General features: G+C 60.5%; 52 protein-coding genes and 2 pseudogenes (2 of these 54 cut by a window edge). 41 read left to right on the top strand and 13 right to left on the bottom strand.

The window, feature by feature from the left end; genetic code table 11:
• Together ACS5Q8_RS11255 and aqpZ are read left to right on the top strand one after the other, a co-directional pair.
• Positions 1-512, top strand: the final stretch of a protein-coding gene (locus ACS5Q8_RS11255) for a sugar transporter (protein ID WP_426102479.1). The gene continues 673 nt to the left of window position 1, outside the view; only the last 512 of its 1,185 coding nucleotides appear in the window; its start codon lies off the left edge, out of view; the stop codon is at positions 510-512.
• A 121-nt stretch (positions 513-633) separates the two neighbouring features.
• Positions 634-1,338, top strand: a complete 705-nt coding sequence (aqpZ, locus tag ACS5Q8_RS11260; RefSeq protein WP_276193534.1) for an aquaporin Z — start codon at positions 634-636, stop codon at positions 1,336-1,338.
• Positions 1,339-1,442: 104 nt separating this feature from the next.
• Here the strand turns inward: aqpZ and ACS5Q8_RS11265 are convergent, their stop codons facing one another.
• Positions 1,443-1,985, bottom strand: coding sequence for an acyl-CoA thioesterase (locus tag ACS5Q8_RS11265; protein ID WP_443694052.1), 543 nt, complete (start codon positions 1,983-1,985; stop codon positions 1,443-1,445).
• Positions 1,986-2,093: 108 nt separating this feature from the next.
• On the opposite strand from ACS5Q8_RS11265, the gene ACS5Q8_RS11270 reads away from it, so the two are divergent.
• Positions 2,094-3,053, top strand: coding sequence for a GlxA family transcriptional regulator (locus tag ACS5Q8_RS11270; protein WP_465160192.1), 960 nt, complete (start codon positions 2,094-2,096; stop codon positions 3,051-3,053).
• Positions 3,054-3,076: 23 nt separating this feature from the next.
• Here ACS5Q8_RS11270 and ACS5Q8_RS11275 read toward each other — a convergent pair whose 3' ends face one another.
• Positions 3,077-3,484, bottom strand: a complete 408-nt coding sequence (locus tag ACS5Q8_RS11275) for a hypothetical protein (protein ID WP_465160193.1) — start codon at positions 3,482-3,484, stop codon at positions 3,077-3,079.
• A 199-nt stretch (positions 3,485-3,683) separates the two neighbouring features.
• On the bottom strand, positions 3,684-4,406 hold the full coding sequence (locus tag ACS5Q8_RS11280; RefSeq protein WP_276193530.1) for a pirin family protein: 723 nt from the start codon (positions 4,404-4,406) through the stop codon (positions 3,684-3,686).
• Positions 4,407-4,586: 180 nt separating this feature from the next.
• On the opposite strand from ACS5Q8_RS11280, the gene ACS5Q8_RS11285 reads away from it, so the two are divergent.
• Complete coding sequence (locus ACS5Q8_RS11285; RefSeq protein ID WP_465160194.1) at positions 4,587-5,537, top strand: GlxA family transcriptional regulator; 951 nt, start codon at positions 4,587-4,589, stop codon at positions 5,535-5,537.
• 150 nt (positions 5,538-5,687) lie between these two features.
• Complete coding sequence (locus ACS5Q8_RS11290; RefSeq protein WP_465160195.1) at positions 5,688-7,139, top strand: ATP-binding protein; 1,452 nt, start codon at positions 5,688-5,690, stop codon at positions 7,137-7,139.
• Here ACS5Q8_RS11290 and ACS5Q8_RS11295 read toward each other — a convergent pair.
• Both ACS5Q8_RS11295 and ACS5Q8_RS11300 read right to left on the bottom strand, forming a co-directional pair.
• Complete coding sequence (locus ACS5Q8_RS11295; protein WP_465160196.1) at positions 7,086-9,848, bottom strand: ATP-binding protein; 2,763 nt, start codon at positions 9,846-9,848, stop codon at positions 7,086-7,088. The two genes, ACS5Q8_RS11290 and ACS5Q8_RS11295, sit on opposite strands and share 54 nt — an antisense overlap.
• A 58-nt stretch (positions 9,849-9,906) precedes the next feature.
• Positions 9,907-10,302: a helix-turn-helix domain-containing protein gene (locus tag ACS5Q8_RS11300; protein WP_247407911.1), complete on the bottom strand. Its 396-nt coding sequence runs from the start codon at positions 10,300-10,302 to the stop codon at positions 9,907-9,909.
• Positions 10,303-10,506: 204 nt separating this feature from the next.
• Between ACS5Q8_RS11300 and ACS5Q8_RS11305 the strand changes: the two genes are divergently transcribed.
• From ACS5Q8_RS11305 to ACS5Q8_RS11325, 5 genes and pseudogenes are all read left to right on the top strand, one after another.
• Entirely contained in the window at positions 10,507-11,418 is a 912-nt protein-coding gene (locus tag ACS5Q8_RS11305) for a LysR substrate-binding domain-containing protein (RefSeq protein WP_465160197.1), read from the top strand.
• A 106-nt stretch (positions 11,419-11,524) separates the two neighbouring features.
• A complete protein-coding gene (locus ACS5Q8_RS11310) occupies positions 11,525-12,115 on the top strand; it encodes an antibiotic biosynthesis monooxygenase (protein ID WP_465160198.1) in 591 nt (196 codons plus the stop codon).
• On the top strand, positions 12,112-13,950 hold the full coding sequence (locus ACS5Q8_RS11315) for an amidohydrolase (protein ID WP_465160199.1): 1,839 nt from the start codon (positions 12,112-12,114) through the stop codon (positions 13,948-13,950). Before ACS5Q8_RS11310 ends, ACS5Q8_RS11315 begins: the two co-directional genes overlap by 4 nt.
• Positions 13,951-13,986: 36 nt before the next feature.
• Positions 13,987-14,604, top strand: a complete 618-nt coding sequence (ycaC, locus tag ACS5Q8_RS11320; RefSeq protein ID WP_049712843.1) for an isochorismate family cysteine hydrolase YcaC — start codon at positions 13,987-13,989, stop codon at positions 14,602-14,604.
• Positions 14,605-14,992: 388 nt separating this feature from the next.
• Positions 14,993-15,103: pseudogene (locus ACS5Q8_RS11325) on the top strand (hydrolase); the annotation flags it as partial.
• A 103-nt stretch (positions 15,104-15,206) separates the two neighbouring features.
• Here the strand turns inward: ACS5Q8_RS11325 and ACS5Q8_RS11330 are convergent.
• Positions 15,207-16,582 (bottom strand): IS3 family transposase gene (locus ACS5Q8_RS11330; protein ID WP_465160200.1). Its coding sequence is split into 2 segments (ribosomal slippage): positions 15,207-16,079 and positions 16,082-16,582, totalling 1,374 coding nucleotides; the frame shifts between segments, so codons are not numbered across the junction.
• A gap of 918 nt (positions 16,583-17,500) precedes the next feature.
• Here ACS5Q8_RS11330 and ACS5Q8_RS11335 point away from each other — a divergent pair.
• Positions 17,501-18,388: a LysR family transcriptional regulator gene (locus ACS5Q8_RS11335; RefSeq protein ID WP_276193521.1), complete on the top strand. Its 888-nt coding sequence runs from the start codon at positions 17,501-17,503 to the stop codon at positions 18,386-18,388.
• Positions 18,387-18,536: pseudogene (locus ACS5Q8_RS11340) on the top strand (energy transducer TonB); the annotation flags it as partial. The gene ACS5Q8_RS11335 and the pseudogene ACS5Q8_RS11340, both read left to right, overlap by 2 nt.
• 184 nt (positions 18,537-18,720) lie before the next feature.
• Here the strand turns inward: ACS5Q8_RS11340 and ACS5Q8_RS11345 are convergent.
• Positions 18,721-20,346 (bottom strand): methyl-accepting chemotaxis protein, encoded by a 1,626-nt coding sequence (locus ACS5Q8_RS11345; protein ID WP_276193520.1) that lies wholly within the window; start codon positions 20,344-20,346, stop codon positions 18,721-18,723.
• Positions 20,347-20,696: 350 nt separating this feature from the next.
• On the opposite strand from ACS5Q8_RS11345, the gene ACS5Q8_RS11350 reads away from it, so the two are divergent.
• Positions 20,697-21,317: a hypothetical protein gene (locus tag ACS5Q8_RS11350; RefSeq protein ID WP_465160201.1), complete on the top strand. Its 621-nt coding sequence runs from the start codon at positions 20,697-20,699 to the stop codon at positions 21,315-21,317.
• 54 nt (positions 21,318-21,371) lie between these two features.
• Here ACS5Q8_RS11350 and ACS5Q8_RS11355 read toward each other — a convergent pair whose 3' ends face one another.
• On the bottom strand, positions 21,372-21,581 hold the full coding sequence (locus tag ACS5Q8_RS11355) for a phosphomannomutase (protein WP_276193518.1): 210 nt from the start codon (positions 21,579-21,581) through the stop codon (positions 21,372-21,374).
• Positions 21,582-21,923: 342 nt separating this feature from the next.
• Between ACS5Q8_RS11355 and ACS5Q8_RS11360 the strand changes: the two genes are divergently transcribed.
• The 20 genes from ACS5Q8_RS11360 (at position 21,924) to ACS5Q8_RS11455 (ending at position 43,857) form a co-directional block, all read left to right on the top strand.
• The gene (locus tag ACS5Q8_RS11360; protein WP_276197954.1) at positions 21,924-22,364 is read left to right on the top strand and encodes a low molecular weight protein-tyrosine-phosphatase; all 441 of its coding nucleotides are present in this window, start codon (positions 21,924-21,926) and stop codon (positions 22,362-22,364) included.
• 220 nt (positions 22,365-22,584) lie between these two features.
• Positions 22,585-24,807, top strand: a complete 2,223-nt coding sequence (locus ACS5Q8_RS11365) for a polysaccharide biosynthesis tyrosine autokinase (RefSeq protein WP_276193517.1) — start codon at positions 22,585-22,587, stop codon at positions 24,805-24,807.
• A 73-nt stretch (positions 24,808-24,880) separates the two neighbouring features.
• Complete coding sequence (locus ACS5Q8_RS11370) at positions 24,881-26,218, top strand: UDP-glucose dehydrogenase family protein (RefSeq protein ID WP_426102455.1); 1,338 nt, start codon at positions 24,881-24,883, stop codon at positions 26,216-26,218.
• 8 nt (positions 26,219-26,226) lie between these two features.
• Positions 26,227-27,528 carry a lipopolysaccharide biosynthesis protein gene (locus ACS5Q8_RS11375; RefSeq protein WP_276193515.1) on the top strand — a complete coding sequence of 434 codons (1,302 nt, stop codon included), beginning with the start codon at positions 26,227-26,229 and terminating at the stop codon, positions 27,526-27,528.
• The gene (locus ACS5Q8_RS11380) at positions 27,518-28,111 is read left to right on the top strand and encodes an acyltransferase (RefSeq protein WP_276193514.1); all 594 of its coding nucleotides are present in this window, start codon (positions 27,518-27,520) and stop codon (positions 28,109-28,111) included. The genes ACS5Q8_RS11375 and ACS5Q8_RS11380 overlap by 11 nt, the downstream gene beginning before the upstream one ends.
• A gap of 1 nt (position 28,112) precedes the next feature.
• On the top strand, positions 28,113-29,345 hold the full coding sequence (locus ACS5Q8_RS11385) for a glycosyltransferase family 4 protein (RefSeq protein ID WP_276193513.1): 1,233 nt from the start codon (positions 28,113-28,115) through the stop codon (positions 29,343-29,345).
• Entirely contained in the window at positions 29,323-30,645 is a 1,323-nt protein-coding gene (locus tag ACS5Q8_RS11390; protein ID WP_465160202.1) for an O-antigen ligase family protein, read from the top strand. Before ACS5Q8_RS11385 ends, ACS5Q8_RS11390 begins: the two co-directional genes overlap by 23 nt.
• Positions 30,646-30,673: 28 nt before the next feature.
• The gene (locus ACS5Q8_RS11395) at positions 30,674-31,819 is read left to right on the top strand and encodes a glycosyltransferase (RefSeq protein WP_276193511.1); all 1,146 of its coding nucleotides are present in this window, start codon (positions 30,674-30,676) and stop codon (positions 31,817-31,819) included.
• Positions 31,816-32,403 (top strand): LbetaH domain-containing protein, encoded by a 588-nt coding sequence (locus ACS5Q8_RS11400; protein WP_426102453.1) that lies wholly within the window; start codon positions 31,816-31,818, stop codon positions 32,401-32,403. Before ACS5Q8_RS11395 ends, ACS5Q8_RS11400 begins: the two co-directional genes overlap by 4 nt.
• 42 nt (positions 32,404-32,445) lie before the next feature.
• Positions 32,446-33,381: a glycosyltransferase family 2 protein gene (locus ACS5Q8_RS11405; RefSeq protein ID WP_276193508.1), complete on the top strand. Its 936-nt coding sequence runs from the start codon at positions 32,446-32,448 to the stop codon at positions 33,379-33,381.
• A 69-nt stretch (positions 33,382-33,450) separates the two neighbouring features.
• The gene (gmd, locus tag ACS5Q8_RS11410) at positions 33,451-34,572 is read left to right on the top strand and encodes a GDP-mannose 4,6-dehydratase (protein WP_276193506.1); all 1,122 of its coding nucleotides are present in this window, start codon (positions 33,451-33,453) and stop codon (positions 34,570-34,572) included.
• Between the two features lie 2 nt (positions 34,573-34,574).
• Positions 34,575-35,552, top strand: a complete 978-nt coding sequence (fcl, locus tag ACS5Q8_RS11415) for a GDP-L-fucose synthase (protein ID WP_443694058.1) — start codon at positions 34,575-34,577, stop codon at positions 35,550-35,552.
• Positions 35,552-36,760 carry a glycosyltransferase WbuB gene (locus tag ACS5Q8_RS11420; protein WP_276193502.1) on the top strand — a complete coding sequence of 403 codons (1,209 nt, stop codon included), beginning with the start codon at positions 35,552-35,554 and terminating at the stop codon, positions 36,758-36,760. Before fcl ends, ACS5Q8_RS11420 begins: the two co-directional genes overlap by 1 nt.
• A gap of 5 nt (positions 36,761-36,765) precedes the next feature.
• A complete protein-coding gene (locus ACS5Q8_RS11425) occupies positions 36,766-37,224 on the top strand; it encodes a GDP-mannose mannosyl hydrolase (protein WP_276193500.1) in 459 nt (152 codons plus the stop codon).
• A gap of 22 nt (positions 37,225-37,246) precedes the next feature.
• Entirely contained in the window at positions 37,247-38,656 is a 1,410-nt protein-coding gene (locus tag ACS5Q8_RS11430; protein ID WP_276193499.1) for a mannose-1-phosphate guanylyltransferase/mannose-6-phosphate isomerase, read from the top strand.
• A gap of 251 nt (positions 38,657-38,907) precedes the next feature.
• Positions 38,908-39,147, top strand: coding sequence for a hypothetical protein (locus tag ACS5Q8_RS11435; protein WP_276193498.1), 240 nt, complete (start codon positions 38,908-38,910; stop codon positions 39,145-39,147).
• Positions 39,148-39,235: 88 nt separating this feature from the next.
• Positions 39,236-40,348 carry a polysaccharide biosynthesis/export family protein gene (locus ACS5Q8_RS11440; RefSeq protein ID WP_276193496.1) on the top strand — a complete coding sequence of 371 codons (1,113 nt, stop codon included), beginning with the start codon at positions 39,236-39,238 and terminating at the stop codon, positions 40,346-40,348.
• A gap of 13 nt (positions 40,349-40,361) precedes the next feature.
• On the top strand, positions 40,362-41,021 hold the full coding sequence (locus ACS5Q8_RS11445; protein WP_276193494.1) for a YjbF family lipoprotein: 660 nt from the start codon (positions 40,362-40,364) through the stop codon (positions 41,019-41,021).
• Positions 41,018-41,785, top strand: coding sequence for a capsule biosynthesis GfcC family protein (locus tag ACS5Q8_RS11450; RefSeq protein ID WP_465160203.1), 768 nt, complete (start codon positions 41,018-41,020; stop codon positions 41,783-41,785). Before ACS5Q8_RS11445 ends, ACS5Q8_RS11450 begins: the two co-directional genes overlap by 4 nt.
• Positions 41,782-43,857 carry a YjbH domain-containing protein gene (locus tag ACS5Q8_RS11455; protein WP_465160204.1) on the top strand — a complete coding sequence of 692 codons (2,076 nt, stop codon included), beginning with the start codon at positions 41,782-41,784 and terminating at the stop codon, positions 43,855-43,857. The genes ACS5Q8_RS11450 and ACS5Q8_RS11455 overlap by 4 nt, the downstream gene beginning before the upstream one ends.
• A gap of 37 nt (positions 43,858-43,894) precedes the next feature.
• Here ACS5Q8_RS11455 and ACS5Q8_RS11460 read toward each other — a convergent pair whose 3' ends face one another.
• The 4 genes from ACS5Q8_RS11460 to ACS5Q8_RS11475 all read right to left on the bottom strand — a co-directional run bounded on the left by ACS5Q8_RS11460 (position 43,895) and on the right by ACS5Q8_RS11475 (position 47,732).
• A complete protein-coding gene (locus tag ACS5Q8_RS11460) occupies positions 43,895-45,286 on the bottom strand; it encodes an undecaprenyl-phosphate glucose phosphotransferase (protein ID WP_443694061.1) in 1,392 nt (463 codons plus the stop codon).
• Between the two features lie 255 nt (positions 45,287-45,541).
• Positions 45,542-46,225, bottom strand: coding sequence for a winged helix-turn-helix domain-containing protein (locus ACS5Q8_RS11465; protein WP_465160205.1), 684 nt, complete (start codon positions 46,223-46,225; stop codon positions 45,542-45,544).
• A 30-nt stretch (positions 46,226-46,255) separates the two neighbouring features.
• Positions 46,256-47,011, bottom strand: a complete 756-nt coding sequence (locus ACS5Q8_RS11470) for an EAL domain-containing protein (RefSeq protein ID WP_443694063.1) — start codon at positions 47,009-47,011, stop codon at positions 46,256-46,258.
• Positions 47,004-47,732 carry a winged helix-turn-helix domain-containing protein gene (locus ACS5Q8_RS11475; RefSeq protein WP_426102439.1) on the bottom strand — a complete coding sequence of 243 codons (729 nt, stop codon included), beginning with the start codon at positions 47,730-47,732 and terminating at the stop codon, positions 47,004-47,006. Before ACS5Q8_RS11475 ends, ACS5Q8_RS11470 begins: the two co-directional genes overlap by 8 nt.
• Before the next feature lie 248 nt (positions 47,733-47,980).
• Between ACS5Q8_RS11475 and ACS5Q8_RS11480 the strand changes: the two genes are divergently transcribed.
• The 5 genes from ACS5Q8_RS11480 (at position 47,981) to ACS5Q8_RS11500 (ending at position 52,718) form a co-directional block, all read left to right on the top strand.
• Positions 47,981-49,143 (top strand): IS3 family transposase gene (locus ACS5Q8_RS11480; RefSeq protein ID WP_095019831.1). Its coding sequence is split into 2 segments (ribosomal slippage): positions 47,981-48,236 and positions 48,236-49,143, totalling 1,164 coding nucleotides; the frame shifts between segments, so codons are not numbered across the junction.
• Positions 49,144-49,473: 330 nt separating this feature from the next.
• Positions 49,474-50,505 carry an isopenicillin N synthase family dioxygenase gene (locus tag ACS5Q8_RS11485; protein ID WP_465160206.1) on the top strand — a complete coding sequence of 344 codons (1,032 nt, stop codon included), beginning with the start codon at positions 49,474-49,476 and terminating at the stop codon, positions 50,503-50,505.
• 13 nt (positions 50,506-50,518) lie between these two features.
• Complete coding sequence (locus tag ACS5Q8_RS11490) at positions 50,519-51,313, top strand: MetQ/NlpA family ABC transporter substrate-binding protein (protein ID WP_276197953.1); 795 nt, start codon at positions 50,519-50,521, stop codon at positions 51,311-51,313.
• Positions 51,310-52,056, top strand: coding sequence for a methionine ABC transporter ATP-binding protein (locus ACS5Q8_RS11495; protein ID WP_443694066.1), 747 nt, complete (start codon positions 51,310-51,312; stop codon positions 52,054-52,056). The genes ACS5Q8_RS11490 and ACS5Q8_RS11495 overlap by 4 nt, the downstream gene beginning before the upstream one ends.
• The gene (locus ACS5Q8_RS11500) at positions 52,053-52,718 is read left to right on the top strand and encodes a methionine ABC transporter permease (RefSeq protein ID WP_443697732.1); all 666 of its coding nucleotides are present in this window, start codon (positions 52,053-52,055) and stop codon (positions 52,716-52,718) included. The genes ACS5Q8_RS11495 and ACS5Q8_RS11500 overlap by 4 nt, the downstream gene beginning before the upstream one ends.
• Positions 52,719-52,743: 25 nt before the next feature.
• On the opposite strand, the gene ACS5Q8_RS11505 is transcribed toward ACS5Q8_RS11500, so the two are convergent.
• A complete protein-coding gene (locus tag ACS5Q8_RS11505; protein WP_465160207.1) occupies positions 52,744-54,156 on the bottom strand; it encodes an aminotransferase-like domain-containing protein in 1,413 nt (470 codons plus the stop codon).
• Between the two features lie 142 nt (positions 54,157-54,298).
• On the opposite strand from ACS5Q8_RS11505, the gene ACS5Q8_RS11510 reads away from it, so the two are divergent.
• The 3 genes from ACS5Q8_RS11510 to ACS5Q8_RS11520 all read left to right on the top strand — a co-directional run.
• Positions 54,299-54,931: a LysE family translocator gene (locus ACS5Q8_RS11510; protein WP_426102431.1), complete on the top strand. Its 633-nt coding sequence runs from the start codon at positions 54,299-54,301 to the stop codon at positions 54,929-54,931.
• 82 nt (positions 54,932-55,013) lie between these two features.
• A complete protein-coding gene (locus ACS5Q8_RS11515; protein WP_443697731.1) occupies positions 55,014-56,072 on the top strand; it encodes a diguanylate cyclase in 1,059 nt (352 codons plus the stop codon).
• 47 nt (positions 56,073-56,119) lie between these two features.
• On the top strand, positions 56,120-56,633 hold the beginning of the coding sequence (locus tag ACS5Q8_RS11520; protein ID WP_276193478.1) for a M20/M25/M40 family metallo-hydrolase. The gene runs 716 nt beyond the window's last position; 514 of the gene's 1,230 nt are visible here — the first part of the coding sequence; it begins with the start codon at positions 56,120-56,122; the stop codon falls past the right edge of the window.

A 56,633-nucleotide genomic window follows, 5' to 3' on the forward strand; every position in this document is an offset into this window, starting at 1 on the left:
AATTCACCGCCTACAGCTACATCGAACCCTTTGTCGAACGTGTCGCCGGCCTGAGCGGTAATGTCGTGACCCTGTTCCTGCTGGTGTTCGGCGGTGCGGGCATCATCGGCTCGCTGTTGTTCAGCCTGGTACACCGGTTCAGCCCGCATCTGTTCGTGGTGGGCGCGGTGTTCCTGCTGGCCGCGTGCCTGGCACTGATGCTGCCGTTGAGCGGGGCCGAATCCTACCTCGTCGGCCTGAGCGTGTTTTGGGGCATGGCGATCATGGGCTTCGGCCTGGCCATGCAGTCCAAAGTCCTGGTGCTCGCGCCGGACGCCACCGACGTGGCCATGGCGATGTTCTCCGGTATCTACAACGTCGGTATCGGCGGCGGCGCGCTGATGGGCAGTTGGGTCGGCAGCCACTTCGGCTTCGCCTGGATCGGCGCGGCGGGCGGCGTGTTGGCGGCGCTGGCGTTGATCGGCTATTGCCTGGCGATCCGGCGGTTTGGGCAGGGTGTCGCGCGCGACTAAAACCAGACAAATCTTACAAGGCGCCTTGGCGCCTGTTGCTACCGTCACCCAGGACCTCCCACATCCTGTGGTGACGGCGATTGCCACGCCCTTCGAGCAGGGCCGTGGCGTTTGAAAAGCAATGGAGTTGATTGTGCAAAAGCGTTTGACCGCAGAGTTTGCAGGTACCTTCTGGTTGACGTTCGGCGGGTGTGGCAGTGCCATTCTGGCGGCGGCATTCCCGGAACTGGGGATCGGTTTTCTGGGGGTGTCCCTGGCGTTCGGGCTCACCGTACTGACCATGGCCTACGCGGTCGGCGGCGTCTCGGGCGGGCATTTCAACCCGGCGGTGACCATTGGCCTATGGGCCGGGCGCCGCATTCCCAGCGTCGATGTGCTGCCCTACATAGCCGCTCAGGTCGCGGGTGCGATTGTCGCCGCCGCCGCCCTGTTTGTGATTGCCAGCGGGCAGCCAGGCTTTGAAGTGGGTGGTTTTGCCGCCAACGGCTATGGCCCGCTGAGCCCCGGCCAGTTCGACATGAAGGCGGCGTTGCTGGCCGAACTGATCGCTACGTTCTTCTTTGTGCTGATCATCATGCGCGTGACTGCGCCGGGCGCGGTGGCTGGCTTTGCGCCCATCGCCATCGGCCTGGCGCTGACCTTGATTCACCTGATCCTGATCCCCGTCACCAACACTTCGGTCAACCCCGCGCGCAGCACCGGGCCGGCGTTGTTCGCTGGCGTCGAGTACCTGGCGCAACTCTGGGCGTTCTGGCTGGCGCCAATTGCCGGTGGGGTGTTGGGTGCGTTGGCGGCGCGTGGGTTGGAGGAGCGCAGCCCGGCTTGAATCGAGAAAGGGGGGGAATCAAGCGTATTCCCCCTGCTAACGGGGCCCGGCACGTAGCGAGAGACGACGCTGGCGCCCACTTGAAGACGCTGGCATCCGCCGGTTCACGCCTGTTCTTCGCCGCGCAACTGCACGCTCATCGCATCGCAACTCTGCGCCCAGTCGCTCAGCCACTGCGGCATGGGCGGCGAGGCTTCGTCCAACCCCAGCTCACGCACAAAATCCGCCGGGGGCAGGGTGCCCTTGGCTGAGCGGAACAGCCCGCGCATCACCACCACGCCGACCACCCGACCCTTGCTGACGAAACGGTGCTCCATCAGGCTCCACTTGTGGTCCCAGCCGAGCATGCGGGTGTGTACCTCGAACACCTCGAATAACTTGAGCTCGCGGCGAAACTTGCCCCAGGTATCGCCCACGATCGGCAGCGCCTTGTTGCGCAGAGCCACGCGAAACGCGCCGGTGCGCAAGACAAAATCCATCCGCGCAACGTCCGCCAGGGAAAAGTAGCGGCCATTGGTGACATGCCGGTTGATATCCAGGTCCAGCGGCCACACCCGCATGCGCACCACGGTGGTCGCCAGGCCATGGGCAGGTTTGCGCCAGGGGCGACGGCAGAGCATGTACAGCAATCGAAACCAGAGATTCATAGAGACGCCAAACAGTTAATCAGTGGCAGCACTGTAAGGGCGCCAAATCGGCTAAGGTAGGTGCGCAAATGACTTATTACATGCCAAAAGCGCAAAAAAGGTCCATGAATGCACATTACCTTGCTCCTGGCCGATCACTGTTCTACCGCCAGCGCCACCCTGGCCCTGGAAATGCTCAGCGCCGCCAACCTGTTTGCCGACAGCCCGCCCTTCGAGATCGTGGTCGCGTCCCTGGACGGCCAGGCCGTGAACGCCTGGGGCGGGCAGCGTCTGCAAGTGGACTGTTCGACTGCACAGATCGCGCAGACCGACCTGGTGTTGATCCCCGGCTTTCTCTTCACCTTAAAAGAGGCTTTGCCGACGTTTGCCGCCTTTGGCCCCTGGCTGCGCGAACAGCATGGGCGCGGCGCTGTGCTGGCTTCGATGTGTACTGCCGCCTTTGTGTTGGCTGAAGCCGGTGTACTGCAAGGTTTGCATGCCACCACTCACTGGGCCTTTGCCGAGCTTTTCCGGCGACGCTACGCGGACGTGATCCTCGATGACGCACAGATGCTCTGCGAAGAAAATCGCGTGATTACCGGTGGTGGTGCCAGTGCGGCGATGGACTTGATGCTCCACCTGATCCGCCGCTTCGGCTCGCCGGAACTGGCTCACACCTGTGGCAAATATCTACTGATCGACACGGTGCGCACGGTGCAGTCGGTGTACGCCATGTGGTCGTTGCCCAAGGGCCATGGCGACGCAGAGATACTGCGCGTGCAGCATTGGCTGGAGCAGCACTGCGCCCAGGCGCTGGTGATTGACGACGTGGCCCGGCGCTTTGGTTTTGGTGTGCGCAATTTCAAGCGGCGCTTCAAGGACGCCACCGGCTATACGCCGATCGCCTATGTGCAGACCCTGCGCCTGGAGCGCGCCAAGCAGATGCTGGAGTCGACGCGCATGACGCTCGAAAGCATCACCTACGCGGTGGGCTATGAAGACAGCAACTCGTTTCGGCGCCTGTTTCAGCAGCGGGTGGGGATGCTGCCGGCGGCGTATCGCAAGCGATTTCAAGTCAACAACCGATGAGCAGACGAAAAAAAACCGGCTGATCAGGCCGGTTTGGGGTGCTGCGCAAACAGCGCGGGGTCAGGCGTTGTTGCTGTGCAGGCGATCAGCGCCGCCTTCGGCCAGACCGCGTTCTTGCATGCGATCAGCACCGCCTTCGGCCAGACCGCGTTCTTGCAGGCGATCAGCACCGCCTTCGGCCAGACCGCGTTCTTGCAGGCGATCAGCACCGCCTTCGGCCAGACCGCGTTCTTGCAGGCGATCAGCACCGCCTTCGGCCAGACCGCGTTCTTGCAGGCGATCAGCACCGCCTTCGGCGACACGACGTTCCAACAGCCGTTCAGCACCACCTTCAGCGACACGGTTGCCTTGCAAGCGATCCGCACCGCCTTCGGCGACGCGATTTTCGTTGAGGCGATCAGCGCCCCCTTCAGCGACGACAGGGTGGGCAAAAGCGTTTGCTGCAAGTACCGAGAAAGCGAGGCTAAGCAAGAGTTGGCGTTTCATGAGAGTGTGCTCCGAGTGTTTGATTAGGGTGTTGCCTGGTATGGGTTTGATGTTACGCGTTGCCATTTTTAAGAGAACTTCATTGGGTTGATGGTGACTATCGATGCCAGCGATAGCCCGTGTGGGCGGGCTATCGCGCAGCGGTCACGGCATCTGCGGCAGTTCCAGGGGGCGCAGGTCAAACACCAGTACTTCGGCATCTTCACCGTGGCTCAGGTGGATCTGGCGCTCATCGCGCACGCGGGCACCGTCGCCTTCCTGCAGGCGCTGGCCGTTGATCTCGACGCTGCCACGGGCCACATGGATGTACGCGTGGCGGTCCGGCGCCACGTCCAGGCGTGCGCTTTCGTCGGCGTTGAACAGCCCGGCGTACACCCGTGCATCCTGACGCACGTGCAGGGAGCCGTCGGCGCCATCCGGCGCGATGATCAACTGCAAGCGGCCACGTTTCTGCGCTTCGCTGAAGTGCTCTTGCTGATAGCGCGGTTCTGCGCCGGCCACATTCGGCACGATCCAGATTTGCAGGAAGTGCACGCCACGGCTCTGGCTATGGTTGAACTCGCTGTGGGCTACGCCGCTGCCGGCGCTCATCAGTTGCACATCGCCGGGACGGATCACCGAACCGGTGCCCAGGGTGTCCTTGTGTTCCAGGGCACCTTCGAGCACATAGGAGAAAATCTCCATGTCGCGGTGCGGGTGCTGGCCGAAGCCACGGCCTGCCGCGACGCGGTCATCGTTGATCACCAGCAGGTCGGAAAAACCCTGTTCGGCGGGGTTCCAGTAGTTGGCGAATGAGAAGGTGTGGAACGACTTCAACCAACCGTGATTGGCGGCGCCGCGATCGGAGGCTTTGCGAAGGGTCAGCATGGTGGTGTCCTCAAGTCAGAGCGGGCTGCGAAATGCAGGGCGCTTGCGTTGAGAAGAAGGTTACTGGTTACTGAAATATTCATTAATAAGCTGATATCTGAATAACTGTCGCGCTGAAGTTGACAGTCTCAGGCGTGGCATAATGGCCGCTGCCTTCCTTCCTGATGGACGTCTCTCTCTATGAACACCGTGGCCATGGCGCTGTTTCCAGACTTTCTCCTGCTCGACATGGCCGGGCCGCTTGAAGTGTTTTCGATTGCCAACCGCTACCTGCCGGCGGCGCAGCACTATCAGATCCTGACCGTCGGCACCGAGCCCGGCCCGCTGCGTGCGTCCAATGGCGTGGTCGTCCAGCCCGACCTGCTGCTGGCCCAGGCGCACGAGGCCTATGACCTGCTGCTGGTGCCGGGTGGCCCCGGTGCCTATAACGAATGCCACCCCGACCTGTTGCCCTGGCTCAAGGCCGCCGCCCCGCGCGCGCGGCGCTTCGGCTCGATCTGCACCGGCGCCTTTGTGCTCGGGCATGCCGGGTTGCTCGACGGCCACCGCGTGACCACCCACTGGCATTACACCGAGCGGCTGATCAAGGCTTTCCCCCAGGCCATCGTCGAAACCGACCGCATCTACCTGCAGGACGGCCGCCTGATCACTTCGGGTGGGGTGACGGCGGGCATCGACCTGGCGCTGTCGGTCGTCGCCCAGGACCACGGCAAGCAGGTGGCGGTGGACGTGGCCAAAGTGCTGCTGGTGGTGATGAAACGCCAGGGCGGGCAGGCCCAGTTCAGCCCGATGACCGCCGCCGTGGCGCCCCAGGAAACCGCGATCACGCGGGTGCAGAACCAGGTGCTGGCGCATCTGGACCAGCCGTTCACCATCGAATCCATGGCGGCGCTGGCGGGCATGAGTGCGCGGCACTTTGCGCGGCTGTTCGCCAAAGAAGTGCAGATGACGCCCATGGCGTTCCTGCAGGGCGCGCGCATCGACCGCGCCCGGCACCTGCTGGAAACCACCGACCTGCCGCTCAAGACCGTGGCCTTTCACGCAGGCTTCGGCAGCGTGCGACATATGCGCTTTCTGTTCAGTGAAAAACTCGGCCTTAACCCCACCCAATACCGACAGCAGTTCAGTTAACGACAGGATGTCCGTCTCGCGCACCCGATTGTCCGTATCGCTCCCCGTGCCAGCATTGCCCTGTCACGGCGAGCTGGCAAGATAACGGCAGGCCCATGGAAGAAGGATGCGCAGGCGCCCAAGCTCGGGTGTTTCAGCGCTTTTACGCAGATGAACAACGACCATGCGATGCGCTTTGGCCCCTACACCTTTCACCGCCAGCAGCGCCTGGTCAGCAAGGCGGGTATGCCTGTGCCGTTGGGCGGGCGCGCGTTGGATATCCTGGCGGTGCTGCTCGAAGCGCCGGGGCAATTTGTCGGAAAAGACACCCTGATCGCCCGCGTCTGGCCGTGCAGCGTGGTGGAAGAGAACAACCTGCGGGTGCATATCGCCGCCCTGCGCCGTGCATTGGACGGCCGTCGCTACATTCTCAATGACCCCCAGCGCGGCTATTGCTGCGTCGCGCCGCTGCAGGATGCGGCCCGCCACGTGGCACTGCGGCACAACCTTGCGACCCGACTCAGCCCGTTGATCGGCCGCGACGAACTCTTGGGTGCGCTGGTCCGGCGCCTGTGCGGGCAACGCCTGATGACCTTGACCGGAGGCGCCGGTGTCGGCAAGAGCAGCCTGGCCCTGGCGTTGGCCGAGCGCGTGTTGCCGCGTTATCGCGACGGCGTGTGGTGGCTGGATCTGGCCAGCGTCGACGCGCCCACGGCAATCCTGCGCCACGTGGCCCAGACCCTTGGGCTCGAGGCGTGTGACAGTGCCTCGGCGTTATCCCGTCAATTGGCCTCGCGCCAGTTATTGCTGGTGCTCGATGGTGCCGACGTATTGCTCGGTGCCTGCCGTCATCTGGCGCGCGCGCTGCAGGCCAGCGCGCCCGGAGTGACGCTGTTGTTGAGCAGCCGCGAAGCCTTGCGGGTGCCCGGTGAATGGGTGCAGCGCGTGCCTCGACTGGCGCTGCCGATGCCGTCCGCCTGGGGCAGTGTCGAGCAGGCGATGGCCTACTCGGCGGTGCAGGTGTTCGTTGCGCGTGTACGCGCCAGTCAGCAAGGGTTTGCCCTGCGCTCCCAGGACTTGCCGGCGCTGCGCGATATCTGCCGCCGGCTCGACGGTATCCCTTTGGCCCTCGAACTGGCAGCAGCCCAAGTCGACGCCCTCGGCGTGCAGGGCTTGCAGGTGCAATTGCGCAGCAGCCTGCAGGTACTGGCGGGCGGTCGGCGCACGGCGGTGGAACGGCACCGATCCCTGGCGGCGGCCCTGGATTGGTCATACGAGCGCCTGAGCCTGCCGGAGCGCTGGCTGTTCCTGCAACTGGGGCTGTTCAAGATGGCGGTGAGCTTGCCCGCGCTGACTCAGTTGATCGCCGGCACCGAGTTGGCCCACGCCGATCTGGCTTACCTGCTGCGGCGACTGGTCGACACCTCGCTGCTGAGCGTGGAACCCGGTCTCGGTCCCGAGCGTTATCGCCTGCTCAACAGCGTGCGCAGCTACGCCCTGGCGCAACTGCGCGACCCGCTGCAGGTGGCGCGTTTGCAGCAAGGGTATGGGCATTATCTGGGCGCGTTTTCAGGCCGGCCGTTTGTCTTGCAACTCGTCGAGCAGGCGGCGCACGCCGATTAGGTCCTGGGTGGCGAACCCTTCGGTGAATCGCGCGTAGACCGCGTTCAGCAACTCGCGGGCCGCTTGCCGGCGGTCTTGGCGCTGCCACAGCCGCGCCAGTGCGGTCGCGCTGCGTAACTCCCAGGCCAGGGCACCTTGCTGGTGCGCCAGGCCCAACGCGTCGAGCAGCAGTGCTTCTGCCGCCTGGGGATCGTCGATGTGCTCGGCGCGCACCCGCAAAACTTCCGCAGTACACCAGCCGGCCGCGCCGTTTCTGGCGCGCTCGAACATCGCCGCGTCCACCGCGCGCGCGTTGAAGGTCACCAGGGTGTCTGCGACCAGGCCGAGCCCGTGCATGTCTTGCTCTGGCGCCGTGCCGGCGTAGTGTCGGGCCCAGGTGTGAAACAGCTGCACCGAGTGTTTTTGCGCTTGTTGCAACAACAGATCCAGCAGTGAATGCGCCGAGGTCGCGTCGCCGTTGTAGCGGGCAATGACCACCCCGGCCAGGGCCAGGGTGTAGCAGATCGAGGTGCCGTGGTTGATCTGCAGCGCCAGTTCCAGGGCCTGGTTCGCGGTGCGCCAGGCGCGCTCCGGGAAGCCCCGCAGCCACAGGATGCGGGCGAGGATCGTCAGTGAGGCCACGCTCTGGTCGTACTGCACGCCGAAGCCATGGGTGAACCGGTTCAGATGGCCGCTGTGGGCCATGCGCTGGATCACCTGTTCGCCATTGTGCTGGGCCATTGCCTGGTCACCTGCAAAGTGCTGGGCCAGTACCCGCAGGCGTTGGGCGCTGAGGTCGAGCAAGGGGGCGGCCTGGGGGCCGAGTTGATCGAAGTGCAGGCTTTGCGCAAGCGCCTGGCGATAGTTGCCGCAACACAGGTTGACCGCCATGTGGCCCGACACCGCACGCAACTGGCCGCTCAGGTCATTGTTCGCTTCGGCCAGGCGCCGCGCGCAGGCGAAGGCGTCAATGGTCTGCGGCGTACCGCCCTGGGTGTGATACGAAAAACTGCCCAGCGCCAGTTGCAACGCCATGTGCAAGTGCGGGTTAGGCGTCGGCGATTGCGCCAGCCGCGCGAGCGCCTTACCCACGTACAGCCCGTGCTCCCTCAACAGTGACAGCTCCTGCCACAACGGCATCGCGCTGACCGTCAGGCGAATCCCCAACAGGTGCGCACCCTGGTCGCCCAGGCCCCAATCCAGCGCGGTGCGGATGTCTTCGCGCAGGGGCGCATAGCGGTCGATCCAGGGCTGGGTCGCGGTCCGTTCCCAATCTTCCCGTGCCTGTTCCATCAAGGCCAGGCAGCGTGCGGCGTGGCGTTCGCGGGTGGTGTCGAGTTCAGCGGCCACGCTGAGCTTTTCCAGGGCGTAGGTGCGGGTGATGTCGAGCAGGCGGTAGACCATCTCTTCATCTCCGGGCTCGACATTGAGCAAGGACTTGGCCACCAGTTGGGTGATCGAACCCAGCACCTCGGCCGGTGCGATCTGCTCCCCGGCGATCACCGCCGCCGCGCTGGCCAGGCTGAAGCCGCCGCGAAACACCGCCAGGCGGCGCAGGCAGATCTGTTCGCAGGGCGAGAGCAGGTCGAAACTCCAGTCCAACGTGGCGCGCAAGGTCTGCTGGCGGGGCAGGGCGCTGCGGCGGCCACGGGTCAGCAGGCGAAAGTTGTCTTCCATCTGCACCAGCAGGCCTGGCAGGCCGAAGCGTTCGATCTGCGCCGCCACCAGCTCGATGGCCAGCGGGAGACCGTCGAGGCGCTGGCAGATATCAATCGCCAGCGGCAGTTCGGCTTCGCTGAGCGCGAAGCTGTCCTGATGGGACATGGCCCGTTCGATCAACAGTTGCAGGGCCGGATAGCCCAGGGCCTGGGCACGGTTGCCGGTGGCGGGCGGGCAGGCCAGCGGCTCCAGGCGCTGCACATATTCACCCTCGGCACGCAGTGCTTCACGGCTGGTGGTGAGGATGTGCAGGTCGGGCGCGTGGCGCAGCAGGGTTTCGCTGATCAGCGCGATGTCGTCGAGCAGGTGTTCGCAGTTGTCGATCACCAACAGCAACTGGCGCGCCTGCAGGCTGCGCGCCAGGGTGAGCAGCGGCGCGTGTTCGGCGGGTGTGAGGTCGAGCAGGGCGGCGAGGTTGGGCAGGATCATCGACGGCGTGCTGAGGGGCGCCAGGTCCAGCAGGCGAATACCGTCGCGGTAATGCCCGATCAACAATTCGGCGACGCGCAGCGCCACCGTGGTCTTGCCGATGCCCCCCGCGCCGGTCAGGGTGATAAAACGTTGTTGCGGCAATTGCTGCACCAGCGCATCGATCAGCGCCTGGCGGCCGATCATCCGCGTGCGGCGCAGCGGCAGGTTATGGGCCTGGCTTTGGGGAATGCCGTCGGCTGGAATCGTCATCGGTTCGATGCTCAGTGGCGCCACAAAACTGTAACCGCGCTGGGCCACGGTGACGATATAGCGCTGCCCGGCCTGGCCATCGCCGAGGGCCTTGCGCAACGCCGCCATATGCACCCGCAGGTTGCCGTCTTCGACCACGCTTGTGGGCCAGACCCGCGCGATCAGTTCCTGCTTGCTCACCACATTGCCGGCCTGTTCCAGCAGGATCAGCAGGATCTCCACCGCCCGCCGTCCCAGGCGCAGCGGCCGGCCCGCCTCCAGCACCAGGCGTTGACGCGGGTGGATCCGGTACGGGCCGAAGTGCACGGCCTGTTCGCTGAGGTCGCTCATGCCTGCGCATGCTCTGAGACAAGGGGCTGCCCAGCATATTCCACGCGTGCAGCGAGCACTAGGCCGCAATGACCTGCTTGTGGCGCAGTTGGTGATTGCGCCAGGTCATCGGGTTGACGCCTTCGCTGCGGGTGAACATATGGCAGAAGTGCGCCTGGTCGCAGAAGCCACATTCCAGGCTGATTTGCGTCAGGCTCAAAGAAGTACCGGTGATCAATTCCTTGGCGCGCTGGATGCGCTGTTGGCGAATCCATTCCTGTGGCGACAGCCCGGTGGTGCATTTGAAGGCGCGGGAAAAATGGCTGCGTGACAGTGCGCAGGCCTGGGCCAGGTCGGCAATCGCCAGGCTTTCGCCGAGGTTGGCGAGGATCAGTTGCTTGGCGATACGCTCGCGCCGGGGGCAGAGGCCGCCGGTCGCGCAGATGCTTGGAGCACGGTGCTCAAGTCGGGCCATGACGAATATCCGTGGTCGATGGGAGCGTTCCCGGTGAATGGATGCAGTGTAGACGGCCTCATTCTTGGTGCCGGACCGCCCGGCTGACGAGTTAATCGTTGTTAATTTCGCCAGGTGCGGGCGTAAAAAAGACAGCACAGGTGTGCAATCGCGCTCGCCTGCCGCGTGCTTAGCTAGTGCTCTGCTAACTGTTTGGATACCGCCATGAACCGCAACGACCTGCGCCGTGTCGACATGAACCTGCTGGTGATATTCGAAGCGCTGATGTTCGAGAAGAACCTGACCCGGGTCGCTGAAAAACTCTTCATAGGGCAACCGGCGGTGAGTGCGGCCCTGGGCCGTTTACGTGATTTGTTCGACGACCCGTTGCTGCTGCGCAACGGGCGCGGCATGGAGCCCACGCCACGCGCAATGGCGATACTCAAGGAGCTGCAACCGGCCATGGACACCATCTCAAGCGCCGTCAGCCGCGCCAAGGATTTCGACCCTTCCACCAGCTGCGCGGTGTTCCGCATCGGCCTGTCCGATGACGCCGAGTTCGGCCTGTTCCCGCCGTTGCTCAGCCAACTGCGTGACGAGGCACCGGGGATTATCCTGGTGGTGCGCCGCGCCAATTACTTGTTGATGTCGTCGCTGTTGGCCAGTGGCGAGATCACGGTTGGCGTCAGCTACACCACGGATCTGCCGGCCAATGCCAAGCGCAAGAAACTGCGCGACATACCGTGCAAGGTACTGCGCGGCGATGGCGGCATAGAACCGCTGACCCTGGACGAATACTGCGCGCGGCCCCATGCCATGGTGTCGTTCTCGGGGGACTTGAGCGGCAATATCGACCTCGACCTGGCGCGTATCGGCCGGGCGCGCCGGGTGGTGCTGGCGGTGCCGCAATTCAGCGGATTGCGTGCGTTACTGGCGGGCACGCAGATCATCGCGACGGTGCCGGACTACGCGGCGTGTGCCTTGACCGAAGGCACCACGTTGCGCGCGCAAGCCCCGCCGTTTGCAATCGACGCAGCGGAGTTATCGATGGTGTGGAGCGGGGTGCATGACAACGATCCGGCGGAGCGCTGGTTGAGGAGCCGGATCAGCGCGCACATGTCCACCTTGCCGTTATAGGCGCCCCTGGAGGTTAGCCCGCCAAACAGCACAAACATCCAATTTCCAGTGCCCCGTCCCCGGCAAACTCTCCCCATCGCTCAGCTCTCCAGGGGGGAAAAACACCATGGACCCAACACCCGAAACCAGCCCCGACGAAGTCGTCACCCTGATCGTCAAACACCGGATCAAATCCGGCAGCGAGGCTGACTACGAAGCCTGGCTACGGCGCATCGTGCGCATCGCTGGCGAGCGTCCCGGCCATCTCGGTGTAGACGTCGTGCGCGGTAAACAAGGTGGCCTGGCGCTGTTCACCTGCGTGTTGCGCTACCGCTCCATCGACGACCTGCAACGCTGGCTCGACTCCCCCCAGCGGCACACCCTGATCGAAGAAGCCGCGCCGATGTTGGCCGACGGCGACCAAACCGAAATCGGTGCGGTCAACGAGTTCTGGTTCACGCCGCAAACCGACAGCGTCGCCAAACCGCCGCGCTGGAAACAGGCCGTGGTCACCCTGTGTGTGATCCTGCCGCTGACCCTGCTGGTGCCGATCGTGTGGGGGCCGATATTGCGCCTGCACCCGTTGCTGTCCAACTACCTGGTCGCCACCTTTCTGGTGACGGTGACCATTGTGGTGCTGGTGGTGTACCTGCTGATGCCGGCGGCTACCCGCTTGTTCGCTCCCTGGCTTGAAGCCTCTGTAAAGGAAACCCTATGAACGCCGATCTGATTCTGTTCAATGGCCAGTTCCACACCGTGGACCGTGAAAACCCGCGCGCCACCGCCGTCGCCATTCGCCAGGGGCGCTTCGTGGCCGTGGGCACCGACGGTGAAGCCATGGCCCTGCGTGGCAGCGCCACCCAGGTCATCGACCTCAAAGGCCGCACGGTGATCCCCGGCCTTAACGACTCGCACCTGCACCTGATCCGTGGCGGCTTGAACTACAACCTCGAACTGCGCTGGGAAGGCGTGCCGTCCCTGGCTGACGCGCTGCGCATGCTCAAGGATCAGGCCGACCGCACCCCCACGCCGCAATGGGTACGCGTGGTGGGCGGCTGGAACGAATTCCAGTTCGCCGAAAAGCGCATGCCAACCCTGGAAGAACTCAACCAGGCGGCGCCAGACACCCCGGTGTTCGTGCTGCACCTGTACGACCGCGCCTTGCTCAACCGCGCCGCCTTGCGCGTGGCCGGCTACACCAAGGACACGCCCAACCCGCCGGGCGGCGAGATCATGCGCGACAGCCACGGCAACCCCACCGGTATGCTGGTAGCGCGGCCCAACGCAATGATTCTCTACTCGACCCTGGCCAAGGGGCCGAAACTGCCGCTGGAATACCAGGTCAACTCGACCCGCCAGTTCATGCGCGAACTCAATCGCCTCGGCCTCACCAGCGCGATCGACGCCGGCGGCGGTTTCCAGAACTACCCCGATGACTACGCGGTGATCGAGCAACTGGCCAAGGACGAACAGCTGACGGTGCGTATCGCCTACAACCTGTTCACCCAGAAGCCCAAGGAAGAACTCAGCGACTTCAAACACTGGACCGGCAGCGTCACCCTGCACCAGGGCGACGACTACCTGCGCCACAACGGCGCCGGCGAGATGCTGGTGTTCTCGGCGGCGGATTTCGAAGACTTCCTCGAACCGCGCCCGGACCTGCCGCTGAGCATGGAGCAGGAGTTGGAGCCGGTGGTGCGCCACCTGGTCGAGCAGCGCTGGCCGTTCCGCCTGCACGCCACCTATAACGAATCGATCTCACGCATGCTCGACGTGTTCGAGAAGGTCAACCGCGATATCCCGTTCAATGGCTTGCCGTGGTTTTTCGACCACGCCGAAACCATCACCCCACACAACATCGAGCGCGTGCGCGCCCTCGGCGGCGGGATTGCGATCCAGGACCGCATGGCGTTCCAGGGTGAGTACTTTGTCGAGCGCTACGGCGCCAAGGCCGCCGAAGCCACGCCGCCGATCAAGCGCATGCTCGCCGAAGGCGTGCCGGTCGGCGCGGGCACCGACGCCACACGGGTATCGAGCTACAACCCATGGACCTCGCTGTACTGGATGGTCAGCGGCCGCACCGTGGGCGGCCTGGAGTTGCACGCCGAAGGCCTGCCGCGCCTGACCGCGCTGGAACTGTTCACCCATGGCAGCGCCTGGTTCTCGTCCGAACAGGGCAAGAAGGGCCAGATCAAGGTCGGCCAGTTGGCGGATGTCGCCGCGCTGTCGGCGGATTTTTTCAGTGTCGATGAAGAGGCCATCAAGTGGATCGAATCGGTGCTGACCGTGGTCGGCGGCAAGGTGGTGTATGGCGCCGGCGACTTCGAAGATTTCGCGCCGCCGCGCGTGCCGGTGCTGCCGGACTGGTCGCCGGTGGTCAAGGTGCCGGGGCACTGGCGTCCGACGTCGCCGCAGCAAGCCCAGGTTCACCAGTGCAGCGGCCCGTGCGGCGTGCATTCCCATCGCCATGAAAAAGCACGCCTTTGCAGCGTGCCGGTCAGCGACTTCCAGGGTTTCTGGGGCGCGTTTGGCTGCTCGTGCTTTGCGTTTTAATCAACCCACCTCTTTTCACAAACAGGAGCTACTCCCATGACTTACAAACGCCTGAATAAAGATGACGCAGTGGTGCTGTTGGTGGATCACCAGACCGGTCTGATCTCCCTGGTGCAGGATTTCTCCCCCAACGAATTCAAGAACAACGTGCTGGCCCTGGCCGACGTGGCGAAGTTCTTCAACTTGCCGACCATTCTCACCACCAGCTTTGAAAGCGGCCCCAACGGCCCGCTGGTACCCGAGCTCAAAGCCCTGTTCCCGGACGCGCCGTACATCCCGCGCCCTGGCCAGATCAACGCCTGGGACAACGAAGACTTCGTCAAAGCGGTGAAGGCCACCGGCCGCAAGCAGATCATCATTGCCGGTGTGGTGACGGATGTGTGCGTCGCGTTCCCGACCCTGTGCGCACTCGACGAAGGCTTTGAGGTGTTTGTGGTCACCGATGCTTCCGGCACCTTCAACGAAACCGTGCAACAGGCTGCCTGGGCCCGTATGACCGCTGCCGGTGCGCAACTGGTGAACTGGTTCTCCGTCGCCTGCGAGCTGCAAGTTGACTGGCGCAACGACATGGAAGGCCTGGCCAACCTGCTGTCGCCGCGCATTCCCAACTACCGCAACCTGATGAACAGCTACTCGGCGTTCACTGCCAAATAACCCGACCTCACGAATGTAGGTAATCAATGTGGGAGGGGGCTTGCCCCCGATGGCGGTGGGTCAGTCACGCATGCATTGGCTGACACCCTGCTATCGGGGGCAAGCCCCCTCCCACATTTGATTGTGTACACACATTAGGTTTGTGGTCACCGATGCTCCGGCACTTTCAGCGAAACTGTGCAGCAGGCTGCGCGCATTCCCCACTACCGCAACCTGATGAACCGCTACTCGGCGTTCACTGCCAAATAACCCGACCTCACGAATGTAGGTAATCAATGTGGGAGGGGGCTTGCCCCCGATGGCGGTGGGTCAGTCACGCATGCATTGGCTGACACCCTGCTATCGGGGGCAAGCCCCCTCCCACATTTGATTGTGTACACACATTAGGTTTGTGGTCACCGATGCTTCCGGCACCTTCAGCGAAACTGTGCAACAGGCTGCGCGCATTCCCAACTACCGCAACCTGATGAACAGCTACTCGGCGTTCACCGCCAAGTAACCCGACCTCACGAATGTAGGTAACCAATGTGGGAGGGGGCTTGCTCCCGATGGCGGTGGGTCAGTCACGCATGAAGTGCGCCCCAAAAGTTGGACAGTGATTGTTAGGCTACAGCGGACCTGGCTCTGTACGCTACAGGGCTCAGTCCGCCAAGTTTCGTTTTGATTCGCTTATGGTTGTAGTAATGGATGTATTCAGCCAGTCCAGCCTGCAACTGAGCCACACTCTCGAAGCTTTCCCGGTAGTAAAACTCTGACTTCAACGTGCCGAAGAAGCTCTCCATTGTGGCGTTGTCATAGCAGTTTCCTCTGCGTGACATGCTCTGTTCCAACCCTGCTTTTTCTAGTCGATCCCGGTACTTCGGGTATCGATAGTGCCAACCTTGATCCGAGTGCAACATGGGCTTGACGCCCTCAGGCAAGCGCTCAAGAGCTTGTTCCAGCATGTCGCCCACCAGGGCATATTGGGGGCGCGTGGCGGTTTGATAGGCCACAATTTCTCCGTTGTACAAGTCTAAAACTGGAGACAGATATAGCTTTTCGCCTGCCACTTTGAACTCGGTGACATCCGTTACCCATTTCTGATTCGGTTGCTCAGCCTCGAACTGACGAGCCAGGATGTTAGGCGATACTTCTCCCATTGGTCCTCGATACGATCTGTATTTCTTCGGTCGCACCGTACATTTCAGACTCAACTCCCCCATCAGTCGCCGCACAGTTTTACTGTTGATCAACTGTCCGTCGCTCCGCAGAGCTAAAGTCATACGGCGATAGCCGAATCGCCCCTTATGCTCGTCTTGAAGGCTCTGGATAGAGGCTTTTAGCGAAACGAACCGGTCTGCTCCGTCCATCGCCTTGAGTTGGTAGTAGTACGTGCTGCGGGCGAGCCCAGCCAGCTTGAGCAAATGGTCCAAGGGGAAGCTGTGCCTCAACTCAGAGACTAATTGGGCTTTTTCTTCGCTTCTTTTTCGCGTCTCATCACTGCCTCGCCTAACTCCCCAAGCTTTTTTAGGTAGGCGTTCTCCATGCGCAAATACTGGAGTTCATCAAGTAAAGCCTTGTGAGCACGTTCTTGGTCGGTGAGTGGAATGGCCGTTTTTCGAGGTTTAGCAGGTAGCTTGGACATAGCGGTATTCGATCCTTTTTCCCCTGAGGCCAGGGCTTCAATACCGCCACTGTAATACTGCTGCTGCCATCTGCCCACTTGGGTAGAGTCACCCAGATTGAAGAGTGCCGCTGCGCGGCGAAAAGAAAGGGAGTCACGCCACATGCGTTGCATAACGGAGAACTTGAACAAAGCACTGTAACGTCCACCGGTACTACTCAGACTGGCCTCACCGTGCAGCCGGTAAGCTTCCACCCAACGGCGAAGTAAAGTGGGGTCCATATGAAATCGAGCAGCAATATGGCGAAAGCCTCGGCCTCGTTCCAGGAAGGCGGTAATGGCGGAAAGCTTGAACTGCGTTGTGTACTTGCTCATGAAAAAGCCCCAGGAGTTGGATGGGTGTCCAACTTCTGGGGCGCACTTCAGCATGCATTGGCTGACACCCTGCTATCGGAGGCCCCCTCCCACATTTGATGGTGTTGGCACATTAGGTTTGTGGTCACCGATGCTCCGGCACTTTCAGCGAAACTGTGCAACAGGCTGCGCGCATTCCCCACTACCGCAACCTGATGAACCGCTACTCGGCGTTCACTGCCAAATAACCCGACCTCACGAATGTAGGTAATCAATGTGGGAGGGGGCTTGCCCCCGATGGCGGTGGGTCAGTCACGCATGCATTGGCTGACACCCTGCTATCGGGGGCAAGCCCCCTCCCACATTTGATGGTGTTGGCACATTAGGTTTGTGGTCACCGATGCTCCGGCACTTTCAGCGAAACTGTGCAACAGGCTGCGCGCATTCCCCACTACCGCAACCTGATGAACAGCTCCTCGGCGTTCACCGCCAAGTAACCCGACCTCACGAATGTAGGTAATCAATGTGGGAGGGGGCTTGCTCCCGATGGCGGTGGGTCAGTCACGCATGCATTGGCTGACACCCTGCTATCGGAGGCCCCCTCCCACATTTGATGGTGTTGGCACATTAGGTTTGTGGTCACCGATGCTCCGGCACTTTCAGCGAAACTGTGCAACAGGCTGCGCGCATTCCCCACTACCGCAACCTGATGAACCGCTACTCGGCGTTCACCGCCAAATAACCCGACCTCACGAATGTAGGTAATCAATGTGGGAGGGGGCTTGCCCCCGATGGCGGTGGGTCAGTCACGCATGCATTGGCTGACACCCTGCTATCGGGGGCAAGCCCCCTCCCACATTTGATGGTGTTCACACATTGGGTTTGTGGTGTGGCCACTGACAGGCTATAAATCAGCCCATCGTCCACCGAGAAGCGACAATGAATCCCTTCGAAGACATGCGCCTGTTTTGCCAGGTCATGGAATCCGGCAGCTTCACCGCCGCCGCCGAACAACTGGGGCTGTCCAAGCAATTTGTCAGCCGTCGTCTGATCCAGCTCGAAGACCGCCTCGGCGTGCGCTTGCTCAACCGCTCCACCCGCCGCCTGGATGTCACGCCCCTGGGGCAGAGTTACTACGAATCGGCCTTGCGCCTGCTCGGTGAAGTCGAGCAAGTGGAGCAGGGCATCGCCGGCCAGAACAGCGAGCCACGCGGCACGATTCGCCTGAGTGCGCCGTTGTCGTTTGCCATGGCCCACCTGGGCTGCCTGCTGCCGGCGTTTTTGCAGCGTTATCCGCAGGTGTCGGTGGAGGTCGACCTGAGCGACCGCCCCGTGGACTTGATCGGTGAAGGCTACGACCTGGTGTTGCGCATTGGCATTCTCGAAGACTCCACCCTGATCGCCCGGCGTATCGCCAGCGTGCAGCGTGTGTATTGCGCCAGCCCCGAGTACCTCGCGTTGCACGGTACACCGCGCAAACCTGACGACCTGGCCGACCACGATTGCCTGCCCTACGGCCACGGCCGCCAAGTGCAATGGCGGTTCCAGAGCAAGGGCAAGCTGCAGTCGCTGAACGTCAGCGGGCGCATGCGCGTGAACAACGGCGAGCTGCTGCGCGACACCGCTATCGCCGGCCTGGGCATCACCTACCTGCCAACCTTTATCATCGCCGAGGCCTTGAAGGATGGGCGCCTGGTGACGCTGCTGGAAGACTTCGCCCCCGACGCCCTGACCCTGTCGGCGGTGTACCCGCAGCACCGGCAGAGTTCGCGGCCGGTGCAGGCGCTGGTGGACTTTCTGCGCGAGCGCCTGGCTAGCGGCTGCTGACCCCAAGGTGCTGGACGGCTGTCACCCGCTGTTTATCCGGCCGTCACTGGCGGCGGCGAATACGTTCCGCTACCCGCCGAGGATCGTTGAAGGCAGGGCGGTTGCGGTGCCGGCGGTGCGTAATACCTTTCACTACCGCATTCAGTAGGGGCCGTCGCCGGCCCGGGCCTTGATCGTGGACTTCTGATTAGCCTCCCGCAGCGGTTGCAGCTCAGCGGCCGGAGATCGTGAAAGGGTTCGCTTACCTCCGCCTGGAGAAGGGGAGGTGCGGCGTTCACGTTATGTCCATTGCATTGGGTGGCGTGTCGGTCTGTCTGGGCGAACCCGCAGGATCAGGTACGAAAGCGCCCCACCAGCCCGCTCAGTTCGGCGGCCAACTTCGACAGTGCATGGCTTGCCGCGTTGGTCTGCAAGGCGCCCGCTGCCGATTGCGCCGACAGGTCGCGGATCGCCACGAGGTTGCTGTCCACCTCACGGGCAACCTGGGCTTGCTCTTCGGCTGCACTGGCAATCACCAAGTTGCGCTCATTGATCTGGCCGATGGCGGCGAAGATATCCTCCAGCACTACCCCCGACGCCTGCGTGATCTCCAGCGTGCCTTGCGCCCGCGCTGTGCTGCTGCGCATCGAATCCACCGCCTGTTCGGCAGTGCTCTGCACGCTCGCAATCATCTGCTCAATCTCGCGGGTCGACTCCTGAGTGCGGTAGGCGAGGGTGCGCACCTCGTCGGCCACGACCGCAAACCCCCGACCGGCTTCACCGGCCCGGGCGGCTTCGATCGCTGCGTTGAGGGCCAGCAGGTTGGTCTGCTCCGAGACGGCTCGGATCACGTCCAGCACCTTGCCGATGTTGCGCACTTCATCGGCGAGGTGCTGGATACGTTCGGCGCTGCCCTGAATCTCGGCGGTCATCGATTGCGTACCGCTGATGTTCTCGCGTACCTGCTGACGGCTTTTTTCTGACAGCGTATTGGAGGCGGTGGCCGCTTGCGAAGTAGACACCGCGTTGCGCGCCACTTCTTCGACCGCACTGGTCATCTGGTTAACGGCGGTCGCAGCCTGTTCCAGCTGCATGTCCTGCTGCTGGAGGCCGCGGTTGCTTTCTTCGGTGACGGCGTTGAGTTCTTCAGCGGCCGAGGCCAACTGCGTGGCTGAGTCAGCGATCTGGATCAGTGTTTCACGCTGGCTGGCCTGCATGCGTTGCAGCTCAAGGAACAACTCGCCAATTTCGTTGCGGCCAGGCGAGACGACCTCGCGGGTCAAATCGCCCCCGGCAATGCGCTTGAAGTGCTCGCCGGCCGCGCGCAATGGGCGCAGGACGGTGCCCGAGATGAATATCCAGCAGACGACAGCAAGCGCCAGGGTCAGCAGGATCAAGGCAATGGCCAGGGTTTGCGAAGTCTGTAGCCGCGCAGCCGCCTGCGTGTTGATCTCCTGAGCACGCGCATCCAATGCGCCGACCAGCTTCATGCGAATGTCCTGGAGCTTGGTCATGCTGTTGCCGGCATCGATGTTGACTTGAAAATACTGTTCGGCGGAGCGCGCGCGAGCGGCCGCGCGCTGACCGACGATGGCCGTGCCGTATTCGGCGAACGCACGCTTGAGATCTTCAGCGAGGGCCTTCAACTTCGGGTCACGCAAGTCTGTGGTAGAGGCATTGACCTTGGCGATGGCTTCACTCCAGATCGCCTCGCTGCGAACCAGCCTGGCTTCAGCGTCATCGAAACGCCCGCCGACGGTCTCGATGAACGCCGAGGACACGTTGGCGCTGGTACGGATTGCCAGCAGCAACGCATTGTTGATGCCGTCGATTTGTCGCGAGGTACGCCCCAACTCGTCAATCTGATCGTAACTGAGTACCGCCGACCGCCAGCCGTTAAGGGTCGAAAACAACAGTGCAATGGCGAACAGCAGTAGCACCCCGATCATGCCGGTGCGAATTTTTAGATGGGCAAACATGGGAGTACTCCGCGGACCACTTGATTGATATTGATCGAACTATCCGCATTCATCCCCGGAACTTAAATGGCAGAAGTGGAAACCCGTTCGATTATCGAACCAAGCGTTCAAGGCGGGCGCGGGCGCGGCCTGAGTGGGGGTTGCGACGCAGCCCTTTCACCCGCTTCGCTGACAAACCGTATGGCATGCCCGCAAGGCTTCAATCCAGCAGGCGGCTGACCTCCCGCAGACGCACATAGGTGCAGCGTGCGGCGTTGCAAGGGCTTTAGTCTGACCGTAGATAACGTTGTATTTTTCCCAGGCCTGCGGTCAGATGGGCGCGGAAAATTGGTGGGTCAGGTTGGTCACTCATGCGCGCAGAACTCGCACACTATGGCGGTATTACCGTCATGATTCCGGCCGCGCTGGTCATCGCTGTGTGGCTGCGCTATTCGTCGCCGCTGGCGCTCAGGTGGTGGGTAGTCACCGTCTCGTGCACCTATTCAATCGTGGCGTTCAGCAAGTTGCTGTTCAAGGGGTGGGGCGTTTCGTTTCAACACCTTGATATTGCCGTGCTCAGTGGGCATGCCATGAACACGTGCCTGATGGTCACGGTGGCAATGAGTTTGATTGCACGCCGGTTCAACCCGGCCTTTCGCTGGCCGGCGGCGATCGCCGGATTAATCGCTACCGGCTGGTTCAGTGCTTATTGTGTCGCGCCGTATATTCACCCTCTGAACGAGGCGCTGGCGGGCGGGTTATTGGGCGCTGTGGCTGCGCTGGCTTTCTTGTGGCGAATAGACGTCGCGCCGGTCAATGTGCCGCCGTCGCTGATCGGCGCTGGGGTAGTGGTCGTGCTATTGAGTGCGCTGGCGCCCAAGTACAACGCCGAGCGCCTGCTTAACCATTTAGCCGTCAGCGTCTCGGGGGCGCAACACGCCCACCAGGAGCCCGCGTGGCGTGTCGGTTCCGGGCCGATCAAGGCCGAATAAGGCGCCACCCTCGCTGTTTCAAGGCATAGGCGCGCCTTGACTGGCCGTACAGGTTCACGAGTGCCCCTCGGCGCTGAAGATGTTCGCCAGTAACTCGTCGGTCTTGGCTTGCATGAAATGGCGGTCGCCACGGCTTTCTACGCACAGGCATACGGACAGGGCATTACTGACTTGCAACTTGAAGCGCCAGTCAGCGAAGACCATGGACAGTCCGGAGCCGGACTCGTCGAAGTCTAAAGAGTTGCCGGCATATAACACCTGCATACGCTCTACTACCGTTGTCGAGTTATCGACGTTGAGATGAATGTTTCCCGAAGAAGGGAATAGGCCAATACGCTCTACGAGTAACTTTGAACTTTTCATGGCCGTGCCCCGTCGCTATGTTCAGTGGGCACTTTATTCTGAAGAAGAACAAAAGTAAGCGAATGTTATTTTTAGTCAGCCAGTAGGCGGTTATGTTATTTATTGTCTGTCTCAATCGATGGTCGGATCTTGTCGCCTGTGAACATAATTGCCGGGCTTGTTTCAGAGTGCTGTGTGCTGGCGTTGATGTTTTCTATTCTTTGCTTTGGCTGATCAGTACTTTGCGGTGTGTGGGAGATGGCATTGTTTAATAAGGTTTTGATTGTGTGCGTCGGCAATATTTGTCGCAGCCCTATGGCTGAAAACTTGCTGCGTGCCGCACTCGCTTCGAGCGATATACAGGTAAGTTCGGCTGGGCTGGCGGCGCTGCATCAACACCCGCTGGAGGCCACGGCTTCACGGGTGCTGGAAGAGCATGGGCATACTTCTCAACCGCATCAGGCGCGCCAATTGACGAGCGCGGTGGTGAGCGATGCGGACCTGATTCTTGTAATGGAACAGTGGCAAATCGAGGAGGTGCTCAAACTCGCGCCCGTCGCTCGAGGCAAGGTTTTCCTGCTGGGGAAGTGGCAGTGTAATAGAGAGATCAAAGACCCTTACCGGCAAGGCAAACCCGCTTTTATACAGGCTTATGTATTGATCGAGCAAGCAACTGATGCGTGGGCGCAATTGTTGGCTGGTTGATGTTGTCTAGAGGTTATTTAAAGTCTGAGATGATCGCTTGAAGCCTCTACTGGAATATTGGGAAAGTGGTTCGTGAGTTGAGCGTCAAGTGTTGGGGCGGTTGTGTTGTCAGGTGCTAGTTAGCGTGTGTGTATCGAGTGTAGCCGTTGTACGTGCATGGAGCCGGGCGTCTTGCACCCTGTGCCATTCCTAGACTATTTGTAAGAAAAAGAACTGACTTATGCAATCAGCAACTGCGGTAACTTCACAGCATTCTGATGACACCGATTTGGACTTTATGGCCCTGGTGGGTACGCTGCTGGATCATAAATGGTTGATCGGTGGAATCAGTATTGCCTTTATGGCCCTTGGCGCAGCCTATTCGGTGTTGACGCCGCCGATCTATCAGGCGACCGCGTTAGTTCAGGTCGAGCCGAAGAAGGGCGACATGCTGGGCTTCTCGGATGTTGGCAGCCTACTGGGCAAAGAATCGCCGACGGTGACGGAAGTCGAACTCATCCGCTCCCGGATCACCATCGGGACCGCCGTTGATAATCTGAACCTGGACCTTGAGGTCAAACCCAAGCGTTTCCCGTTGGTGGGGGACTTTGTCGCCCGTCGTTTCAAGCCCGCTGGACAGGATGCTGTGGCTGCACCCTGGTTGGGATTGAGCAGCTTCGCCTGGGGTGGGGAGGAACTGAAGTTTTCCGAGTTGCGCCTTCCCGCCAATCTGCTGGGCCAGGAGCTGACGCTGACCGCCGGCAGCGCCGGCAGCTTCACGCTGTCGGACCAGGACGAGGCTATTTTGCTTGAGGGCCAAGTGGGTCGTTTCTACGACAGCAACGGCATCAAGCTACGTGTCGAACAGCTTCGCGCCAATCCAGGCACGTCTTTCAGCGTTGTCCGCTCACCGCGCCTGAGCAGCATTTTGCGCTATCAGAAATTGCTCGACGTGGCAGAACGCGGTAAGGAGTCGGGCATTATCGGGCTGGCGCTGGAAAGCGCGCGCCCTGGCGATGCGATTCAAGTACTCAATGAGGTCGCACGCATCTATGTGCGGCAAAATATTGACCGTACCTCGGCAGAAGCCGCGCAAAGCCTGGCGTTTCTTAAGGGCCAACTGCCGCAAGTGCGCAAGGATGTCGAACAGGCGGAAGCGGCGTTAAATCAATTTCAGATCCGCAACAAGACCATCGATATCAGCCTGGAAGCGAAAGCGATCCTGGATCAGATCGTCGCGTTGGACGCCAGCATCTCCGAACTCAAGATGCAGCAGGCGGAAATAGAACGTAAGTTCACCCCTCAGCATCCCGTGTACAAAGCGTTACTGACTCAATTGGCAGAGTTGACCGCGCGCCAGGATGAGTTGGCCAAGAAGGTCGAGAGCCTGCCCACCACCCAGCAGGAGCTGCTGAGCCTGACCCGCGATTTGAAGGTCAGCACCGAGATCTATACGCTGCTGCTGAACAAGTATCAAGAGTTGGACGTGATGCGCGCCGGCACCGTGGGCAATGTGCGGCTCATTGACACCGCCGATGTTGATTTGAGAAATCCGGTCAGGCCGCAGAAGGCGCTGATCATCGTGATTGCCACACTGCTTGGGGCCTTTGTCGCAATCGCATTGGTGATGTTTCGCAAAGCGCTCAACCGCGGCGTTACCAACCCCAATGACCTGGAAAAGCTCGGCCTTCCGGTCTACGCCGCGATCCCGTTCAGTACGATCCAAAAAGAGCTGGATCAAAAAAACTATCGTAAAGACCGGGTCGGTGAGGCACGACTGTTGGCCATGAGTCATCCGTCTGACCCCGCGATTGAAGGGTTGCGCAGCCTGCGTACCAGTTTGCATTTCGCCATGCTGGAAGCCGCTAACAATCGCCTGATGATCTCCGGGCCCAGCCCGCAGGTCGGCAAGACGTTTGTATCGGCGAACCTGGCGGCGGTGGTTGCCCATTCAGGGCAGCGGGTGTTGTTGGTCGACGTGGACATGCGCAAAGGCTACTTGCACAAGGTCTTCGGCGTGTCGGTTGAAAATGGCTTGTCTGACGTGCTGGCCAAACACTGCGAACTCACCGCAGCCATCCACCACACGGCAGTGGAAAACCTCGACTTCCTCGGGCGCGGGCAAGTCCCGCCGAACCCCTCTGAATTACTGATGCACGCCAATTTCAGCGCGTTCCTCGAACAGGTCAGTGCGCTGTATGACCTAGTGATTCTGGATACGCCACCGTTTCTCGCGGTGACTGACGCAACCATCGTGGGTCGTCAGTCGGGCACCAACCTGATCGTGGCTCGCTTCGAGGTGAACTCCGTGCGTGAAGTGGAGTTGACGATGCGCCGTTACCGGCAGAGCGGTATCGAGCTCAAAGGCGCGATCTTCAATGGCATCGAAAAACGCTCATCCGCCAAATACGGCTATGGCGCCTACAGCTATTACAACTACGACTACAAGTCAGACAGCGTTTGATCTTGCGCTACCGGCAATCGACGTCCAACGAGCAGCCTTTTCACCACTGGCCGCAGGTTCAAAGAGAAACGCTATGAAAGTTACAGTTTTTGGCATCGGTTATGTCGGCCTGGTCCAGGCCGCGGTACTTGCTGACGTCGGTCACGACGTGCTTTGCATCGACATCGACGTTTCGAAGGTCGAGCGTCTCAATCAGGGTCATATTCCGATCTATGAACCTGGCCTTGAGGCCCTGGTCAGGGACAACCATGCGGGCGGTCGCCTGAACTTTACCGCCGATGCCGTGGCCGCGGTCAAACATGGCGAAGTGCAGTTTATCGCCGTGGGTACGCCTCCCGACGAAGATGGTTCTGCGGACCTCAAGTACGTGCTGGCGGTCGCCGAAACCATCGGCCTGCATATGGACGCGCCGCTGACGATCATCGACAAATCCACGGTCCCTGTAGGGACGGCCGATAAGGTCAGCGCGCGTGTCGCGGCCATGCTGGCTCAGCGCGAGCGTAGCGACTTGACCTTCGATGTGGTGTCCAACCCGGAATTTCTCAAGGAAGGGTGTGCGGTCGCCGATTGCACAAGGCCGGACCGCATTGTCATTGGCACGGCCAGCCCACGGGCCGAAGCGGTCATGCGCGAGCTCTATGCGCCGTTCAATCGCAATCACGACAGAATCATCGTGATGGATGTACGCAGCGCCGAGCTGACGAAGTATGCGGCCAACTGCCTGCTCGCCACCAAGATCAGTTTCATGAACGAGATGGCCAACCTGGCCGAGCGGTTGGGGGCCGATATCGAGATGGTTCGCCAAGGGATCGGCTCCGATCCGCGCATCGGCTATCAGTTTCTTTACGCCGGCGTCGGTTACGGCGGGTCGTGCTTCCCCAAAGACGTGCAGGCGTTGATTCAGACCGCCGACAGCATCGACTTCGATGCCACGCTGCTCAAGGCGGTGGAGCGGCGTAACGCCGAACAGAAACATACCCTGTTCAACAAAATATCCAGCCACTTCAATGGCGAGCTGGCGGGTAAGACCTTTGCGCTCTGGGGGCTGAGTTTCAAACCCAATACCGATGATATGCGCGAAGCTCCCAGCCGCGTGCTGATGGAGGCGTTGTGGCGCGCGGGGGCCAGGGTGCAGGCCTATGATCCGGAAGCCATGGAAGAAACCCAGCGCATTTATGGCGACCGGGACGACTTGCGGTTGTGCGGCACCAAGGAAGCCTGCCTCAAAGGCGCGGATGCGTTGATGATTGTCACCGAGTGGCAGGCATTCAAGGCGCCGGATTTCAACGCGATCAAACAGCAACTCAAACAGCCGTTGATATTTGACGGGCGTAACTTGTTCGACCCCGGCAGCGTGCTGAGGAAAGGCATTGAGTACATTTCCATTGGGCGACCTCTCAACACGGTATAGGTCCTCCCATGAGTGTGCTTAAAAGAGTCGTCAACGGCATTGGCGCCAACTCGTTTGGTCAGGTGGTCAATCTGCTGATTCAACTGGTGAGTGTTCCGGTCCTGATCGCCAGCTGGGGGTTTGGCGCCTACAGCGAATGGGTCGTGCTGTCAGCGATCCCCACCTACCTGGCGTTATCCGATCTTGGGGTCACGACCGCCGCCTCGAGCAAGGTGGTGATTTGGCATGAGCGAGGCCGGTTGAAGGTTGCCAGTGCGGTCTACAGCACCAGCTTTGCGTTTTTGCTGTTGGCGGGGGTTAGCGTGTTATTGCTGGCGGTTGGTTCACTGGCGTTTTTTGACCTTTTCAGTCTGCTCAATCTCAAGTCCATCAGGAGCGGCGATGGGGTGTTGATCCTCTCGGCGTTGACCGGGTACTCGTTGCTGTGCCTGCTGACCAACATGGTTTCGATACGTTACCGGGCATACAAGGCGTTGCCTTTGTCGTCCTTCATCATGAATGTGATCAGGATGCTGGAATGGTCCACCGCCTTACTGTGCGCGTATCTCACCCATAGCCTGGTTGCCACGAGCCTGGCGCTGTTGATCGTCCGTTTGAGCGGCATTGTCGTCAAGAATCTGCTTGCCGATCGACTGGGCATCAGCTTGTGTTTCCATCCCTCGGCGGTTGGGAAGAGGGCATTTATCACCTTGATAAAACCCTCGCTGGCCTCTTTGGCCTTTCCCATCGGGCTGGCGCTGAATGTTCAAGGCCTGACGATTTTGTTGTCGATACTGCTGTCACCGGCCCATGCCGCGATATTCGGTCTGTACCGAACGATCTCAAGGGTGCTGGTGCAGTTTTCCACGGTGGTGAATCAGTCGATCTGGCCGGAAATCTCTTATGCATTTTCCGTCGGTGACAACCAGTTGGTCAGGAAAATGATTCGGTATGCGCTGAGGTTTTCACTGCCCATCGCCTGTGTGATGGGCGCGCTGATCGTGGTATTCGGCGGATCGATATTCGATGTCTGGTCGGGAAGAAAGGCGGATTACTCGGCGACCGTCATGCTGGTACTGATTGTCGGCGCACTGACGCATGTGGCATGGCAGGTGTATTGGGTGGCCATGATGGCAACCGCTTCCTACTCGTCGTTTGCAGTGGTCTTCATGCTGGTGTCGATGGCCAGCGTTCTGGCGGTTTTTTGCCTGGCTCAAGACTTCGGTCTGCTGGGTGTCTGTTATGTGCTGGTGGTCACCGAAGTGGTGTTGTTCTGCTTTGCCAAACGCGGGTTCTTTCGTCTTGAACAGAGGATGGCCCGTGTTAATTAACTACCTGTTCCAGCATCGAGTCAGGGTGAGCCCGTTCACGCTTGCCGGGTTGAAATACCTGGCCAAGCGAGTGCTGCTGCTCAGCCGCTTGATCCAGGCCAACCGCCGCCAGTGCCGGCTGCGTCGACAGGGCGCGACTATCGGTGCGCTGGTGATGATCAACGATGCGCAGTTTGAAGGTGCCGTCGGCCGTTTCAGCATCGGCGCGGGCAGCTTTATCGGCAAGCGCGCGTTTATCCAATTGCACGCACCCGTGAAGGTTGGCGGGCAGGTTGCGATCAATGACGGTGTGCGAATCCTCACGGGCACGCATGGCGTGGACGATCCCGCTTGGCGGTTGAAGGTCGCGCCGGTGGTGATTGGCGATTACGCGTGGATTGCCACGGGCGCGATCATCTTGCCGGGGGTGACCATCGGTGAAGGCGCCGTGGTCGGTGCGGGCAGTGTCGTTGTTCGCGATGTAGCGCCTTTCACTATCGTGGCGGGTAACCCGGCGGTCGTGATCAAACGTCGCGCCGCGTGCGCGTTCACCTACAGCCCGGTCAGATCGAGTGCCGTGGTTGAAGCCTGGATGGGTAAATAAGATGATCCTGGTCTCTCACCCGGTGGGTAATCAAAACGTTCGCGCTCTGTTGGGCGCGTTGAATCAACGGCGCTTGCTGCACTCGTTTCATAGCTCGCTGGCGTTGCATAAAGATTCATGGCTTTGCCGTCTTCCCGTCGTCGGCAAGGAGTGCCTGCGGCGCACGTTCGACATGGTCGACGGCGCGTTGCTGCACAGCTACCCGCGCTACGATGTGCCGCGCGTGCTCTGTGACAAGTTGAAGTGGTACAGCCTGACGCAGCGCAACATCGGGATGTTCTGCCCGGAAAATGTGTACGCGCATATTGATCAGGCCAGCGCGGATTTCTTGTACAAAACCGCGCGCAAACCCAGGCAGGTGTACGGCTATGACGGTAAGTGCAAGGCCTTGTTCACCGCCGCCAGGGCGGTTGGCGGGATCACGCTGAATTATGAGGCGGCCTTCGGCTCCATTTCCTACGCGTGCATGATGCTGGACCATGAGCGCGAAGCGAACCCCGCGTGGCGGGCGAGCGTTCCGAACATCAGTGAAAATACCATTCGCAAGCAGACCGCCGAATTGGCGTTGGCGGATCGGATCATCGTGGCAAGCACGTTTGCCAAACGCACCTTGGGTGAGTCCGGTATCGCCCATCACAAAGTAGCGGTGACCCCCTATGGCGCGCCTGCGCCGATGGTCCACAAAGAGGTGGATGTGCGGGCCGGGGGGCCGCTGAAAGTGGTTTTTGTGGGCGCGCTGACCCAGCAGAAGGGCATCTCGTATTTTTTCGAGGCGCTGAAGATTGCGTCAGACAGCGTTGCCCTGGATGTCACCGTAATCGGTGCCGACTATGCGAATGGGCGCAACCAGGCGCTCAATACCGAGCTGAAGAAGTATCGCTGGTTCAGCTCGGCGCCCCACGATCAGGTCATCCGCCAGTTGCTGGCGGCCGACGTGCTGGTCTTGCCTTCACTCGCCGAGGCATTCGGCCTGGTGGTGGGTGAGGCACTGTCCACGGGGACAGCGGTCATCGTTTCGCAAAATTGTGGCGCGGCGGATTTGATTGTCGACGGTTTCAATGGGTACGTGGTGCCGATCCGTTCCGCCGAGGCCATTGCTGCCCGCCTGGTTGAGCTGGCCGGTGACAGTGAAAAGCTCAGTGCGCTGAAGCACAACGCGGTGTTCTCGGCGGGTAGAACGACCTGGGACACCTACGCCAAGGAGGTGCTGGATGCAATCCTTGGCCAACCTTGAGCCGTCCAGCCTGAAGGAACGCTACAGAAAACGCGTAGTCAGCGCGTTTGTACTGATCTATCTGTTTATTTTGTTTGAAGGGGTTTTGCGCAAGTGGCTGCTGCCGGGTCTGAGCTCGGCGATCTATTTCATCAAAGACCCGATTGTTCTCTATATCTACTGGTACGCGTTCAGGTTCGGTTTTTTTTCAAAGAACCTGCTGTCGGCGTACTTCGTGATGTTGCTGGTGGTGTTCTTTGTCCTGGTCTCCGCGTTTTTGTTGAGCAGCCCTGAAGGGCTGGTCATCTACGGCTATGGCGTCAGGAACTACTTGCTGTACTTCCCGCTGATATTCGTTGCTGGAAAAACCCTGCAACTGGCGGATGTCTACCGTTTCGCCCGGATCACGCTGTTCGCGGCGATTCCCATCAGCGTGCTGGTGGTCATGCAGTATTCGTCTGGACCGCAAGCCTACGTCAACAAAGGCATTGGCGACGATGACTTCATTTTCATGATCGCCGACGGCGTTGTCCGGCCGTATGGAACGTTCACATTCACCGCAGGGCACGTTGTTTACGTGTCCGCCTGCTTTGCCTTCCTGGTGGCGGCGATTTTCGACCGGGCCTTGTTTCGCGCGGTGTTCGCGAAACGATACCTGTTGTTCCCGGTGTCGGCAGCCTCGGTGGCGGTGATGTGTTTCTTGACGGGATCGAGGGCCATCTATGCGTATGCCGCCATTGTGCTGCTGGCGGCGTTGATGGTTGCCTTGATCAAGAAGTCGCAAAGAAACCTGTTGTCGCTGTTTTTCCTGGTGGCCGCACTGTTTGTCAGCTTGCTGATTTTCATGTCGTCCGACAGTTATCAGATCCTCGTCGAACGCAACCGGAGTGCCGTCGCCAGTGAAGGTTCGCCGGTTACCCGGGCGTTCTCCAGCCTGTATGCGTTCACCCGCGTAGTCGACGATGCGCCCCTCTGGGGGCACGGCATCGGCTCGGGTACGAATGCCGCCTCGGCGCTATTACGCGCGGGGCGTGAGCAAGGTGCGGGGTTTTTGCTGGCCGAAGATGAATGGTCGCGGATCATCCTGGAGTTGGGCCTTCCCGTCGGGGCGCTCTTTATCCTGTTCAGGATCTTCTTACTGATCTGGTTACTTCTGAAAGCCTATAAGGCGCTGATCAGGCAGGGCACGGGCGTTCCATTACTGCTGTGCGGTTTCCTGGCGCCGATTTTATTCAATGGGGTCATGACCATGCAGGGCACATTCCTGGCCTTTGGCGTGTTCTACGCCTGCCTGATTCTTGCCGCCTGCAAGAAGACTTGAATCAATTCAACGGATGAGCGGACAGCACTTGAAGTTATTAAGAATCATCTCTTCGGTTAAACCGGAAAAGGGCGGCCCCATCAACGCTGCCCGCGAAATTGACAAGATTCTGCTGCAGAACGGGCATCTCGTGGATGTCTTGACGCTGGATGCAGACTTTGCCGTCGACTACCCGGGCACCGTTCACTTCATGGGGCCGAGCCTGTTTGGGTATGGCGTAAACGCCAAGATCCGCGAATGGCTGGAACAGCACGCCAGTGACTACGACTTTTTCATCGTCAACGGTTTGTGGCAGTACCACGGGTTTATTGCGCGCCAGGTCCTGCACAAGTTGGGTCGGCCTTACATCGTTTATACCCATGGCATGCTCGACCCCTGGTTCAAGCACGCATATCCGCTCAAACATTTGAAAAAGTGGTTGTACTGGCCGTGGGGTGAATACCGCGTGCTGAGGGACGCCCAGCGTGTGGTGTTTACCAGTGAGGAAGAGAAAATCCGTGCGCGCGAGTCATTTTGGCTGTATCGCGCCAAAGAGACGGTCACCGCCTATGGCACCGCCAGTCCGCCCGCGGGCGGTGCAGTGCTGGCGCAGCGCTTTGTTGATGAGCATCGCGAGTTGACGGGTAAACGGGTGCTGTTGTTCCTGAGCCGCATCCACGAAAAAAAGGGTTGCGACCACCTGCTGCACGCCTTTGCCCAAGTGGCTGGCGAAGACGAACGCTTGCACCTGGTCATGGCCGGGCCCGATCAAGGCGGCTGGGTGCAGACGCTGCAAGCGCAGGCCGTGCAATTGGGGATTGCCCACCGCGTGACGTGGCCCGGCATGTTGCAGGGCGCAGCGAAATGGGGCGCCTTTTACGCCGCCGAGGTGTTTTGCCTGCCTTCCCATCAGGAGAATTTCGGCGTGGTCGTGGCGGAGGCGCTGGCCTGCGGCAAACCGGTGCTGATCAGCAATAAGGTCAACATATGGCGCGAAATTGAAGCCGATGCGGTCGGCTTTGTGAGCGACGACACGGTGGCGGGCGCCGTGCATAACCTGCGGCGCTGGTTGCAGCTCGACCCGCAGCAGTATGCGGACATGTCCGGGCGCGCCCGCCGCTGTTTCACCGAGCGCTTTCATATCCAGCGCGGTGCGCAGCGTTTGCTGGAGATCGTGCGGGAGTGCCTTGCATGATCCTCCAAGGCAATGACCCTTATCGTGCTGCTTCATTTTCATTGTCCCATCGGTTGCGGCGGCAACTGTGGAACATGGTCTATGTGCTGTTATTCCGCACCAGCCCGCGCCCCTTTCATGGGTGGAGGGCGTTTCTGTTGCGGCTGTTCGGTGCCCGTCTTGGCAAAGGTGTGCATGTTTATCCGCGCGCCAAAGTGTGGGCGCCGTGGAATCTCGAGCTGGGTGACCATGTCGGCATTGCCGATGACACCAACATTTACAACATGGCGCTGATTTCTATCGGGCGCTACAGCGTGATTTCCCAGGGCGCGCACTTGTGCGGCGGGTCGCATGACTACAACAGCCGCAACTTTCAACTTTACGCCAAACCTATCGTGCTCGGAGAGCACGTGTGGGTGTGCGCCGAGGCCTTTATCACGCTGGGCGTGTGTATTGCCGATGGCGTCGTAGTGGGCGCCCGCGCGCTCGTCATCAAAAACATCGCGCAACCGTGGACCGTGCATGCCGGGCATCCGACCCGGCAGATCGGTCAGCGGACCCGGCATCTGCAAGCGCCTGCGCCACGACAAGGGAGTCAAGCCTGATGACCGCACCGTTTAACCTGCCTCACCTGCACGGTGGCTGACATGAACCGCGAAACCGTCAGTGTGATCATCCTCACCTACAACGAAAGCCTGCATATCGCCCGCGCGATCGAATCGGTGCGCGCCTTCAGCGACGAAGTGCTGGTGGTCGACTCGTTCTCCAGCGACGACACCTGCGAGATCGCCCGGCGCCACGGTGCCCTGGTGGTGCAGCATGCGTTCGTCAACCAGGCCAAGCAGTTCCAGTGGGCGCTGGATAACTTGCCGGTCACCGGTAACTGGACGATGCGCCTGGATGCCGATGAAATCATCGAGGCCGACCTGGCGGCGCAAATCAACACGCGGCTACCGACGCTGGACCAGGACATCACCGGCATCAACTTCAAGCGCAAGCATATTTTCATGGGCCGCTGGGTGCGCCATGGCGGCCGCTACCCGTTGCAGATGCTGCGGCTATGGCGCACGGGGCAGGGGCGCATCGAAGATCGTTGGATGGACGAGCACATCTCAGTGGCCGAGGGCCGCACCATCACCCTGGAAGGCGGGTTTGCCGATCACAACCTGCATGACTTGACGTTCTTCACCCACAAGCACAACCAGTACGCGACCCGGGAAGCGATCGAGATCATCAACTCGCGCCGGGGGTTATTTGCGGTGCGCCATGAATTGAATGAGGGGCACAGTTCGTTCCAGGCCAGGCTCAAGCGCCAGGTTAAAAACCGTGTGTATAACCGCGTGCCGTTTACCTTGAGTTCGACCGCGTACTTCCTCTGGCGCTACATCATTCAACTGGGTTTTCTCGATGGCCGCAGCGGCCTGGTTTATCACGTGCTCCAAGGTTACTGGTACCGCTTTCTGGTGGGCGCCAAGGTGCTTGAACTGGAAACCGCGATTGCTCACTTACACGACAAGGACGCAATTATCCGCGAACTTTCAACGTTGACCGGACATAACTTGACGCTGACCACACCGAAGTAACTGACCGTTTTTAACAAACACCCAAGTTCGGGTGTCGGCCTTCGTTCGCCTATTATTTGGGAGATAGACATGAAAAAAGTCGCGCTTATTACCGGGATAACCGGGCAGGATGGCTCTTACCTGGCGGAACTTCTGCTGGAAAAAGGCTACGTCGTGCATGGCTTGAAACGCCGCTCTTCGTCGTTCAATACCCAGCGCATCGATCACATTTACCAAGACCCCCAAGCCCCGCATAAAAACCTGATCCTGCACTATGGCGACCTGGCGGATGCGTCCAACCTGACGCGCATCATCCAGCAGATCCAGCCGGACGAGATCTATAACCTCGGTGCCCAATCCCACGTGGCCGTCAGCTTCGATTCGCCGGAATACACCGCCGACGTGGATGCCCTCGGCACCTTGCGCATCCTCGAGGCCATCCGCCTGCTCGGCCTGGAAAAGAAGACCCGTTTCTACCAGGCCTCCACGTCCGAGTTGTACGGGCTGGTGCAGGAAACCCCGCAAAAGGAAACCACGCCGTTCTACCCGCGCTCGCCCTATGCCGTGGCCAAGCTGTATGCCTACTGGATCACCGTGAATTTCCGCGAAGCCTACGGGCTGTATGCCTGCAACGGCATCCTGTTCAACCACGAGTCGCCGCGTCGTGGCGAAACCTTCGTCACGCGCAAGATCACCCGCGCCTTGACCAACATCGCCCTGGGCCTGGAGCAATGCCTGTACATGGGCAACATGGACGCCTTGCGCGACTGGGGCCACGCCAAGGACTACGTGCGCATGCAGTGGATGATGCTGCAACAGGACAGCCCTGAGGACTTCGTGATCGCCACCGGCGTGCAGTATTCGGTGCGCGACTTCATTCGCTGGTCGGCGGCGGAGTTGGGGCTGCGCTTGCGCTTTGTCGGGGCGGGCTTGGAGGAAGTCGGGGTGGTCGAGCACATCGACGGCGACCTGGCGCCCGGCATGCTGGTGGGCGACGTGATTGTGCGGGTGGACCCGCGCTACTTCCGCCCGGCGGAAGTCGAGACGCTGCTGGGCGACCCCTCCAAGGCCAAGCAGAAACTGGGCTGGGTGCCGGAAATCAGCGCCCAGCAGATGTGTGCGGAGATGGTGCGTGAAGACCTGAAAATCGCGCGGCGCCATGCGTTGCTGCGCCTGCACGGCCACGATGCGCCGATTGCCGTGGAGAACTGAGCATGGCACGTGATCTGAACGCGCGGATCTTTGTCGCCGGCCATCGCGGCATGGTCGGCTCGGCCATCGTGCGCCGCCTCTGGGCCTTGGGTTATACCCAGATCCTCACCGCCTGCCGTGATGAACTGGACCTGTTGGACCCGGTAGCGGTGCAGGCGTATTTCGCCGAACAACGGGTCGACCAGGTGTACCTGGCAGCGGCCAAGGTCGGGGGGATTCATGCCAACGCCACGTACCCTGCCGATTTCATCTACCAGAACCTGATGATCCAGGCCAATGTGATCCACGCCGCGCACACGCATGGGGTGTTCAAGTTGTTGTTCCTCGGCTCATCGTGCATTTACCCGGTGCTCGCCGCCCAGCCGATGACCGAGCAAGCGCTGCTCTCGGGCTCGCTGGAGCCGACCAACGAACCCTACGCCGTGGCCAAGATCGCCGGCATCAAACTGTGCGAAAGCTACAGCCGCCAGCACGGGCGCGATTACCGCAGTGTGATGCCGACCAACCTGTACGGCCCGGGCGACAACTACCACCCGCACAACAGTCATGTGATCGCCGGCTTGCTGCGCCGTTTCCATGAGGCGGTGCAGCGCGGTGATGAAGACGTGCTGATCTGGGGCAGCGGCGCGCCACGGCGCGAGTTTCTGCATGTGGATGACATGGCGGCCGCCAGCGTGCATGTGATGGAGCTCAGCCAGGCGCGCTACGGCGAACACACCGAGCCTATGCGCTCCCACGTCAACGTCGGCACCGGCGTGGATTGCACCATCCGCGAACTGGCGGAGGCGCTGGCCCGGGTCACGGGCTTCAAGGGGCGTTTGCGTTTTGATACCAGCAAGCCCGACGGGGCGCCGCGCAAGTTGCTCGATGTCAGCCGTATCAACGCCCTCGGCTGGGAAGCCTACGTGCCGTTGGAGGAGGGCCTGCGCGATGCCTACAACGCGTATCTCGCTGCCCTCGAACAGCCTCGGGGCCGGTGATGAAGATCCTTCTGTATGGCATCAACTACAGCCCCGAGCTGACTGGCATCGGCAAGTACAGCGGTGAACTGGCGCGTTGGCTCGCCAGCAAGGGCCACGAGGTGCGGGTGGTCACGGCGCCGCCGTATTACCCGCAATGGCAGGTCAGCGAGGGCTACTCGGCGTGGCGTTTTCGCACCGAGCAGGTCGACGGCGTGACCGTGGTGCGCTGCCCGTTGTACGTGCCGCGCAAGCCCACGGCGCTGAAACGCTTGCTGCACCTGGCGAGCTTTTCCGCCAGCTCGTGCCTGGCGGTATTGGGGCAACTGCGTTGGAAGCCGGACCTGGTCATCCTGGTGGTGCCCACCTTGTTCTGCGCGCCCCAGGCGTTGCTGTTGGCCAGGCTGTGTGGTGCCAAGTCGGTGCTGCATATCCAGGATTATGAAGTCGATGCGATGTTTGGCCTGGGCCTGGGCGGCAGCCCTTTACTGCGGCGACTGGCGTGGGGTGTGGAGCGCGGGTTGCTGCGACGCTTTGATCGGGTCTCGACGATATCCAGCGGCATGCTCGATAAGGCCGCCGGCAAGGGCGTCGAGGCTCAGCGCCTACTGTTCTTTCCCAACTGGTCGGAGACCGAGCGTTTCCTCGATGTGCCGCGCAACGGCAGGCTGCTGGAGCGGCTCGGCGTGCCGGCGGGAAAGCGGGTGCTGTTGTACTCGGGCAACATCGGCGAGAAGCAGGGGCTCGAACTGATCCTCGATGCCGCCCAGGCCCACGCCCATCGCCCGGAGCTGGTGTTTCTGATCGTCGGCCAGGGCGCCGGCAAGGCCCGTCTGCAGCAGCGCGTAGAGCGCGAGGGCTTGCACAACGTGGTCTTCGCCCCGTTACAGGCCTATGAAGACTTGCCTGCGCTACTGGCCTCGGCGGACGTCCATTTAGTGATCCAGAAACGCGGCGCGGCGGATTCGGTATTGCCCTCCAAGCTGACCAACATTCTGGCCGTCGGCGGCCATGCAATCATCACCGCCGACCCCGACACCACCCTTGGTCGCTTGTGCGATGAGCATCCGGGCATTGCCGTGCGGGTCGAGCCCGAATCGGTCACCGCCCTGAATGAAGGGATCGAGCGGGTGTTGGCATTGCCTGCGTACAACGCGGTGGCGTTGAACTACGCCGCAGAATTTCTCGATAAAGAACGCATTCTCCAACGCTTCCTGGCACAGGTTTGACGCTTATGTGGCTTGATTTACCGACCTTCAATACGGTTGTGGCATCGACGCCGTTGGTGTCCATCGACTTGGTCGTGAGCAAACCCAGCGGCGATACGCTGCTGGGCTTGCGGATCAACCGGCCGGCCTATGGCTTCTGGTTCGTCCCTGGTGGGCGTATCCAGAAAAACGAAACCCTGGACAACGCCTTCCGCCGCCTGACCCGCGAAGAACTGGGCTGTACCTTTGAACGCGCCGATGCGCAGCTGCTGGGCGTGTTCGAGCACTTCTACGACGACAGCGTCTTCGCCAACGCCGGGAGCGGCCCGGACACCCACTATGTGGTGCTGAGTTATTGCCTGACCCTCGCCGAGGATCAGGTGCTGGAACCGCCCACCGAGCAGCATCGGCACTACCGCTGGTGGTCGCTCGATGAGCTGCGCTACAGCCCCCGTGTACACGAGAACACCCGTGCCTATTTCTGACCCTCTATCGAAGGACGCCTTCATGTTATTACCGGTGATCTTGGCGGGAGGTTCGGGTTCGCGCCTGTGGCCGCTCTCGCGGCAACTCAACCCCAAGCAGTTCTTGCGCCTGACCCATAAAAGCCTGTCGATGTTGCAGCAGACCATTGGCCGCCTGGAGGGCGCGGATGTTGCCTTGCCGCACGTGATCTGCAATGAGCAGCACCGTTTTCTGGTGGCCGAGCAATTGCGTCAACTGGGCATGGAGCAGGCGAGCATTCTGCTCGAACCCATGGGGCGCAATACGGCGCCGGCGATTGCGCTGGCGGCCTGCAAGGCGGTCGACGAGTGCCATGACCCGATCCTGTTGGTACTGGCGGCGGATCATCTGATTGAAGATGTTCCCGCGTTTCATGCCAGCCTCGCGGTGGCGCTGCCCCTGGCCGAGGCCGGCAAGTTGGTGACGTTCGGCATCACGCCGACCAGCGCGCACACCGGATATGGCTATATCGAACAGGGCGCGGCGGTGGGCGAGGGCGGTTATGCCGTGAAGCGTTTCGTCGAGAAGCCGGACGCCGCCACCGCTGCCGACTACGTGGCGCGGGGCGATCATTACTGGAACAGCGGCATGTTCATGTTCCGTGCCAGCCGTTACCTGGACGCCTTGGCACGTTTTCAGCCGGCGATTCTCGCGGCCTGTCGCGCGGCGTTGGCTGCGGGTAGCCAGGATCAGTTGTTCACCCGGGTCGATGAGGCGCTATTCGCCGCCTGCCCGGACGACTCCATCGATTATGCCGTGATGGAAAAAACCAGCGACGCGATCATGGTGCCGTTGCAGGCCGGTTGGAGTGATATCGGCTCCTGGTCGGCGTTATGGGAAGCCAGCGAGAAGACCGACGGCGGCAACGTGCTGCAGGGCGATGTGCTGCAACTGGATACCCGCGATACCTACGTGAACGCCGACAGCCGCCTGGTCGCCACGGTGGGCGTGCAGGACCTGATCATTGTCGAAACCAAGGACGCGGTGCTGGTGGCGCACAAGGACCAGGTGCAGCAGGTCAAGGGCATTGTCGACCAACTCAAGCGCGACGGGCGTCATGAACACCTCAATCATCGTGAGGTCTATCGGCCCTGGGGCATGTATGACGCCATCGACAGCGGCCACCGCTACCAGGTCAAGCGCATCACCGTGAAGCCCGGCGCCAAGCTCTCGGTGCAGATGCATCATCACCGTGCAGAGCACTGGATTGTGGTCAGCGGTACGGCCAAGGTCACCAATGGCGAGCAGACGTATCTGGTCTCGGAAAACCAGTCGACCTATATCCCGATTGGCCAGGTGCATGCGCTGGAAAACCCGGGTGTGATTGCGTTGGAGTTGATCGAGGTGCAATCGGGTTCCTATCTGGGCGAGGACGATATTGTGCGCTTTGAAGACAAGTACGGCAGGGCCTGAGGCTTTCCGACAATTAATAACATTTTCCCCCGTGTTAAATTGCCAGCCTTGTTAGTTTCGCGACCTCAATGTGTTGATACACGGGGGCTGGCGTCGAGAAATGTTATTTTCGAATGCATACGTTCAACTTGCCGGGTAATGGCCGGGCTGGAGTATGGCTGGTGCGCTGTTTACTTGAGTGGCACTATCAAGGCGTACTTCAGTGGCACACGCTCGTTTGCTGAATACTCACTATCGATAAGGAGTCTGATATGAGAAAACAACTGGCTATTATTGTGCTCAGTCTCTTGAGTACTTCTGCCATGGCTGCCGAGTTGCCGCTTGGTCTGAGTACCGCGGTGGTCGGCTCTGTGACGGTGGGGGAAACCCTGCTGATCGGCGCGGCCCTGGTCGCGGGCGTTGCCGCCGCGTCCAGCAGCGGTGGCAGCTCCAACGGTGGTACTACCACAGGCACTACAGGCACCACGGGTACCACCGGTACCGGCAACTAACAGAACGCCTTCCGCTTTATAAGACTGCTTGGAAACCCCGCCCAAGTAGTCTTTTTTTCTTGTCGTTTATCGTGAGTGTCTTAGTACTATGATGCGTATTTTTTCTGTGGTGGTCGTGGCCTCCGCATTGTTACAAGGCTGCATGTTTGCGCCCGGCCAATACATGGACATCGACGCAATGACCAAAGACGACGGTGCAGAAAGCAGTCGCGTGGAGTTGATCCCGATTACGCCAAAGTTGCTGGCCATGGACGCGGCGACTCAAGTGTCTTATGCGCTTCCCAAAGAACTACTCGATTATAAACCCGCGCCCTATTTGATCGGCCCAAATGACGCGTTGTACATCACGGTTTGGGATCATCCGGAATTGACCGCACCTTCCGGCCCGCAGCAGCAAATCGATGCCAACGGGCGTCTGGTCAATCCCGACGGCAATCTGTTCTACCCCTATGTGGGCGAAGTGGTTGCCAAGGGCCGCACCCTCGCGGCGCTGCGCAGCGAAATCACCGACAAGCTGCGTCAGTACATCGACAGCCCCCAGGTCGATATCAGTGTGCTGCGGTTTGCCAGCCAGCGAGTGGTGATCACCGGGGCAGTGCTCAAGGCCGGGCCTGTACCGATCACCACCATCCCAATGAGCGTCATGGAGGCCATCGGTGTGTCCGGCGTCGATCCGCTCAATGCCGACCTCTCGAACCTGACGCTGACCCGCGACGGCAAGCGTTACACACTCGACCTCGACACGTTGAATCTCAACCCGTCGCGCTTGAACGACATCTACCTCAAGGACGGTGACCAGTTGTACCTGCCCTACAACGACCGCAAGCGCATCTATGTGATGGGCGAGGTCATGCAGCCTCGCGCGTTGAGTTTCAAGACACGCAGCATGAACCTCACGGACGTGTTGGGCTCGGTGGGCGGCATCAACCAGAACACCTCGAACGCCGATGCGATCTACGTGATCCGTGGTGCGCAGAACCTGGACACGCAACCGGCCAAGGTCTTCCATCTGCAAGCCGGTTCCGCAGCGGCCATGGCCCTGGCCACGCGCTTCGATGTGCAGCCCCAGGACGTGGTGTTCGTCGGTCCCGCCAATATCACTCGCTGGAACCGGGTCATCAGTCAGTTGTTACCTTCCGCCTCGATCATCGGCACCGGTGCTTCCACCCAAAACAACCTGAGCGAAGCCAACAGCCGATAAGGGTGGAACCTGCGTGAACAGTGTGAAAATCGGTATTTACGTGTGTCTTGCGTGGCTGTTGTGCGGCTGCAATCCACTGATGCAGGCCTCGCTCGATACCTTCAAGGCGGCCGTCGTCGGGCCTGCGCCATTGGCGCTGAGCCAGGCCCAGGTGGACGCCGTGCCGTTTCCCCAGATCAAAGTGACCACGGTGTCCAGCGAAGGGGTGATGGCGATGATTCGCCAGCGCGATGACCTGCAGTTCTGGGTCGCCTCCGGCAAACAGGTGCTGTTGATGCGCGATGGCCTGGTAGTGCGCACCGTCGGCCTCGGTACTGATCTGGATGGCACGCGCTGGCAGGGGCAGTCGCCGTTCCAGCTGGGGCTGCACCGCGTGCCGGACGGCTACCGCAGCAGCCGGCAGATCGACCTGGTGGAGGGCTATCGCGTCGGCATCACCGTCACCAGCCGCCTGACCCGCGAGGGCATGGAGACGCTCGAGATCCTCGACAAGCCTTACGCCTTGCTGCGCGTCGATGAAGACATCGAAGCCGAGGCCCTGGGTTTTCGTGCGCGCAACCGTTATTGGGTCGACCCCACTGACGGCTTCATCGTGCAAAGCGAACAGCACCTCAGCCCCCGCCTCACGTTGAAAATCACCCAACTGCAACCCGCCCGCCAGGAGGCCCGATGACCGCTCGCAAACGCTGGGTGCTGGCGCTGTTGTGGAGCGGCGCCAGTGCCTGCCAGGCCGCCATGACAGTGAGCGGGCAAGTCCTGCACCCCGGGCCGATCACCCTGCCACCCAAGGCGCGCTTGCTCGACGCGATCACCGCGTCACAACCGGATGCCCAGGGCTATTGGCTGGCGGCGGCCTGGCTGCACCGGCCATTGATCGAGCCCCAGACCCGGCTCAAAGCCGGCGTGCTGTTTGACCTGGATACGTTGCGTCAGGCCGCATTGGCCGCCGGGCGCGACGGCAGGGCCGACGTCGCGGCGCGCGTCTATCGACAGGTGCAGGCCTTGCCGGTGACCGGCCGGCAACGCGCGGTGCTGGACCCGGTGGCCGTGGAGGTCGGCTTTGCGCCCAACCTGCGGGTCAGCGAGGGTGATCAACTGATCTACCCGGCCAGGCCCGCTAGCGTGCGCGTCCTGGGCGCCGTCGCGGCCCCTTGCACCTTGGCGTTCCAAGCGATGCGGGCGGCGCGCGACTACCTCGACGAATGCCCGGCGGTGGCGGGTGCCGATCTCGACTACGTGTGGCTGATCCAGCCCGACGGCCAGGTCACGCGCCTGGGCATTGCCCCGTGGAACCGCGAGACAGCTGCCGCGCCTGCACCGGGCAGCACATTGCTGGTGCCGCTGCGCAGCGACGACCTGGAACCGCCCACGCCTGAACTGAACCAACAACTGGCCGAGTTTCTTGCCACCCAACCCCTGGCTGAGGTCACGCCTTGAAATTATGTATTGCAGCTGTGCTGCTGGTGCCCTGTGGCGTCGCGCATGGCGATCCGCGTTACACCCAGAGTGATTTTGGCGGGGTCGGGCTGTTGCAAACCCCGACCGCACGCATGGCCCCGGCCGGCGAACTCAGCGTCAATGCCAACCGCACCGAACCTTACAGTCGCTACAGTTTTTCCGTGCAGCCGCTGGACTGGCTCGAAGGCACCTTTCGCTACACCGCCATCACCAACCGCCCTTATGGCGCCGAATCGTTCAGCGGCAGCCAGAGCTACAAGGACAAGGCCGTCGACGCCAAAGTGCGCCTCTACGAGGAAAGCCACTGGTTGCCCCAGGTCGCAGTGGGGATGCTCGACCTGGGGGGCACCGGGCTGTTTTCCAGCGAGTACCTGGTGGCCAACAAGCGGTATGGCGAATTCGATTTCAGTGCGGGCATCGCCTGGGGCTACCTGGGCAGTCGTGGCGATTTCGGCAACCCGTTGGGCGCGCTGAGTGATCGGTTCAACGAGCGGCCTACCGCCGAAGGTTCCGGCAACTTTTCCAACGGCTACTTCCGCGGCCGCCCCGCGCTGTTTGGCGGCGTCGCCTACCAGACCCCCTGGGCGCCGTTGAGCCTCAAGCTGGAATACGAGGGCAACGACTACCAAAGCGAGCCCCGAAACAACAACCAGCGCCAGGACTCGCCGCTCAACCTCGGGCTCGTCTACACGGTGGCCGACGCCGTCGACGTGAGTGCCGCCTGGGAACGCGGCAACACGGCGATGTTCGGTATCACCCTGCACACCAATTTCGTCAGCCGCAAGGCACCGGTCAAAACCTACGACCCGCCAGCCCCCACGCTGCCCGCCCAGGCGCCGACCGTCGCCATGGATCAGGTGGATTGGGCCGCGGTGTCCAAGCGTTTGCAGGACAACGCTGGCTATAACGTCGAACGGATTGCCCAGCGCGGCCCAGAGTTATTGGTGTATGGCGAGCAGCAACGCTATCTCTACAGTGCCAAGGCCGTGGGCCGCGCCAGCCGTATCCTGGACGACAGTGTCAATGACCAGATCAGTTGGTTCACCCTGGTGAGCGAGCGGTACGCCATGCCGATCGAAGAAACCAGCGTGCCCCGCGAGACGTTCCGCGAGGTGGTCAACCAGCGCGAGACACTGCAGACCCTGCGTCGCCAGACCGAAGTCAACCCGCCTAGCGCCCAGGCGCAAACGCTGCTCTACACCCAACCGCCCAAGCCCTTGAGCTACGGCGTCGGCCTGGGATACAAGCAGAACGTCGGCGGGCCGGATGGCCTGCTGTATCAGATTTCCGCCGACCTCGACGCCGAATACCGCTTCAACCGCAACACCTGGTGGAGCGGCCTGCTCAGCGTCAACCTGCTGAACAATTACGATGGCTTCACCTACGACGCCCCCAGCGGCTTGCCGCGCGTGCGTACCGATCTGCGCAAGTACATGACCAGCTCCGATGTGACCTTGCCGACGTTCCAGCTCAACCATGCGGTGCGACTGGATCAGGATCTATACGGCATGGTCTATGGCGGATTACTGGAGTCGATGTATGCCGGTGTCGGCAGTGAAGTGCTGTACCGGCCGATGGGCCAGCGCTGGGCGCTTGGCGCTGATCTGAACTACGTGCGCCAGCGCGGATTCGAGCAGGACTTCAGCCTGCGCGACTACCGCACGGTCACGGGGCATATCACCGGTTACACCGACTTGCCGTTCAATACACAGGGGGCGCTGAGTGTCGGTCGTTACCTGGCCCGCGATTGGGGCGCCACCCTGGACCTGTCGCGCGAATTCAACAATGGCGTGCGGATTGGCGCGTGGGTCACCCGCACCACCGCGTCAAAAGAAGCCTTTGGCGAAGGCAGCTTCGACAAAGGCCTTTACCTGTCGATTCCGTTCGATGAGTTGATGAGCCTGTCGACGATGCGCCGCGCCAACCTGGTGTGGGCGCCGCTGACCCGCGATGGTGGTGCGCGGCTCAATCGCGCGTATTCGCTGCATACGATGACCGACGGCCGCGACAGTGACCTGTTCTACCGGAACTTCGAGAAAGTCACTGAATAGGCGTGGAAGGGGGACGTGAAGTCCCCCTTTTTTTGTCTTAGTAAATGTCTTTGGACAGCAGGGTGAACGGCGTTTTTAGCAGGATCTTGATGTCCAGCCACAGTGACCAGGTGTTGATGTAGCGCAGGTCGATGTCGACGCGCTTTTGCATCTTCTCCAGGGTCTCGGTCTCGCCCCGGCACCCGTTGATCTGCGCCAGGCCTGTGATGCCGGGCTTGATACGGTGGCGCGCCATGTACGCGTGAATCTTCCCTGAGTAGTAGTCGTTGTGCGCAACCGCATGGGGCCTTGGACCGACCAGGGCCATGTGCCCTTGCAGCACATTGAACAACTGCGGCAGTTCATCGATGGACGTGCGGCGCATGAACCGCCCCACGGGGGTGATGCGCGAGTCGTGGCGGCTGGCCTGGCGTACCTCCTGGTCGTCATGCACACGCATCGAGCGGAATTTCCACACCTTGATCACCTGACCGTTCCAGCCGTGGCGGTCCTGCTTGAAGATCACCGGGCCGGGGGAGGTCAGTTTGATCAGCACGGCGAACAGCAACAGCAGTGGGCTCAGCAGGATGATCGCGAGCAAGGCCAGGCTTTTGTCCAGCAGCGACTTGCTCAGTGCGGCGGTCGGGCGGCTGGTCAGCGGGCTTTCATTGAGGAAAATCGCCGGCAGGCCATCCACCTCGGCCACGCAGTGATTGAGCAGCAGCATGTTATTGAGGTCGGGGACCCAAATGACGTCCACGCTGATCTCCAGCAGGTTGATGTACAGCGCCTCGATGTGGGTGGCTTCCTGCAGCGAATGGGTGATGTACAGCCTGCGGATACCGTGCTGCCTGATCAACTGCGGCAGGTCCGGCAGCTCGCCGAGTATCTGCGATTGCACGCCTGGGAAGGCGGTTGCCGTGGCACCGACGAGGCCGACCAGCGGCGAGCGTTTTTGCCGGGACAGTGTGTTCGCAAGGTCGGCGGCAAGTTTGCCGGTGCCAATGATTAGCGACTTATGCCGCTCGTGAAGTTGCCCGTGGTAATAGCGGGAAAGACTGTGGATGGGGATGTAACAGAGCGCCAGCACGGCATAACTGATTGCCGCCCACAGCAGCAGGATTTCGAGGGGGAACAACGCATTGGCATTGCAGGCGATGCCCACGGCAATCAGTATCAGCAGGGTAAGTAACCAGCCCATGAAGAGTCTGCCCAATCCCACCGCGTAATCATCTTTCTTACTGTAGACATCACACAACATATAGGCAGGGATCGAGGCCAATATACTAAAGGCGGCCAATACCCGATAGTGATATTCGAGCTGGCCGGTCTTTAAAATAACCAATGCAAATAACAGCGCGACGACCAAACTTGAGGCCAGCGTCCACTGTCCCCAAAAGGTCAGACCTTTGGGGGTTAGGTTACGATGCATTCTTCGGTTATTTAGCATACTACTGCTCCCAGTGGTGACCACTCGCGGTGGCAGGCTTAAGCGAGACGTGGCGTTAAAGCGGCCAAATGACAGGCACACGTAAGCGCGCACAGATTGATATTAATCAACGGCAGGGGGCAGTAGCTGACGACTTATAACAGGAGCATGGCAATAGTTGAGTCGTTGTTGGATGAGGGCAGATTGTTATAAAAAGGCAGATATAAGGGCGTCATTAACGCCAAGAATATCGAGTGTCGGATTATTATTGGTTTTTTAGCGGCATTGCTGAGAAAGCTCGACGGTGTTTTTTATTTTCTGTGTCAAGCAATAGCCACGGTTTCTCACCGAACGGAACAAACGCTCGCCATCGTTGACACGCCTGAATTTATCCTGAAGTCGACTGAGGCACATTTCCAGGCCTCGGTATAATTCAGGTTCGCGACCAATATTGCGAATAAGTTCTTCTTTACTCACCACGCGTTCTTCATGGTGTAACATTTTTTTGATAAGTGCTGATTCAATCGTGGTCAAGGAAATGCGTAGGCCACCTTTGACCAACATTCGATCATGGTGTGTCAGTGTCCAGAAGTCGGGCGCGTGTGCCGCGGGTTTTTCGGTGTAGGTATTCAGTGTTTTTTGATGCCGGTCGACGCTGCGAAGCTGAACCTTGAAGCCAAGGTTGTTATAGGGTTGCAATTTATTATAAGGCTCGGGCGTCGATACAATATGAGGGTTGTTGAACTTTTCGATTGCCGGATAATTAGCGCAGCGTTGATTGAAATAATGCTTGGCAAGCGATGGCGTGCTTGTTGCCGGTGATGTAGAGGGATACTCTTCTGGGTTCGCTCGTGACGGGCAAGCGATGTCGTCATACAGTAACTCCGTATTCGACGCAAAGTCGGGCAGCACGATAAATGCAGTCGTTGCTGTGGACAGGTGTTTCTTAAGTGCGCTCATAGTGTTCACCGTGGTCAGGGGAGTAGAACTTTACAGATTTTCAGCGGGCGAGTAATAGCCGCCCTGAAAGTAATTGAAAGGTAAACGTTTAGCGAGCGTCGCACTGTCAGAAAACTCAACCATATCCGCAATGAACGAGACTCGGGTGGCGCTGATCAGCTCTAGCATGCGGTCGTAGAGTCGGTCGAACAGATCGGAGCGCGTGTTCAGACTCAATCGCAGGGCCGAATCCGGAAACGGCATTTTTATGTAGTCATAGAGCTTTAATTCGATCAGCAGGTCAGCCTGCTTTGTATCGAGTGTGTAGTTATTGTAGGCAAGCTTGATACCACTTCGGTCTTTCAGGGTATAAAGCTGACGCACCATCGCGCGGCGTTCTGTGGGGCCAGGGAGCGCATCCAACGGATTTTCTACACTGATAACGAGTTGTTGCTTATATGTCTCCAGGGTGTGCGCGGCCTGGATAAGTTCCTTGAGCGTGTCTTCGTACATAAGCGCCGACTGCTCGATTCGCAGGAATTTATGAGTCGCCGGCTGCGCAGAGGCGGGTGCTAGATGACGGATATTGGTAGTCGTGCGTCGTTCGAAACGCGACAAGGCATCACTGTAGGCGCATTTAAGTTGAATGCGATATAGCGGGTGCAAGTGCTCCGGAAGGTTGAGCAGATTGCGTTCGCTGGTTATGCGGATCTCATTACCCCAAAGTGCGTAACTTCGTTCAACTATCGCTTGCCTGAAAAGCTTTAGTTCAGCTATTTCAGCAGGTGATGTCTTTTCGCTAGTCACGATGCGCACGCTCCTGGAGAGGCTGAAGATGATTGGCGGAAATAATCCCACGGCTCAATTTGTAGCCGTAGCCACGGATGTTCTGAATGACATTTTCGCCATAGCGAGCCTTTATTTTGCTGCGCAGACGGCTGATGGATTTTTCCAGGGCTCGAGAATCGTAGAATTTGGTATTGAGCCCCATGACCCCGGCGATCTCATCGTGACTGAGCAGTCGACTATGGATCAGGGCTTCGAGGACTTTCATTTCGACGAAGGAGATTTCCAGTTTTTCGCCATTGCCGAAAATGCACATCCGATCCTGGTCCAGAATGAGTTTGCAGTAGTTCAAACGATACGTCTCATTGAGAAACGCATCGACTAAACAAAATTTTTCCTCAGGCGCGGTGTGTGTGACTTTTAGGCAGTAATCCGCACCGGCCAAATAATATTTGGTTTTGCTTTGGGTTGAGGCAAAGGTAACGAAAACAACTATGAGGCAGGCCGGATTTTTAGTCCTGATCTTCTTTATGATGTCCAGGGCTTGGCCGCTGGCAGAGGGAGTATCGATTTCTATAATGATGGCGCGATAATCGGCGTGGTCTTCCTGGTGGTCGATTAGTTGGCTGTAGCTGCATGTGTCGACTTTTAAATCATTTGGTACCGTGCGAACTATAAGCGCTCTAAAATCCTCGGTTTTAGACGCGGTCCGTGAAATAGCGAGGACGTTGGAAAAGTGCATCACCTACTCCCTTTTCTGGCATGCAATGCCGACAGTTCAATCGCTGCTAGCGTTTAGATACTAATCGAATTGATTACGCCAAAACGTGACAAATTTTAACATTCATCACTTGATTTTAAAGGCGATAGCGGGGTGGGAGGGGGGTGTTGCGGGGGGTGTTGCGCGGAGGTACACGTATGCTAGTTGTAGTGGTCTAATGAAACCGGACACCCTTTTAGGCGAGAATACTCGCCAGATCGAGGTGTCAGATGACCAAACAACGCCGTACCTTTTCCGCTGAATTCAAACGCGAGGCTGCCGACCTCGTGCTCAAGCAAAACTACAGCTTCATCGAAGCCAGTCGTTCACTGAGTGTTGGTGAGTCGGCGCTGCGCCGCTGGGTCGACCAGCTTCAGCAAGAGCGCACCGGCGTCACGCCCCAGAGCAAGGCCCTGACACCAGAGCAGCAAAAAATCCAGGAGTTGGAAGCTCGGATTGCTCGCCTCGAGCGCGAGAAATCAATATTAAAAAAGGCTACCGCGCTCTTGATGTCGGAAGATCTCGAGCGTACGCGCTGATCAATCAGCTAAGCGTCCATGAGCCTGTTGACTGCTTGTGCGAGGCGTTTGAGGTCGCTCGTTCGGGGTACTACGCGCATCGTCTAAGGCGGCGAACACCAGATGTTGAGCGGCTCAGGCTGCGTAGCCGAGTGAGCGAGTTGTTCACCCAGGGCCGAAGTGCTCCCGGCAGTCGAAGCATCACGTTGATGATGCAAGAAGAAGGTGAGCAAATTGGACGGTTTAAGGTACGCAGGCTGATGCGTGAGCTGGAGTTGGTCAGCAAGCAGCCAGGATCACACGCCTATAAAAAGGCGACAGTCGAGCGGCCGGATATCCCAAATATATTGAACCGAGAATTTGATGTCGAAGCGCCCAACCAGGTCTGGTGCGGCGACATCACCTACATCTGGGCACAGGGGAAATGGCACTACCTTGCGGTTGTCATGGATCTTTACGCTCGTCGAGTGGTGGGCTGGGCGTTATCAGAAAAGCCGGATGCAGACTTGGTGATCAAGGCGTTGGACGTGGCTTACGAGCAGCGTGGCAAGCCGCAAGGCCTGCTATTTCACTCAGACCAGGGATCGCAATATGGCAGCCGCAACTTTCGCCAGCGGCTGTGGCGTTATCGCATGCGTCAGAGTATGAGCCGCCGAGGAAACTGCTGGGATAATGCGCCGATGGAGAGGGTTTTTCGCAGCTTGAAAACAGAGTGGATACCAACCACTGGCTACATGACCGGCCACCAGGCTCAGAGAGACATTAGCCAGTACCTGATGCATCACTACAACTGGATCCGACCTCATCAATTTAACGATGGATTGGCCCCAGCGAAAACGGAAGAAAAACTCAAAACCGTGTCCGGGATGAGTTGACCACTACAAGTACAGATTGTTAGTGTGCGATAAGTATCTTAGGGCAAATGGTTTTTTTGCATCAGGTGATTTAGTTTTCTCTATAAATGTGGCCCGGTGATGGCTCGCCTAATTCCCTTGAAACTCCAGGGTTTTACCTGGGAAGCCAGCGCCATGTCGCTACGGCGCCGCTCCGCCACCCCCTGCCCGGTGCCGTCGATTCCGCGCTTGTGTGAGCGCTCCCGCAGGTGAAGCGACTGCTTAAGCTAATGCAAAAAAGATATTTATTGAGGTTTTTTAAGATCGTTTAGCTTGGTTGCTCCCACAAGACGTTCATGGAGTGAGCCGCCGATGCTGCAATCTATTACCGCCTTGCCGCTGCTGGACCTGTCGCTGCTCGATGGCAGCCCGGCGCAGCGCGGCGCGTTTCTTGATGAGCTGCGTTTTGCCGCGCGGCACATCGGCTTCTTCTACCTTACGGGTCACGGTATCGCCCCGGCGTTGCTGGCGCAGGTGCAACAGCAGGCGCGGGCCTTTTTCGCCTTGCCCGAGGCAGAAAAACTGGCCGTCGGCATGATCAACTCCGCGCACTTTCGCGGCTATAACCGCGCAGCTTCGGAAATCACCCGCGGCCGGCCGGACCTGCGTGAGCAGTTCGACGTCGGTGCTGAGCGCGAACCCTTGGCCGTCGATCAGCACCCTGCGGCCTGGGCACGCCTGCAAGGCCCCAATCAATGGCCGGCGGCGTTGCCCGAGCTCAAGCCCTTGGTGTTGGCCTGGCAGCACGCGATGACCCAGATGTCGTTGCGCCTGCTACGTGCATTCGCCCAGGCCTTGTCCCTGCCCGAGAACGCGTTCGACGCGCTGTACGGCGACACGCCCAACGAACATATCAAGCTGATCCGCTATCCTGGCCGCCATGCCGGGCAAAGTCGCCAGGGTGTCGGCGCGCACAAGGACTCCGGCTTCCTGAGTTTCCTGCTGCAAGACCAGCAGGCCGGTTTGCAGGTAGAAGTGGAGGAGGGCCGCTGGATCGATGCCGCGCCGCGCGCCGATACGCTGGTGGTGAATATCGGCGAATTGCTGGAGCTGGCCAGTAACGGCTATCTGCGTGCCACGGTCCACCGCGTAGTGTCGCCGCCGGTGGGCAGCGAACGCTTGTCCCTGGCATTTTTCCTCGGTGCGCAACTGGATGCGGTGGTGCCGGTGTACCAACTCGCGCCCCAACTGCTGCGCGATGCCCACGGCCCCACCAGCGATCCGCGCAACCCGTTGCTGCGCGACGTCGGCTGGAACTACCTCAAGGGCCGCCTGCGCTCCCACCCGGATGTCGCCCAGCGCTTCTACGCCGACGCCACGTTGCCCCACGCTCTGTCCGCCTGAGCAGGAGATCACTCTGTTGAAGACATCCGCACTTACCCTGGCGGCCTTGCTGGCCGCTTTCAATGTGTCGGCCGCCGATGCCTTGCGCGTCGCCGCCGACCCGATTCCCCACGCGCAAATCCTCGAATACGTGCAGAAGCTCGACCCGAGCCTGAAGCTGAACATTATCGAGATCCCCAGCGGCGTGAACTCCAATGAGTTGTTGGCCCATGGCGATGTCGACGCCAATTATTTCCAGCACCTGCCGTATCTCAAGTCCCAGGAACAGGCGCTCGGCCAGAAGTTCGCCGTGGCGGCCACCGTGCATATCGAACCGTTGGGGATCTATTCGCACCGCCACACCGGCTTCGACCAGGTGCCCGACAAAGGCACCGTCGCCGTGCCGAATAACGTCACCAACCTGAGCCGCGCCCTGTACCTGTTGCAAGCCAATGGCCTGATCACCCTCAAGCCGGGCTTCAACGATGCGTCCAAGGACCAGGCCACGCCCAAGGACATTGCCGAGAACCCCAAGCACCTGAAGATCCTGGAAATCGAATCGCCGCAAATTCCCCGGGCGCTGGAGGATGTCGACCTGGCGGTGATCAATGGCAACTTCGCCCTTGAAGCCGGGCTGCAACCGGCCAAGGATGCGCTGGGGCTGGAAAAGGCCCAGGGCAACCCTTACGCGAATATTCTGGTGACCACGCCCAAACTGGCGCAGGACCCACGCATCCAGCAACTGGCCAAGGACCTGCGCTCGCCGGCGGTGGCCAAGTTCATCAGCGAGAACTATGCCGGTTCGGTGATCCCGGTGGCGCTCGAATGATCGTCGTCGAGGGCGTTAGCAAAACCTACGCCGACGGCCAGCCGGCGGCGCTGGATAACGTGTCGCTGCAGATCGCCGACGGCTCGATCTTCGGCATCGTCGGCCGCAGCGGCGCGGGTAAAAGCACCTTGCTGCGCTGCCTTAACCTGTTGGAGCGGCCGACGTCCGGGCGCATCCTCATCGATGGCCAGGACTTGACCCGGTTAACGGATAAGGCGCTGCGCCAGCAACGCCAGCGCATCGGCATGATCTTTCAGGGGTTCAACCTGCTGCACTCGCGCAATGTGGCGGATAACGTTGCGGTGCCGTTGGAGATTGCCGGGCTGCCCAAGGCCGAGCGTGCCGTGCGGGTGGCGGAGTTGCTGGCGTTGGTTGGCTTGAGCGACAAGGCGGTGGCGTTTCCTGCGCAACTTTCCGGTGGGCAAAAGCAGCGCGTCGGCATCGCCCGCGCACTGGCCGCGCGCCCGGCGTATCTGCTGTCGGATGAAGCCACCAGCGCCCTAGACCCGGAAACCACCGCCTCGATCCTGGCGCTGTTGCGCGACATCAACCGGCAACTCGGGGTGACCATCGTGTTGATCACCCATGAGCTGGAGGTGGTCAAGGCGATCTGCGACAGCGCGGTATCCCTTGCGGCGGGGCGTGTGGTGGAAAGCGGCACGCTGCTGCAACTGCAGGCCGACCCGTCATCGCGCCTGGGCCGCTCGCTGGCGCCCAGCCTGCACGTGGTGAGGGCGGTATGAAAACCGACTGGAATGAGGTGCTTCACCTGCTGTTCAACGCCACCGGCGAAACCCTGTACATGGTGCTGCTGGCGGGGCTGTTCACCTTATTGATCGGCCTGCCGCTGGGCGTGTTGCTGTTTATCAGCCGCCCGGCTGGGCTGTTCCCGCTGCCACGGCTCAACCGTGCGTTGGGCGCGGTGATCAACCTGGGGCGTTCGTTGCCGTTTGTGGTGATGTTGATCGCGTTGATTCCGCTGACCCGCCTGATTGTCGGCACCACCTTGGGCAGCACGGCCGCCGTGGTGCCGATCACCATGGGGGCTTTTCCATTTTTCGCACGCATTGTCGAGGCCGCCCTGGACGAAGTGGACACGGGCCGCATCGAGGCGATCGTGGCGATGGGCGGCGATATCCGGCATGTGATTTTCAAGGTGCTGCTGCCCGAAGCCTTGCCGGCGCTGGTGGCCGGGGTCACGCTGACCCTGGTGATGCTGATCGGCTTTTCATCCATGGCCGGGGTGATCGGTGGCGGTGGTTTGGGCGACTTGGCGATTCGCTACGGCTACCAGCGTTTCAACAACCAGATCATGGTGGTGACGGTGGTGGTGTTAGTGGTGCTCGTGCAGGGCGTGCAAAGCCTGGGGGATCGCTGCGTGAGGTCGTTGGCGCATCGTCGATAGACGCTTAATGTTGATCACGGCATGCTCAACGGTCGCGCACGGCCTTGAGCAGCAGCGTTTCGAAGGCTTGCTGTACCCCTGGCCCATCACTGTGGGCCACGTTGAAACGCATCGAGTCACGCAGTGCCGGGTCGTAGCCGAACAACGCCCCCGGCGCTAGCACCATGCTTTGCTTCAAAGCCTTCTGGGCCAACTGCTCACCGTTCACCCCCGGCGGCAGGCGGGCCCAGATGAACATGCCGCCTTCATACGCCATCGGCAATTGGCAGCCGCAGCGCTTGAGCCATTGTTCGACACGCCCGCCGGCCTCCAGCAAGTGCTGCACCATGCGTTTGCGGTGCCGGGCGTAACTGCCTTCGCTGAGCAGGCGATAGACGATCTGCTCGAACAGCTCCGAGGTCACGCCGCCGCTCATCAACTTCATATGGGTCAGGTTGGCCGCCAGTTGCGGCGCGGCCACCACGTAGCTGACGCGGGTGTTGGCGCTGAGGATTTTCGAGAAGCCCGACAGGTAGGTGACCTGGTCCAGCCCTGCGACGGCGGCCAGGCGCGGTGGCGGGTTGGGGTGCAGGTCGCCGTAGAGGTCATCCTCGATGATATGGCAGTGGTACTGCCGGGTCAGTTGCAGCAGGCGAAACGCCTGGTTGGGGCTGAAAGAATGCCCGGTCGGGTTATGCAACACGCTGGTGGTGAGGTACAGGCTGGGGCGATGTTCGGCCAGTAACTGCTCGAGGGCGGCGAAATCGAAGCCATCGGGGCGACGCTCGATCGTCACCACCTTGACCCCGTGCAGGGCCAGGTTGGCGTGGAAGTTGAAGTAGCAGGGCGCGTCGAGCAGCACCGTGTCGCCCGGGCGGGCAAGCAGGCGCATGAGCATGTCCAGGCCTTGCAGGGTGTTGGGGGTGGTGATGATTTGCTCTACGGGCACCGACAGCCCTTCGGCATGCAGCTTGTGTTGCAACGCCTGGCGCAAGGGCAATAACCCGGCTGGCGTGCCCATCCCGGCAAGGCGCAGCGACGGCGCGCGCACCACGCTGCGCATGGCTTGGCGCAGCGTTTCGCTGTCCAGCCATTGCTCCGGTAAATGCCCGCCACCGGGGCGCCATTCGCCATTGACGCTGACCAAGGGCCGGCGCAGGACACTGAGCAGGTCCTGGGGCAACAGGTCGACCCAGCTCGACGACGCGGGGCGGGCGGTGTCCGTCGCCACAAAGTAGCCGCGACCCTGACTCGACGTCAGCAGGTTGCGTCCGCGCAGGCGGTCCAGGGCTTCGTTGAGGGTGAACTTGCTGACGCCCAGGGTCTGGGCCAGTTCACGCACCGACGGCAACTTGCTGCCGGGCGCCCATTCGCCGTTCTCGATCGCCTGGCTGAACGCCTCGACGATTTGCTGCACCTTGGGTGAGCCTGCCCGAAAGGCGATGGCGGATACAAACATGCGGCATCCTTGTCTTTGCTGGTGATTTTACCGGTGAAGTAGGGCTGGATTAGGCACGACTTTACCTGCCTTGTGCAATGCCGCTGCCCTAGACTGCCGACCATCTGGCCACTTTCTGGCTGTCTTCCCAAGGTCCAAGGCCATGACAACCGCGCTGACCCTCTCTTCGTTCCTCTACTTTCTGTTGTTTTGCGCCACCGTGACGTTCAGCCCCGGCCCCATGACCTTGCTGCTGCTGAGCCTGGGCTTGAAGGACGGCCTGCGCAGCTCGATCCCGGCGCAGATCGGCGCCAGTGTGGCGTACCTGATCTCCATCCTGATCTTTGCCGTGGGCTTCTCGGAATTGATCAAAGGCAACCTCGCGATCACCCAGAGTATCCAGATGGTCGGCGTCGCCTACATCCTCTACCTGGCCTACAAACAGTGGACCGGCAGCGGCGTGTCCAGCGGCGCGGTCGTTGCCGTGGAAGGCGGGCGCAGCCTGTTCGGCAAGGGCTTGCTGACCGGGTTTTCCAACCCCAAGGCGATCGTTATGTTCAGCGCCGTGTTCCCACAATTCGCTGGGGCCGGGGAGCACAACTCGATGACGGACATCGCCATCCTCGGGCTGACCTTCCTGGTGCTGCAATTTGCCAGCGGCTGCCTGTATGGCTATTTCGGCCAGCGCATCAAACCTGTACTGGAAAACCCTCGGCGGCGGGTATGGCTACAACGAATTACGGCGCTGCTGCTACTGGGCGTCGCGGGGATGCTGGCACGGGGCTTTTCCGACTGACGACGGAGAGTGTATGAGCGGTAGTGGCGATATGACGTTGCCCTGATAGACTCCAGGCACTCACTCAGGATCGCACTCCACCATGCCAGCCTCCGGAGGAAATGGAGTTCCGCTCGCTACCCGCTTGTACAAATCCCGCACGTTGGGGCTGATGCTTGGCTTTGCCTGCGTGGCGTTCGGCATGTATCCGCTCAACCCACCGTCGTGGGTGTGGGGTTTGATGGTGATCAACGGCTTTGTCTGGCCGCATCTGGCTTATCAATGGTCGCGCCGTAACGCCAACACATTGCGTTGTGAGCGGCGCAACCTGCTGTTCGATTCGTTTTGCGGCGGCTTCTGGGTCGGCGCCATGCACTTCAACCCACTGCCCAGCGTCACCACCCTGTCGATGATGACCATGAATAATGTGGCCATCGGGGGTACCCGTTTCATGCTGGCGGGCTGGGTGGCGCAGGCGTTGGGCGTCGGCGTGTCGCTGCTGATCTTCACCCCGGCGTTCATCAGCATGACCACCCAGGCGCAGCTGTACGCCTGTTTGCCGATCCTGATGCTGTATCCGCTGGCCCTGGGCTGGATTTGCTATCGCCAGGCCGTGAGCCTGGCCGGGCACAAGCGCGAGCTACTGGCCCTGAGTCGCACCGACAGCTTGTCCGGCCTGCTCAACCATGGCGCGTGGAAGGACCATCTGGACATCGAGTTCCAACGCTGTCACCGCGAGCCACTGGGCGCGGTCATTGCCCTGATCGACATCGATCACTTCAAAGTGATCAACGACACCTACGGCCATGTCACTGGCGATATCGTCCTGCGCCAGCTCAGTAAAGTACTGCGCCAGAACCTGCGCGCCACTGACCTGGCCGGGCGCTACGGCGGTGATGAGTTCTGCGTGATCCTGCCGGGCGTGCCGCTCAATCGGGCCACGGAAGTCATGGATGCCCTGCGTGATCGCTTCAATGCGCTGGCCTATGCCGAGGACCCGACCCTGCGTGCCAGCTTGAGCATCGGCCTGGCGCCTTATCAGCCCGGGCATGCCGATGCCACCAGTTGGCTCAACGATGCCGACCAGGCGTTATACGAAGCCAAGAGCAGCGGGCGCAACCGGGTCAGCGCGGTGCAGGGCCCTTGGTTGAGGTCGGTCTAGTGGGGTAGGGTGTGGCGTTCCCTTCCAATAAAAACAAGGATCGATTCATGCTCTTCACCTTCCCCCGTACTCTTTTGGCCGCGACCCTGGCCGTGTCCTTCGCGCTCCCGGCCTACAGCGCCGAACCCCACACACAGATCCAGGCGGCTGCCGAACAGTACCAGGCCGACGCGCTGAAATTGCTCGAGCGCCTGGTCAACATCGACTCGGGTTCCGGCTACGGGCCGGGCCTGACCCAGGTCAGCGACATCGCCGTCGATGAGCTCAAACAGCTGGGCTTCAGCATCGAACGCGTGCCGGATGCTGCGGCCAACAGCAGCCATGTGATCGCCACCCTCAAAGGCACCGGCAAGGCCAACATCCTGTTGATGGCCCACATGGACACCGTATTCAAAGAAGGCTCGGCCGCCGCACGTCCGTTCCACATCAAGGACGGTCGCGCCTACGGCCCCGGTGTGATGGATGACAAGGGCGGTATCGTCGCCGGTCTCTATGCGCTGAAAGTCCTGAAAAACCAGGGCTTCACGGACTACGCGCAGATCACCTTCCTGCTCGACGCCA

Source organism: Pseudomonas sp. PAMC25584 (assembly GCF_058135675.1).

What these genes read in the sequence shown, in the direction of transcription:
- aqpZ (WP_276193534.1), top strand. Translation starts at nt 634, where the DNA reads ATGGAGTTGATTGTGCAAAAGCGTTTGACCGCAGAGTTTGCAGGTACC.
- ACS5Q8_RS11265 (WP_443694052.1), bottom strand. Translation starts at nt 1,985, where the DNA reads ATGAATCTCTGGTTTCGATTGCTGTACATGCTCTGCCGTCGCCCCTGG.
- ACS5Q8_RS11270 (WP_465160192.1), top strand. Translation starts at nt 2,094, where the DNA reads ATGCACATTACCTTGCTCCTGGCCGATCACTGTTCTACCGCCAGCGCC.
- ACS5Q8_RS11280 (WP_276193530.1), bottom strand. Translation starts at nt 4,406, where the DNA reads ATGCTGACCCTTCGCAAAGCCTCCGATCGCGGCGCCGCCAATCACGGT.
- ACS5Q8_RS11285 (WP_465160194.1), top strand. Translation starts at nt 4,587, where the DNA reads ATGAACACCGTGGCCATGGCGCTGTTTCCAGACTTTCTCCTGCTCGAC.
- ACS5Q8_RS11290 (WP_465160195.1), top strand. Translation starts at nt 5,688, where the DNA reads ATGAACAACGACCATGCGATGCGCTTTGGCCCCTACACCTTTCACCGC.
- ACS5Q8_RS11295 (WP_465160196.1), bottom strand. Translation starts at nt 9,848, where the DNA reads ATGAGCGACCTCAGCGAACAGGCCGTGCACTTCGGCCCGTACCGGATC.
- ACS5Q8_RS11300 (WP_247407911.1), bottom strand. Translation starts at nt 10,302, where the DNA reads ATGGCCCGACTTGAGCACCGTGCTCCAAGCATCTGCGCGACCGGCGGC.
- ACS5Q8_RS11305 (WP_465160197.1), top strand. Translation starts at nt 10,507, where the DNA reads ATGAACCGCAACGACCTGCGCCGTGTCGACATGAACCTGCTGGTGATA.
- ACS5Q8_RS11310 (WP_465160198.1), top strand. Translation starts at nt 11,525, where the DNA reads ATGGACCCAACACCCGAAACCAGCCCCGACGAAGTCGTCACCCTGATC.
- ACS5Q8_RS11315 (WP_465160199.1), top strand. Translation starts at nt 12,112, where the DNA reads ATGAACGCCGATCTGATTCTGTTCAATGGCCAGTTCCACACCGTGGAC.
- ycaC (WP_049712843.1), top strand. Translation starts at nt 13,987, where the DNA reads ATGACTTACAAACGCCTGAATAAAGATGACGCAGTGGTGCTGTTGGTG.
- ACS5Q8_RS11335 (WP_276193521.1), top strand. Translation starts at nt 17,501, where the DNA reads ATGAATCCCTTCGAAGACATGCGCCTGTTTTGCCAGGTCATGGAATCC.
- ACS5Q8_RS11345 (WP_276193520.1), bottom strand. Translation starts at nt 20,346, where the DNA reads ATGTTTGCCCATCTAAAAATTCGCACCGGCATGATCGGGGTGCTACTG.
- ACS5Q8_RS11350 (WP_465160201.1), top strand. Translation starts at nt 20,697, where the DNA reads ATGCGCGCAGAACTCGCACACTATGGCGGTATTACCGTCATGATTCCG.
- ACS5Q8_RS11355 (WP_276193518.1), bottom strand. Translation starts at nt 21,581, where the DNA reads ATGCAGGTGTTATATGCCGGCAACTCTTTAGACTTCGACGAGTCCGGC.
- ACS5Q8_RS11365 (WP_276193517.1), top strand. Translation starts at nt 22,585, where the DNA reads ATGCAATCAGCAACTGCGGTAACTTCACAGCATTCTGATGACACCGAT.
- ACS5Q8_RS11370 (WP_426102455.1), top strand. Translation starts at nt 24,881, where the DNA reads ATGAAAGTTACAGTTTTTGGCATCGGTTATGTCGGCCTGGTCCAGGCC.
- ACS5Q8_RS11375 (WP_276193515.1), top strand. Translation starts at nt 26,227, where the DNA reads ATGAGTGTGCTTAAAAGAGTCGTCAACGGCATTGGCGCCAACTCGTTT.
- ACS5Q8_RS11385 (WP_276193513.1), top strand. Translation starts at nt 28,113, where the DNA reads ATGATCCTGGTCTCTCACCCGGTGGGTAATCAAAACGTTCGCGCTCTG.
- ACS5Q8_RS11390 (WP_465160202.1), top strand. Translation starts at nt 29,323, where the DNA reads ATGCAATCCTTGGCCAACCTTGAGCCGTCCAGCCTGAAGGAACGCTAC.
- ACS5Q8_RS11400 (WP_426102453.1), top strand. Translation starts at nt 31,816, where the DNA reads ATGATCCTCCAAGGCAATGACCCTTATCGTGCTGCTTCATTTTCATTG.
- ACS5Q8_RS11405 (WP_276193508.1), top strand. Translation starts at nt 32,446, where the DNA reads ATGAACCGCGAAACCGTCAGTGTGATCATCCTCACCTACAACGAAAGC.
- gmd (WP_276193506.1), top strand. Translation starts at nt 33,451, where the DNA reads ATGAAAAAAGTCGCGCTTATTACCGGGATAACCGGGCAGGATGGCTCT.
- fcl (WP_443694058.1), top strand. Translation starts at nt 34,575, where the DNA reads ATGGCACGTGATCTGAACGCGCGGATCTTTGTCGCCGGCCATCGCGGC.
- ACS5Q8_RS11420 (WP_276193502.1), top strand. Translation starts at nt 35,552, where the DNA reads ATGAAGATCCTTCTGTATGGCATCAACTACAGCCCCGAGCTGACTGGC.
- ACS5Q8_RS11425 (WP_276193500.1), top strand. Translation starts at nt 36,766, where the DNA reads ATGTGGCTTGATTTACCGACCTTCAATACGGTTGTGGCATCGACGCCG.
- ACS5Q8_RS11430 (WP_276193499.1), top strand. Translation starts at nt 37,247, where the DNA reads ATGTTATTACCGGTGATCTTGGCGGGAGGTTCGGGTTCGCGCCTGTGG.
- ACS5Q8_RS11435 (WP_276193498.1), top strand. Translation starts at nt 38,908, where the DNA reads ATGAGAAAACAACTGGCTATTATTGTGCTCAGTCTCTTGAGTACTTCT.
- ACS5Q8_RS11440 (WP_276193496.1), top strand. Translation starts at nt 39,236, where the DNA reads ATGATGCGTATTTTTTCTGTGGTGGTCGTGGCCTCCGCATTGTTACAA.
- ACS5Q8_RS11450 (WP_465160203.1), top strand. Translation starts at nt 41,018, where the DNA reads ATGACCGCTCGCAAACGCTGGGTGCTGGCGCTGTTGTGGAGCGGCGCC.
- ACS5Q8_RS11460 (WP_443694061.1), bottom strand. Translation starts at nt 45,286, where the DNA reads ATGCTAAATAACCGAAGAATGCATCGTAACCTAACCCCCAAAGGTCTG.
- ACS5Q8_RS11465 (WP_465160205.1), bottom strand. Translation starts at nt 46,225, where the DNA reads ATGAGCGCACTTAAGAAACACCTGTCCACAGCAACGACTGCATTTATC.
- ACS5Q8_RS11475 (WP_426102439.1), bottom strand. Translation starts at nt 47,732, where the DNA reads ATGCACTTTTCCAACGTCCTCGCTATTTCACGGACCGCGTCTAAAACC.
- ACS5Q8_RS11485 (WP_465160206.1), top strand. Translation starts at nt 49,474, where the DNA reads ATGCTGCAATCTATTACCGCCTTGCCGCTGCTGGACCTGTCGCTGCTC.
- ACS5Q8_RS11495 (WP_443694066.1), top strand. Translation starts at nt 51,310, where the DNA reads ATGATCGTCGTCGAGGGCGTTAGCAAAACCTACGCCGACGGCCAGCCG.
- ACS5Q8_RS11500 (WP_443697732.1), top strand. Translation starts at nt 52,053, where the DNA reads ATGAAAACCGACTGGAATGAGGTGCTTCACCTGCTGTTCAACGCCACC.
- ACS5Q8_RS11505 (WP_465160207.1), bottom strand. Translation starts at nt 54,156, where the DNA reads ATGTTTGTATCCGCCATCGCCTTTCGGGCAGGCTCACCCAAGGTGCAG.
- ACS5Q8_RS11510 (WP_426102431.1), top strand. Translation starts at nt 54,299, where the DNA reads ATGACAACCGCGCTGACCCTCTCTTCGTTCCTCTACTTTCTGTTGTTT.
- ACS5Q8_RS11515 (WP_443697731.1), top strand. Translation starts at nt 55,014, where the DNA reads ATGCCAGCCTCCGGAGGAAATGGAGTTCCGCTCGCTACCCGCTTGTAC.